We start from the raw sequence: 57,671 nt of genomic DNA, 5'->3' as shown, positions 1-57,671 counted from the left end.
TTTGCCAGGCGTCTCAGAAAAAGGTTCCCTGACCTTCCCGAAGGCGACATTATACTAAAGGAATCAAAACGTCTTGAAAGTATCCTTAAGCGTCTGGCCGAATACCTGAAGCCTGTTGAGATAAATTATGAAGAGTGCCAAATAAACAACCTCATCTCTTCCTGTGTTGAAAGGTACCTCTCGGAAACAGCCCCAAAAAAGGTGAATATCAATCTTGACCTCGACACCGAGCTTACACCTGTAAAGACCGACAGAGATATTGTCATAGGGACATTTGCTGAATTGCTCAGGACATCAGGAAAAGAGAATTATAATGGCAATGAAGTTACAATAAAAACATATGAAAGTGACAATAACTGTCATATAGAATTCAAAAACAGGGTATCTAGCACAAAGGCAGATAATCCTGATATGTTTTTTCTTCCATTTAACAGCAGCGAAAGGGATTTCAGCCTTCCCCTTTCATACAGGCTTTTAAAGGATATAGGGGGTCTCCTGTCATATGCCCAGGAGGAAAAGGACATGGTCTTTACCGTATCTCTGCCAAAAAAACCTGTAATATCAGGGTTATCCGGCATTGCTCCCCTTTTGTAACCATTTATTGCAATAATATAACCCCCTAAAGCAGCCCCCTCGGTTATTCAGTTTTAACAGTTTTTAACCCCCTGACACACCATCTAAATGGCATGATTTATGCTATCATATACATAATTATTATTGACAGTCTTGAAGCCATTTATTATTTACCTTATCCAGCTTGATATTAGGTAAATTATAATTAGCTTTTATCCTGTTTGTTTTTTGAAATTTCAGGGGTACCTGAAGGTAATTATTTTATTAACTGGTTCCGGTATTACATTACTTCTGTTTTCCATGTTTGTTTCCATCCGGAAAAGGCTGGTTCAGGTTAAAAAGACGGCTTTCAGATGTCAGAATTCAGGCACATTTTCCTTTATCAAAACTGATGAATTTAAATGAGACTGAACACCGGGGAAAAGGCTGATTATGATGCGGGCAGGGGAAGTTAAATCTGTGATAACAACTTATTATGAAGGTATTCTATGAAAACTACAGTTGAAGAAATCAGTTCTGTAAAAAAGAAAATCCTGGTTGAGATAGAGGCAAAGGATGTTGATCAAAAGATAGAAAGCGTGTTCAAGAAATACGCTAAAAAAGCTAAGATCAAGGGTTTTAGGCCCGGCAAGGTCCCCATGAAAATGGTTGAAAAATATTATGGAGACCAGGTGTTTGAGGATGCGGCGAATGATATTGTACGTGAGACCCTGGCAAAGGCCATCCACGAAACAGAGGTATATCCATTGAGTATGCCTGTTTTAGAAAATGATGAAATCATAAAAAAGGGTCAGGATTACAAATATGCGGCGATCATAGAGGTGAGGCCTGAGTTTGAATTAAAAGACTACCTTGGTGTAAAGGTAGAAAAGGATAAATTGATTGTAAACGATGATGACGTAGATACCCAGGTAAAGGCCATATTAAAGGCGCATGGAAAGCTTACTCCTTTAACCGAGGAGAGGGGCATACAAAAGGAAGACTATGCTGTAGTCAGCTACCAGGGTTTTGAAGGGGATAATGCCGTTGAGGGCATGAAGGCCGAAAATTACTCCCTCTATATAGGAGGGGGGAGCTTTTATCCGGGCTTTGAAGATGAGCTTATAGGGCTCAAGAAAGGGGATAAAAAGGAATTTTCCACCAGCTTCAAGGATGACTATATTAACCCTAAACTAAAGGGTAAGACAATCAGATTCACTGTTGAGATAACCGATATTAAGAGTATAGAGCTCCCTGCCCTTGATGATGCCTTTGTTAAGGGGCTCGGTCTTGAATTTGATACGGTTGATGCCCTCAAGGAAAGGATAAAGAGTGATCTAACCTCCCGAGAAGAAAAGAGGATAGAGACTGACCTACGGACTAAAATAATAAATGCAATATCGGACAGTGTTACCTTTGACCTGCCTGAAAGCCTTGTGGAAAATGAGATAGAGGCGTCTATCGATAATATGAAGAATAACTTCATGCGATCGGGTGCATCATTTGAAAAATTGGGGCTGAGCCATGACAGGATGAAGACAGAATTCAGGCCGATTGCAGAAAGAAACATAAAGGCGTCTCTAATTTTAGGCAAGATTGCAAAGCTTGAAAAACTTGAGGTTGAGGAAAAGGAGCTTTCTGACAGCTTTGAGGAGATGGCAAAGGAATCAGGTCATCCTGCAGAGGAGCTACGCAAATTTTATGAGGCAAATGACTATATGGAGGGGCTGAAGCAGACCCTCTTAAAGGAAAAGACCTTGAAATATCTTGTTGAAAATGCTAGCGTTACTGAGGTTGAGCCGGTTAAAAAAAGCGAAAAAGATTAAGAAGATTAGCATGTTACCAATGTTAAAACAGAGATGATTGAGCTTAAATATATAATGATTTTTATAAAGAAAGAGAACAGAATATGCTGATACCAATTGTAGTTGAGCAGACGAATCGCGGTGAAAGGTCATATGACATATACTCACGTCTCCTGAAGGAGCGTATTATTTTTATAGGCGAACAAGTTGAAGACCATATGGCCAATACTGTAATTGCCCAACTTCTTTTCTTAGAGTCTGAAGATACTGAAAAACCCATAACCATGTATATCAACTCCCCGGGCGGCTCCGTAACCGCGGGTCTCGCCATCTATGACACAATGCAGTATATAAAGCCCGATGTCTCCACCCTGTGTATGGGGCAGGCATCCAGCATGGGGGCTCTTTTACTGGCAGCAGGTGCAAAGGGTAAAAGGCTTGCCCTTCCCAACTCAAGGATTATGATCCATCAACCCTTAGGCGGCGCCCAGGGCCAGGCAACTGACATTGAGATCCAGGCCAGGGAGATTATGAAGGTAAAAAAGACCATCCATAACATCCTTGTTGAACATACAGGGCAGCCTTTAGAAAAGATCAGGGAAGATACTGAAAGGGACTATTTTATGGACGCCGAACAGGCGATGGAATATGGAGTAATTGACAGGGTAATAAAGTCAAGAGAGTTAAAAGAAGAAAAAAAAGAAAAGTAGAGGTTGTGTAATGCAAAAAAAAGATAATTCAGGCAGTGATCTGCACTGCTCCTTCTGCGGAAAGAGTGAAGATGAGGTAAAAAAGCTCATTACCGCATCATCATCAGTGTACATATGTGATGAGTGTGTACAGCTCTGTACCGAAATAATTGCAGAGGAGTATGGAAACGAAAAGGAAGCAGACCTGGACCTTCCAAAGCCCTACCAGATAAAGGCGGCCCTTGACGATTATGTCGTAGAGCAGGAAAAACCAAAAAAGGTACTTTCCGTTGCTGTTCACAACCATTACAAAAGAATTCATACAAATATTAAGATGGATGATGTGGAGATCCAGAAGAGCAACATTCTCCTTATCGGGCCAACCGGCTCAGGAAAGACACTGCTTGCCCAGACCCTTGCAAGGATTTTAAAGGTGCCATTTACAATAGCGGATGCAACCACCCTTACCGAGGCCGGTTATGTAGGGGAGGATGTTGAAAACATCATTCTTAACCTTGTACAGACAGCTGATTACGAGGTGGAAAGCGCCTGCAAGGGAATAGTATACATAGACGAGATCGATAAGATCGCCAGAAAGTCTGACAGCCCCTCAATAACAAGGGATGTGTCGGGTGAAGGTGTTCAGCAGGCGCTCCTTAAGATAATAGAGGGCACAATGGCCAGCATACCGCCAAAGGGCGGAAGAAAACATCCCCAGCAGGATTTCTTAAAGGTGGATACCTCAAATATCCTTTTTATATGCGGGGGTACTTTTACCGGCCTGGACAGGATCATCAGAAACAGGATCGGCAGTAAATCCATGGGCTTTGAGGCCAATGTCAACTCAAATGAAGATGCGAATGCTGAAGATATTACCTCCTTTGTACAGCCCGAAGATCTTATTAAATTCGGTCTTATACCGGAGTTTATTGGACGCATACCCATAATCGCCACACTTAATAACCTTAGCGAAGAGGCCCTTGTACGTATCCTCACTGAGCCTAAAAACGCCCTTGTTAAGCAGTACAAAAAACTCTTTGAGCTTGAGGGTGTTGAACTCAAGTTTGAAGAAAAGGCATATAAGGCCATTGCAAAGGATGCAATAAAACGAAAGTCAGGTGCAAGGGGCTTAAGGGCCATACTGGAATCAGTAATGCTGAATATTATGTATGACATCCCGAGCATGCCCGGCGTGAGAGAATGCATAATTGAAGAAAATGTAATAACCAAAGGAACCGAACCTCTGCTGGTATATGAAAACAAGGCAGGTTACGCATAAACTATGTTTAACTCAATAAAGAAAGATTCTATGCAGTATTTTACAGAAGATAATAACAGGCATCCTCTTTTGCCTCTAAAGGATATGGTGGTATTCCCCAACAGGGTGGTTCATCTGTTTGTTGCAAGGGAAAGGTCAATCAGGGCCATAGATTATGCCATGAGTAACGACAGGGAGATATTCCTTGCAGCACAGAAGGATGCCTCCATAGATAACCCGGTAGAAAATGATATCTATACATTCGGTACCCTTGGCACTGTGTTACAGAAACTCACACTCCCTGATGGCACTGTAAAGGTTCTAATTGAGGGTAAAAAGCGGGCAAGGATAGAGACTTTTCTGGATAATCCTGACTTCTACATGGTTGAGGTTGCCACTGTCAACGACAGGTTTGTGGACTCGGCCAAGGTACAGGCATTGATCAGGTCTATCATAGAGAGCTTTGATGAGTATGCAAAACTTAATAAAAAGATCGGTAAAGACCTGGCCAATACCATATCTACCATCAGTGACCCCTCAAGGCTTGCTGATACCATAACATCCCATCTGGGGCTCAATGTTGCAGATAAGCAGGAGCTGCTTTCTAGGGTAGATGTGGAAGAGAGGCTTGAGACCCTTTTTAAAAAACTTGTGAGTGAGATAAAGATCCTGTCCATTGAAACCAGGCTTAAGAGGCGGGTCAAGAAGCAGATGGAAAAGACCCAGAAGGATTATTACCTCAATGAGCAGATGCGCGCCATCCAGAAGGAGATGGGCACAAAAGATGATTTCAAGGCCGAATTGGAGCAGCTTGAAAAAAAGATCAAGAAGAAAAGGCTTTCAAAGGAGGCAAAGATCAAAGTCTGGCAGGAGTTCAACAAGCTCAAGATGATGTCTCCCATGTCAGCAGAGGCCACTGTTGTAAGAAACTATATTGACTGGATCATTGCGCTTCCCTGGGGAGAATACACCCGTGACAAGATGGATATGGATGAGGCAAAGGGTATCCTGGATGATGATCATTACGGGCTCCAGAAACCAAAGGAAAGGATCCTCGAATACCTGGCTGTACAGAACCTTACAAAAAAGATCAAGGGCCCAATACTCTGCCTTGCCGGGCCGCCCGGTGTGGGTAAAACATCGCTTGCCAAGTCTGTTGCAAGGGCAATGGGCAGGAATTTTGTAAGATTATCCCTTGGTGGTGTCAGGGATGAGGCTGAGATACGCGGTCACAGACGGACTTATATCGGTGCGCTCCCGGGTAAGATAATTCAGTACCTGAAAAAGGCCAAGTCGAGCAACCCTGTGTTCTGTCTTGATGAGGTTGACAAGATGAGCACTGACTTCAGGGGTGACCCATCCGCTGCCCTTTTAGAGGTGCTTGACCCTGAGCAGAACTATGCATTTAATGATCATTATCTTGACCTGGATTATGATCTGTCAAATGTCCTGTTTATTACAACGGCAAATACCCTTTACAATATCCCGCTCCCCTTACAGGACAGGATGGAGATAATCAGGCTTGCCGGTTATACTGAACTGGAAAAGCTGAATATTGCAAAGCAGTTCCTTGTAAAAAAACAGATAGAGCTGAATGGCCTTACTGAAAAAAATATCATTATTTCAGACCAGGCTATATTGAATATTATCAGGAACTATACAAGGGAGGCGGGTGTAAGGAACCTTGAGAGGGAGATATCCTCCATATGCCGCAAGGTGGCAAAAGAGGTGGTCAAAAAGGGTAAAAAGACAAAGATAAATATCTCTGCAACATCCCTGAACAAGTACCTCGGGGTTATTAAATACCGCTTTGGCAGCTCTGAAGAGCAGGATGCAGTAGGTGTTACAACAGGTCTTGCCTGGACCGAGGTGGGTGGCGAACTTTTACAGACTGAGGCAGCCATCATGCCGGGTAAAGGTGCGCTGAAGCTTACAGGTAAACTCGGTGATGTAATGCAGGAATCAGCCCAGGCCGCCATGAGTTATGTGAGGACACGCGCAAGGCAGCTTAAACTGCCTGACCTCTTTTATGAAAAGGTGGATATACATATACATGTGCCCGAGGGTGCAACTCCTAAAGACGGCCCATCCGCAGGTATAGCGCTTGCAACCACGATTATCTCTGCGCTTACCGGCAGACCGGTAAATCACAAGGTTGCAATGACTGGTGAAATAACCCTGAGAGGAAGGGTGCTGCCCATAGGCGGGCTCAAGGAAAAGATACTTGCTGCACATAGGGGCAATATAACCAAGGTGCTGATACCCATGGAAAACAGGAAAGACCTTGAGGAGATCCCTGAAAGGATCTTAAAAAAGATAGAGATTATACCTGTTGAGCATATGGATCAGGTGTTAAAAGAGGCGCTTGTACTAAAACAGGGTGAAGAGCTTTTTGCTCCTGAAGAAGAATGTACGCCGTTCAATATTGAGGCATGCATGGATATAAAAATGCCGCAAAATAATGAGGTAACCACACATTAATACTTGACAATAATGCAGCCATATGAGAGAAAAGCCACTTTCCGTGCCGGGTAAGGTAGCCTGGATATGGTAGCAGTTGATAGTTCTTTAAAAATAGAAGAAACCTTATTAAGGTAGAGAAAATAAAAGTGGGCGGATAGCTCAGCTGGGAGAGCGTCGGCCTTACAAGCCGAATGTCGCAGGTTCGATCCCTGTTCCGCCCACCACCTTTTAAAAAAAGCTTGAAAAAGCCTTATAAAAAAGGTATCAAATCATCTTAAAAATTAGAGTATTGCGGGGGCGTAGTTCAGTTGGTTAGAACGCCGGCCTGTCACGCCGGAGGTCGCGAGTTCGAGTCTCGTCGCTCCCGCCACCATATAGAAAAGCCTGTTTCAAATGAAACAGGCTTTTTTCTTTTAAACTTCAATTAATAGTATTTAAAAGATATGCCCTACTATGTTTACATACTCCAATCCGAACTTGATACAAGCTATTATGTCGGCTCTACCCGGAACCTTGAAGAAAGGTTAGAAAAACATAATCAGGGCCGGTCAAAATACACAAAAACAAAACGGCCCAGGAAGCTGATGTATTCTGAGGAATATGCGAACATGGCATTAGCCTGCAACAGGAAGAAATTTGTTAAAACCATTTATTGACACCAGTATGGTATTCTGGTCTAATATTGTCATCTGAGATTTAAATATTTCCAGTTAATATCAGGGTTGATTTTCATATTCGCGGCACACTTAACTGAACTCAGCCTCTCAATTACCTAATACATTCTCTTATAGCCAGGATAAACAACAGTTGTATGAACAGGTTTTTTCCGGTGCATGCAGCAAGTCAGCAGGCACTAAAAGTTTTTCACCAGACAGGTATATTCAAATAACCCGCGCTCTCAGTATTTATGCGGGCATTAAAATTTTAAACAATTTAAAAAGGAGAGCAAAATGGAAAAGCCAAAAATCAATTATGAAACACTTATCCGTATAACAAAGGCCATACCGAGACTCCGAGACCCGAAGGAGATTGTTATGAATACAGTTGAAGCAGTAACCAATGCCCTTGGTGTCAAAGGCTGCGCCCTGTTTTTATACAGCCCGATGAGCCATGAATTGAAACTGGCCGGCAGCTATGGACTAAGCCAGGAATACCTTGATAAGGGTCCTGTAAGCTCTCTTCTTTCCATTGCATCATCTCTTGAACAGGGAAAACCCGAGGCAGTATATGATGTTACTGATGATCCGCGTATTCAATACCCGGAGGCAGCAAAAAAGGAGGGCATAGCTTCCATCCTTTCTGTTCCGATCCTAATTGGTGAGAAGACAATAGGATGCATGAGGGTTTACACCTCAGAGCCTTGGGAGTTTATTATGGATGATATGAATTTTGTGCAGGCTGTGGCCCTGATAGCAGGCATGGCCCTAGAGATGTGCCGCGTTAATCAGGGATACAGGGACAGTATCGAGATACTTAAGACAATGCGCGACACGAGGATATTCAGGCCCAGGGTACGCACATTCTATCAGAATACCCCGCCGGGTGTCTTCTCTGGTCATAGTGCCCCGCCATCGGGTATGTAAGGGGATTAAAGTAAAGGGATTTCAGGGCATAAAAGTCCGGTTGTTTCTGAAATCCCTTTTGCATGATAACTATATGTTTGAATGGTTTATCAATCCTCTGCTGCAAAATCCTCACGAGAAGGTTCCCGTTTCTCATCAGACAATATCTGGAGCCAGCTGATGATCTTTCCGGCATATTCGCGGGGAATAACAATTGTCTTTTCCTTACCATCAAAATCTTCCTGTTTCAGACAGATATTACCTTCTTTGCCGATATATGCCTCTAATGTCGGTTTTGTCTCTATCCTCATTTTGGACATTTTAACCCCTCCTTGTTTTTTGTTTGAGATAAATTATCGTATAATTTAAGCAGTATAATACAGATGTCCACCAATAAAAATTTCTTTAATGGGTTTTGGATACAGGCGGTGCCCAGGGTATCATTACATTAAGATATCTGCTAACTGTGATCGGCTGATTACCTCTTTCAATGTTCAGTTTTCACCACCCCTGTTCAAAGATTGCACAGGATAAAAATTTTCTTTACCGGCAAGGGATTTCATGGTTTTTATAATTAAAAGCTACATAAAAATAAAAAACTGCCTGGTGATTTTTCGTCACCGCTTATTAAGCCAGTTAAGACATCTCTTTTGAATTTTCAAGTAATATCAATTTATTAAATAATATTTCAAAGAATATTATTGCTGGCATGTTCTTTGCCTTATGTTTGTTACAGATATGATACTCCCGGTTTTTCTTTATGCTGCCCGGGAGAGTTTTTTAATACTCATTATAAGGAGGTGAATCATGAACACCGAGGGTATTCTGGTCAAGGAAAGGATTGATGAAACAACAAAGATGTGTGAAAGGGAACAGCCTGTCTATGAACAGATAAGCAATTTTAGTATTGTACTTTATATCTTCGGGTATTTTACATCCCCGGATCTCCTCTCTGTTGATGATGTAGATAATGTAGAGGCAGGGACAATACTAAAGGAACATTTTGAAGAGATAAAAAAGGAAGATATCCCTTCAGATTATAATATAACCTCATCCCAGGATCGATATCTTCTTGTTTTTGGCGACCCCCTGTTTCCCACGCATTTCGCCGCAATAACAGATATGAGAAGCATCAGGCCTTTTTTTTCAAAGCTTCCCTTTTTTGGCAGCGGGTATGACAGCCTGAAGGAGCTGAAGATGGAGTTTGCAGGCGTGGATGGCCAAGCTTCTATCGATATCTACTGGTACAAATGGAAAAGACCGGCTGCCTTAAAACAGGTATCCGCAAAGATTTACACCATCAGGGATGATGGTGATTATGAAGTTATGGAGTATAAATACGCTAACTAAAAAAGGAGGAAAATTTCGTGTCAGTTATCAATGATACAATTGCCCGTGTTAAACAGATGGACCGGGATCAGGTAGAATTTCATCAGGCGGTTATAGAGGTTCTTGAGACACTTAAACCCACAGCAGAACGCCATCCGGAGCTTGTAAAGGCAGCTATATATGACAGGATCGTTGAGCCTGAGAGGGCCATGACCTTCAGGGTTCCCTGGATGGATGACAAAGGTAACGTTCACGTGAACAGGGGCTTCAGGGTACAATTCAACAATGCCATAGGGCCGTTCAAGGGAGGTATACGGTTTCATCCCTCGGTTAATATGAGCATTATCAAGTTTTTAGGCTTTGAGCAGATATTTAAAAACGCACTTACCACGCTTCCTATGGGAGGTGGCAAGGGCGGGGCTGATTTTGATCCCAAGGGCAAGTCTGATGCAGAGATCATGCGTTTCTGTCAGGCCTTTATGCGTGAACTTTTCAGGCATATAGGGCCTGAAACCGATGTGCCCGCTGGAGATATCGGTGTTGGCGGCAGGGAAATTGGGTATATGTACGGTTATTACAAAAAGATACAGAATACCCATACAGGGGTTCTTACAGGAAAGGGTCTTGAATACGGAGGAAGCCTTATAAGACCCGAGGCCACAGGTTATGGTGCAGTTTATTTTGCCGCTGAAATGCTTGCAACAAGAGGCCTGGATTTCAAGGACAAGGTTGTTGCAGTAAGCGGCTCAGGGAATGTGGCCCAGTATGCAATAGAAAAAGCTACGCAAATGGGTGCAAAGGTAGTATCCGCATGTGACTCCAATGCAACAATTATAGATGAAAAAGGCATAAGCCATGACAAATGCAGATATATCATGGATCTTAAAAACAACAGGCGCGGAAGAATCACCGAATATGCAGACGAATACAGCTGCACATGCTATGAGGGTGAAAATGTATGGGAGGTATTGAAAAAACAGGGAATAAAGGTGGATATAGCACTCCCCTGCGCCACCCAGAATGAACTCGGGAAAGAAGAGGCCGAATCCCTTGTTAAAAATGGTTGCATATGCGTAACAGAAGGAGCTAATATGCCATCGACACCCGATGCGGTAAAGATATTCCAGGAAAATAAATTGCTCTATGGGCCGGGCAAGGCGGCCAATGCCGGCGGCGTTGCCACATCGGGCCTTGAGATGAGCCAGAACAGCCTGAAGTTATCATGGACAAGGGAAGAGGTGGATCAGAGGTTGCTTATTATCATGAAGAGCATACACAAGTCATGCCTTGATGCGGCTGGGACCTACGGGAAAAAGGGTGATTATGTAACAGGGGCCAATATTGCCGGGTTCATGAAGGTGGCAAAGGCCATGTTGGCCTACGGGATCGTGTAAACCTGATCCTGTTCAAAACTTAAGATGGATGATCTTACGGGTCAAGCGCCTGTAAAATCATCCATTGTATTATTAGAGGCGGGGCTAAACAGGAAGAAATGTCACATCACTCGCACGTAAGTACAGGATGGGAAAGTCTTGACAATATCATAGATTACCTGCACAGGGGCGATAATGTGGTATGGCAGGTGGATGATATAGATGCATACCGCAAAATGGTCTCATATTTTGTGAATAATTCCATTTTAACAGGTGAAAAGGTCGTCTATATCCGCTTTGCAAGGCATCTGCCTCTTCTTGCACCGAGAAAAAATATAAAGGTCTATACGCTGGACATCTCCGGCGGATTTGAATCATTTACCTCATCGATACACAATATCGTTACATCTGAGGGGCGTGATACCTGTTATGTCTTTGATTCCCTTTCTGATCTGCTCTTTGAATGGGCCTCTGACATGATGATCGTCAACTTCTTTTTTGTTACATGCCCCTATCTGTTTGAACTTAATACCATTGCCTATTTTGCCATACTGAGAAATAATCATTCATTCAAGGCGGTTGCCGGTATCAGGGAGACAACCCAGATACTGATCGACCTCTACAGCTTTGACCGCAAGTTATGTATACACCCAATAAAGGTGCAGGGTCGTTATTCATCTACAATGTTTTTCCCTCACATAAAGGAGCGGTCTGAACTTGTTCCTGTTATAAACAGTGTTGAAGCTGCAAGACTCTTTTCTCACCTGATGATAGAAAATTCTGTAAATGCAAGGCGTTCACTGGACTATTTTGATCATCTCTTTGTTGAGGCTGGTGAGCTTATTCGCTCAGACGCTGATCCACTTGAAAAGGAGGACAGGGTAGAATATCTGAGCCGACTGATCCTGAGCAGAAACAAGAGGATGATCGCCCTTATTAGAAAATATTTTACACTTGAAGACCTGCTTTTTATCAAGGAAAGGCATATAGGCACAGGATTTATAGGTGGCAAGGCCCTCGGCATGCTGCTTTCCAGAAAGATACTGATGAAAGATGAAGATTTTGACTGGGGAAACATGCTTGAGCCCCATGACTCCTTTTATATTGGCTCGGATGTATTCTATTCCTTTATTGTGAGGAACGTGTGGTGGAAGCTCTTCATGGCACATAAAACGCCCGAAGGGTATTTTGAAAAGGCGGGGGAACTGAGGGAAAAGATACTCTCTGGAACATTCCCTGACCATATACGCGAGCGTTTTGAGCTTATGCTTGAATATTTCGGGCAATCACCGATAATAGTGCGTTCGAGCAGCCTTCTTGAGGATGCATTCGGCAGCGCCTTTGCCGGGAGATATGAAAGTTATTTCTGTGTAAACCATACCTCACCGGAAAAACGTTATGAAATATTTGAAGATGCAATCAAACGGATCTACGCATGTACAATGAGTGAAGAGGCCCTTTACTACAGGATGCAGCGAGGGCTAGATAAAACAGATGAACATATGGCCATAATAGTCCAAAGGGTTTCAGGGGCAGGGCATAATGACTGTTTTTTCCCGGAGCTAGCAGGTGTTGGCCTCTCACGAAACCCCTATGTATGGAAAAAAGATATGAACCCTGAGGCAGGGATGCTGCGACTTGTGATGGGCCTGGGCACCCGTGCGGTAAACAGGGTTGAGACCGACTATCCGCGGATCATCGCAATGGATGATCCCCTGACAAAACCTCTGGCAGGCATGCAGGATTTAATAAAATTTTCCCAGCATTATGTGGATTATCTGGATCTCAAAGAGAATACATTTAAAACCGTTTTATTACCCGAACTTATTAAAAAGGCCCCTGATATAGATATAAAATCAATAGCTGTAAACGACCCTGGTACAGATAACTATGGCAAGTCTTTTCCAGAAAGCCGATGGGTATTAACCTTTGACTCACTTCTTACAGAGACACCTTTAGTAGATACCATGAGCAGGATGATGAAGAGCATTGAACAGGCATATACTGTGCCTGTAGAGATAGAGTTCACAGTAAACCATGATTTCAGCCATGGCATGCAGGTCAACCTGCTTCAGTGCCGCCCATTTCAGACCATATACAACACAGTGAATATCCCCCTTACGGAAAAAGTTGACCCGGAAAAGGTTTTTATCCGGATGGAGGGAAATTTTATGGGAGGCAACGTGGTTTTGCCTGTAACCATGCTCATCTGGGTGGAACCTCAAAACTATGCAGCATCAACACCTGCCCAAAAGTACAGCGTGGCAAGACTGATCGGAAAACTTAACAGGGAGATAATCGATCCACGAAAAAATCCTGCCCTCCTTGTGGGGCCGGGGAGATGGGGCACCCAGACACCAGCAATGGGGGTGCCTGTGAAATTTTCAGAGATTAACCATATTACAGCCCTTATGGAAATCAGTTATCCGGCAGGCAGTATGATACCGGATCTCTCATTCGGGACGCACTTTTTCCATGATCTTACTGAAACCAGTATTTTTTACGGGGCCGTTTACCCTGAAAAAGATGATGTCATTTTCAGGCCGGAAATGGTTTCAGGGCTCACTAACCTGCTGTCACATTTCCGCCCCGGGGATGGGGCTCTTTCACATATTGTAAAAGTCTACGACTTAAAGGATAATAACCTTGTCATCAGGTCAAATGTTGTCAGTCAGGAGCTTGTTTTATACTGGCAATAGATATAAATAACTTGGTACATGGTTAACCAGAGGGACTTTAAAGTTGCATTTATATAAAAAAATCTTTAATCTGAAAAACAAGCTGATCTTTTTATTTCTTGTGCTTGCGCTTGTTCCCCCTGTTGTTTTCGGTATTTTCTCAATTAAAACCACCGAATCTGTCATAAATAATCTGGTATCGCGCCAGATTGAAAACATTGCCGCTGACAAGGCGGTGATCCTTGAGCGGTGGCTTCAGGAACGAAAGCAGGATATGCAGGTTGTTGCAGGCACATCAATTGTGAAATCCATGGAGCCCGGTCTGATTGCCCCTTATCTTGAACTGGTTCGGGAGCAGTACAGGGTATATAACAATATATCCATATTTTCAGACAAAAATGAACTTGTATTCAGTACAGGAGATTACCCTCAAGGCCAGGAGATACGTATTGTTGACGGTGTCCATCAGGAGTCTCCTGCCACTCCCCCGGTTAAATACCTGCCAAAAGAAAAGGAATCAACATTTCAGTTAACAGCGCCTGTTTATGAAAATGGGCAAAAGATCGGGAGCGTACTTGGCACGGTCGGCACCCATAATATCATAAGTATCATACTTCATGTTTCACTGGGTGAAACAGGGGAGTGCTATCTTGTTGACAGAAACGGGACATTTCTTGCCCATAAGGAGCCATCGCGTATTTTGTCCGAGAACATATCCCATTCAGGAAGCTTCACAAACGCCTTTGGGCCGGGTGAACGTAAAAACATATATCGTGATTACCGGAATATTGAGGTGCTTGGCACTTCCCATAAGGTAGAGGGCACAGACTGGTATATTGTTGTTGAGCAGGACAAGGCTGAGGCATTCAGGAGCGCTGACAGCATGAAACGTTTAATCGGTCTCATGATGCTGACGGCGATAGGCAGCGCATTTGTGCTTACCTGGGTAATTTCATATCATTTTATCCGCCCGATACAGGGGCTTAGCAGATCGGCAAAGATTCTTGCCCAGTCTGAATATTTACCTGAAGGGCTTGATACCATGCGGAGAGATGAAATAGGAGTGCTGTACCGCTCATTCAATGATATGGCCATGAAAATCAAACAACGGCAGGATACACTTGTTGAGAAAATCAACCTCAAGTCTGCTGAACTTGAAGAAACCGGTGAGACTCTTAAACATCTAAAATTAATCGCCGAGCGATCTGAAAAATTTGCTGCCCTTGGACGCCTTGGTGCTGCTGTTGCCCATGAAATACGCACACCCCTGACTTCATTAAAGCTGTTTCTTGAATCAATACAGGGGGAAATAGAGATATCACCCGAGTTTATAGAGGATTTTGGCATAGCAATGGGACAGATATCTCGGATCGAAACAGCGATTAACCGCCTGCTTGATTATACCAAACCAAAGGAGATGGAGTTTTCAAAGATTTCCCCAGGGTACCTGATCGGAGATGTCGTTTCACTTGTACGTCCTATGGCAAACAAGCTGGAATGCACTATAGAAACCATAATTACCCCGAACCTCCCGGAGATCAGGGGAGATATAAAGCTCCTTGAAGAGGCGCTGATCAATCTTTTTATTAATGCACTTGAGGTAATGCCTGAGAAGGGCCGTATAAATATCCGGGCCAGTGTTACCAGCTATGCGCCCACAGAGGATGAGAATAAGATGGTCCCTGCAGTGCGTATAGATGTGGAAGATACAGGCCCTGGCATTTCACCGGAAAACCTGAATTATATCTTTGATCCCTTTTTTACTACCAAAGCAGCAGGTACCGGCCTTGGGCTTCCCACTGTTTTTAATACAGTAAAACGACACAACGGAGAGATAACAGCGGCTAACAGACCGGAAGGCGGGGCCTGCTTTTCTATATTTCTTCCTGTAATATCTGAAGGGTAAAATGGAAACTGAAAAAATATTACTGATTGATGATGACGAAGGGTTAAACCACTTCCTTACCAGGTTCTTTAACAGAAAAGGTTATGAGGTAACCACATGCCTCTCCGGCCAGGAGGCCATCAATAAAATCATGGATCATAACTTTGATCTCATTTTACTGGACTACAAGATGCCCGGTCTTAATGGACTTGACACATTACAGGAGATCAAAAATGCGCAGATAAAAACACCTGTTATCATCATGACAGCCTATGGCAATACGGATACTGCCATTACAGCCATGAAGCGCGGGGCATATGATTATTTAAGCAAGCCATTTGAACGCAAGGAGTTGAGCCGCATTGTCAGTGAGGCGCTTGAGCTGAACAGGAGAATGAAAGAGAGGGTTATTCTGCCTGATATTACGGCCACCCCCGCTTCAGAACCATCGGAAAAGAGCCTTAAGATGATAGGGAGGAGCAAGTCCATGCAGGAGGTCTATAAGACAATCGGCCAGATAGCGGAAAAGAATGTGACTGTGCTTCTAACAGGTGAAAGCGGGACAGGAAAGGAACTTGCTGCCAAGGCCATATTTCATCACAGCAACCGGAGCGATAAACCCTTTATTGCCATTAACTGCGCCGCGATACCAGAACAGCTTTTTGAAAGCGAACTTTTCGGATATGAACCAGGTGCATTTACAGGCGCCCGCAACACAAAGATCGGTAAAATTGAAAGGGCAAACGGAGGAACCTGTTTTCTGGATGAGATTGGTGAGCTTTCCATACCCCTTCAGGCAAAACTTTTAAGGGTGCTCCAGGAGGGTGAGTTTGAAAGGCTGGGTGGTGTAAAGACAATCAAGGTGGATGTACGCATTATCACCGCAACTAACAGAGACCTTTCCCTGGCAGTACAGGAGGGGAGCTTCAGAGAAGATTTCTATTGGAGGTTAAAGGTCATTTCCATTGATCTGCCGCCCCTGAGGAGGAGGACTGAAGATATACCTGAGCTAGTTGAATATTTTATAAACCGTTTTGGGTCTGAGCATAAAAAGGCCATAAGGTATGTATCAGAAAGGGTTATGAACCGCCTTAAGTCCTATTCATGGCCCGGTAATATCAGGGAGCTGGAAAACTGTCTGAACAGAGCGGTAATTATGTGCGCAGGTGATATTATTACAGAGGAACATATAGAATTTCTGGACAGGCAGAAGGAGTATGATGCACACGCCACAAACCGTAATCAGATCATTAAGAGCCTGAGGGAAAAGATAGAAAATATAATGCCTGAAGTGATGCAGCTTTTCAGTGAAGGCATTCATGCCAACATTATTGAAACGGTTGAAGAGACTATTATTATGAAGGTGCTTGAGAATGCCGGAAATAATCAGGTAAAGGCTGCCGAGATGCTTGGAATCAGCAGAAACACCCTGCGCCACAGGGTTAAAAAATACAGTGAATAAGGAAAAGAGATGATCTTAAGAGACAGCATGTTTAAAAATTATGAAACACAAGGCTCACTGTTAACCTCCCTCAGGTTATTTGTCTTACTTCTTTTTCTAACAGCGGTCTCTTCATGTGGGCCAAAACATACTGAAAAGTTTGTACCTGTTTCAGAATGGATATCTACCTGGGCCACTGCACAGCAGCTTGTTGAGCCTCATAATCTGCCACCTGCACCGGGGCTGGATGGCAATACCCTGAGGCAGGTTGTGCAGGTTACCATTGGAGGGAAAAACCTCAGGGTAAGGTTTTCCAATGAATATGGCGCCAGCCCTGTTACTATAAAATCTGCCCGTATTGCTGTTTCTACCGGGAAGGGCATTATAGACAAATCAACAGAACATACACTGAGATTTGATAACAGAGTTGATACGATAATTGAACCCGGAACAACAGTAATCTCTGATCCTGTTAATTTTATATTAAACCCCCGCTCAAGGATAGCAATTACCATCCATTTTGGTGAAACATCTCCTGACGTGACAGGTCATCCCGGCTCCCGGACCACCTCCTTTCTGGGGCGCGGTAATCTGATTGAATCCGCTGATCTTACAGATACCATTCAGGCTGATCACTGGTACATAATAGATTCCATTGATGTTGAGCCAGATGAATCTTCAGGGGCGGTTATCGTGCTTGGTGATTCCATTACAGACGGTAGGGGATCAGGCATAAACATGCAGAACCGATGGCCCGATATGCTCTACAGGAGGTTAATGGAAAACAGCACGACAGCCGGTACGGCTGTTCTCAATATGGGGTTAGGCGGGAATTGTGTCCTTCGTGAGTGTCTGGGGCCTGCAGCTCTAAAACGTTTTTCCACTGATGTACTGGGTCATAGCAGGGCACGCTTTTTGATAATACTTGAAGGGATCAATGATATTGGTCAGATGAAAAACAGAGAAGAGGCAGATAGAGTAATAGAAGGGCTGATTGATGCCTATGAGCGTATGATCACCCTTGCACATGAAAAGGGGATCATTGTTTACGGGGCAACACTCATGCCCTTTGGGGGATCATTCTACGACTCTGAATGGAGTGAGCATGCAAGGCAGGCAGTAAATGCATGGATAAGAAACAGTGGCCGGTTTGATGCTGTTATTGATATGGCGAGGGCAGTGGCTGATCCGGCAAATCCGAGGCAGATGCTCCCTGAATATGATACTGGTGATCATCTGCACCCTAATGAAACAGGCCACAGGGCCATGGCAGAGGCGGTTGACCTTGATCTTTTTATGCCCTTGAAATAATATGCACTTGCGATTACATTCGTACCGGCCTGAAAAATATCTATAGCAAGCAGGCTATCTTTTAATTTATATTGCACCAAAAATATTTTTTATCTACCTAAAATAAAGGAGAATATCTATGACAGAGCTGTTACATGAGATAAATATCCGCAGGGCCTTTCGCGCATTCAGTGATAAAAAGATACCTGAAGATGCAATTAAAAGGATCATGACCGCTGCAACCTATGCCCCGTCATGCTTTAATAACCAGTCATGGCGGTTTCTGGTGGCAACGGATGATGAGGCGCTTAACAAGGTCTTCGGGGCATTGTCAGAGGGCAATTACTGGTTTAAACACGCAAAGGCCGCTGTTGTTGTGGCAACAAAACCTGCTCTTGACTGTATGCTCAATGATATAAGGGAATATGCATTATTTGACTGTGGATTAGCTGCCCAGAATCTCATGCTTCAGGGTTTTAAGGAAGGGCTCTATGCACATGCCATTGCAGGATATGAGCCTTTAAAGATCAAAGAGGCATTTAATATCCCGGACGATTACATAGTGATAACCCTCATAGCGCTTGGTTACCCTGGTGATGACAGTTATCTGAACGAAAAACATAAAGGCCTTGAGCACAGCCCGCGTGACCGCAAACCTGAATCAGAGGTGATCTGCTATAACAAGTGGAATTTAGGATAAAGAGGATGTTATAAAAACCATGCTTAAAGACAGAATCGCGGTTATAACAGGCGCAGGAAACGGCATCGGGCGGGCGCATGTGATTTCAATGGCCCGGCACGGGGCAAAGGTTGTGGTTAATGATATCGGTACTTCAACTGATGGAATCGTTACATCAACTGGGTCGGCGGACATGGTGGTCAGTGAGATAACTGCTGCCGGAGGTATTGCTGTTCCAAATTATGATTCGGTTACTACTGAAGAAGGTGCCAATAGAATCATTGATGCAGCCATAAGGGAATTCGGCAGGATCGATATACTTGTAAACAATGCCGGCGTGTTGCGTGAACCACGCTACATTGATGAGGTGCCCTTTGATGACTGGGACACTGTTCTTAAGACCCACCTCTACGGCATGTTTTTTACCCTGCGCAGGGCATGCTCATACATGAAGAAACAAAAATATGGCAGGGTTGTAAATACCGCCTCCCACACTGCATTCGGCTAGCGGGGCTTTGCAGATTACAGCGCTGTAAAGGAGGTTTTAAGGAATGAAAAGGGATGGACAACCGAGGAGCTTGCAGAGCTCATACCAAATACACTGGCCAAAGGTCTGACCGCCACTGTCTTTCCAGAGATTATTCATTGGGATTAAAACAGATCACCCCGGCCTGCTCTTTTTGGCCGGGGTGACCCTTAAATAACATGTTATAAGGGGATAACTTCAATTAAAACTAAGCCACGACGAGATGGCGGAACAAAACCCTGTTATAAATGAATTAAATAAGCGGCAAGCCAAAGGGTTATATTTCTGACACCGGTCTCGCCTGTGCTGCCTGAGGTTATATCAAGCTTTATGGCCATTGGTTGACATCCATTGTGGGGCGCCCTGTTCGAAACTGCGGCTGTTGCCGAAATCCGGAAACAATGCTCTTTATGTCGCCCAGACCTGTGATGAACCATTGGCGTACATATGCCGGTGCAGAAGTAGGCATTATCATCGAATATAACGGCCGGTTCTACCCTGTTGAAATAAAGGCAAAAAGCAAGCCAACCCGCGGAGACACATCGGGGATTTCTGCGTTTCGGAAACAATACCCGGATATCCCAATAGAAAAAGGACTGGTGCTGGAGCCTGTGGAGAGGCCGATCCCCATATCTGAGAATAATTATGCAATTTTCTGGGATATTAAGAGGAAGCCACCGCGCTTGATTTCCCAGGGGTGGCCACCCGTGCTTCTCCTGGGATGTTTGCCGTCGATCCAATCGCTAAACTCCTGCGCAGAGTTGGGATCGATTTCCAGTAGACCTTCATACCTGCCATCAGCATACTTTTTGTACATCTCCAGACCGGAGAGAGATTTATCAACCTTGTCCTCTTTTCTTGCTGCTGCTATGGGATAAATAATAGGTTTTTTGATATTTGTTGATGCACAGGTGGTGCCAGGTGTTCTTCGCGTCCGGAAACAAAATGTTCCAGACATGATCCAGTACAGATAATTCATAGTAGAAATTCTCCAATTCCTTTAGAAATGCATATATTTGAAGTGTTAGATTCATCTATTAAGGCCATAATTGAAAAGATTTATTTTACTACATTCCAAAAACCTGCAATGTGCCTTCCCTGCCGCGTACATACACCTCCCCCAGATCATACACGTCCAGACTGTCGCGGATAAGGGTGGCTGTAGTTTTACAGATAAGAATCTTCTTTTTCAGTTCTTTGTTTGCGATTCCTGATAAACGAAAAGCAAGATTGGTGCAGTCACCAACCAGGGCCAGATCAGAAGACCTCATCCCATAATTTGACATGGTCACAGCGCCTGTAGTTACACCCCACCCCATTTTCAGTTTTTCTGCAACGGGATTAACTGTCAGCAGTTCATCCCTTATATGATCAAGGGCCTCTGCCTGTGCCAGGGCATTTTGACAGGCCAGCATTGCCTGCTCTTTTAAGGGACTTGCACCATGTTCCCAAAAGGCATAGATTGCATCGCCCACATGATCTTTTATTGTTCCTTTATGGATGTTCACAATCTTACCGAACTGTTTAAATACCTCCTTCATAAGCGTATAAACCTGGTATGATTTTTCAGTTTCAGACATACTTGTAAATCCGCGGATATCAGCGACTACATTGGTTACTATCACCTCTTTAGGGGTGAGATCTGTACTTAATGCTGATATGCTATGATCTTCTCCAAACAACTGGCTGCCGGGATATCTTACTGCAAATAAGGTTTCGCCCACCCTTATTACATCTCCATCGTTCAAGTATTCTTCTGAGCCTCCGGCAATGCGGACCCCGTTAATCCATGTGCCATTCTTGCTTAAATCTTTGATCTTTAACCTGGAACCACTCCAGATGATTTCAGCATGATCACGTGAGACCATTGAGTTGTAAAGAATAATACGTTTCGCCTCATCAATTCCCTTGCACAGACGCCCTATGAATACCTTGTCAATTACTTCAAGGCGGCAGTTTTTTTGACTTTCATCCAGCCATTCAAGCAAAGGATTTGACATTGATCTCTCCATATAAATGAAGATTTCACCGGCACAACCGGGTGATTTTTATAATACAGTTCTGGATTGAGTGTATAAGCGTGCTCTTTATATGTACAAAAGTATATGGAGCATCGTGTTTTATGTCAACCCTGTTATTAATTTTTATATATGTAAGAGACTGGTTTCACGTGTAAAGTAAAATGACCTCAATCCTTATCATAATTCTTTCCAGGGTAACAACAGGGTCAACAGTAAATTATCCACTCATAATGCAGGCGTTAATCGGAAAGTAAACAGGATTTTTATTCATCAGTCTGTCCAGTAGTAAGGGCTTCAAAATGCTGCCCTGCATAGACTGCAAAAACGCCCCATATAACAATAACGATAACTGCCAGTATAGAAAGAAAACGGATTGGGATTGCGGTTAACCCAAAGGTCATAAGGATCGCAGCGCTCTTTCCGGTACGCTGAACAAACATGTTCGCAAATGCCCGTGCCTTGTATTTGATATCCGCAGACATGGGCACATACAGGGTCTCCCTGGCGGTCTGGTTAATGGAGTATGAGAATGCATTATCCGAGATGTACAAAAGAGAGTATGTCCAGAGTATCGGGACGACAAAATAAACACCGCTTGCTATAGCCACAGAAACCGATAGCACTAGAAGCGCAGTGGTAAGGCCGAAGGTGCGGATTATGAAAGAGACCAGAAAAAACTGGGTGATCACGCTGATAATCCCAACAATGACGCCTATCTGGCCGAAAAAGGCCTGAGTTGCGCCGGTCCCAACCAGGGTTTCGGCTGCGGTCTTGTACTGGTAATCCATAATCTGTGAGACCAGTTCGTAGAGGAACACAATCATGATGATAGATATCAAATATCTCGATGAAAAAACCAGTCTGGCCCCCTCAACCGCAGCATTCATCTTTTTCATTTCGCCTGATAACTCTTCCTGCCCTCTGTTCTGCCGTCCGATAGAGGCATCCTGTTTAGAGGCAATTGTTTCAATGCGCCATATAATAAATTTTTCTCTTTACATGAACGAAATGACTAACAAATCGCATCATAGATATGACCTCCCTTTTGGTCGAGACATTTTTTATGAGTGCAGGCAAGTTTGAGATATTGAGCTTATAGGTAGCAGTAAAAGAATTTCCAAATGAGATTATCAATATAAGACGACTAAAAATAATCAAAGTCAAGGAACATTTTTACACTGAAGGTTTTTACCCTTGACAAGATACCTGTATTGGATGATCCTTTATTTGATAAAGGAGCCGCCATGATAAAAACAGTAAAGACTTTAGCTATAATTTTATTCTCTATACTGGCACTGACAGGTAGCCATACCTGCAATGCAGATGACAGTAACCAGTTCACACCCCAGAAAATCGATTACGGACCGGATCATGTCTGGACCGGCCCTGATGGCAGGCCCCTGCCATTTAACACACTGGATGATACCATGGCGTTTCTGGCAGTCGCTGAACCTATTCATACTGAGATCATTCGCTCCGGTGTCAGACGACCGGTGAAATATCTCCTTAAAAAGGACGGAGTAGAGGTCAATGCAATCTTCCGGCATGAAAGCAGGGTTGATAATTCTTCTTCCCCTGCTGTGGGTACTGCAAAAGGATCCCGGTATTTTCGTGACTGCTATAAAAGTGAGATAGCAGCCTTTGAAGTGAATCGATTACTTGGGCTTAACAATATGCCGCCAACCATATTCAGGAGCATAAACAGAAAGAAGGGCACACTCCAGTTGTGGGCAGAGGGGACCATGACAGACAAGAAGCGTGCAAAGGAAAAGATCCTTCCACCCAATGAGCCCTCATGGAACAAACAAATGTGGGACACACAGGTATTTGATAACCTGATAAACAACATTGACAGAAATCAGGGTAACATATTAATTGACTCAAACTGGCGGCTGATCCTGATTGATCATACGCAATCCTTTTCCAGAGACGTTACTCTGCCGAACCCTGAAAAGGTGACACATTGCTCCAGAGGGCTATGGCATAATCTGCGCCACCTGGATGAGGCAGTGGTTCAAAACCTTCTTGAGCCCTATTTAAACAGGATGGAAATGAACTCCTTTTTTAAACGACGTGAAAAACTTATTGAGCTGATTCAGGGGCTCATAGATAAAAAGGGTGAAGAGAATGTGCTTTTTTAATCAATGAATTTTCACCACGAACCACACGAAATACACGGAATAATGATATTTTAGTGTGTTTCGTATATTTCGTGGTTGATATTATTTTCTCCTGGTACCCATGTCCCCCCAGTAGGAAAGAGGCGACAATTGATATTAAATATTGGATAGAATTTGATACTTAAATTACATAGCCTCAGCATATTTTCCAGTAAGCCTTCGGGAACGCTCATTCAACTTTCTCATAATGTTCCTTCGCACCTCTTTAAGATTCATCATGATATCATTAGTTGTCAGCGTATGAGATATGCCCTGCAGGTTAAAATACCATGTCTGCTTTAATCGATAACAGATTTAATTAAAAGGCAGGGCCTGTGGAACACCACTTGCCCTGCCTTTTATTTAGAGCTCATAACTGATCTTGGTGAACAATGTGCGGTTTATCTTATATATATTGTCCCTCTGATCATCCTGATAACCATTATCAGAATACCCTATGAAAAAACGGGTTTGAGGAGTAATTTTGTAACTGTACAGAAACTGGGTTGTCATATCCTTATACCTGCTATTTATGTCAAAGGTATATAATGCGCTGTTGTATCTGGTATCATTATACTGGAGAGTTACCCTGAGGAAACTCCTAATGGTAAACTGATATGTAAAACGCAGGTCACTCAGGTTTGTTGAGTAGAGCTTCTGGCCGTAGACTTCCATTTTCTGATAGGTGTGTTTCAAGCTTGCCAGGAAATGTTTTCCCATTTTAAGATCAACCCATGGGCTAAATGAAAATTGTTTTCCCTGTCTGATATTATTGTAATCAATATCATCTCCATATGATATGTCCATGGATATATCCACGCCGGCATTGGGCCTGATCCGTCCGAACAGGCTTACTGAATTTTTATCAAAAAACAGTCCATTATAGAGTTCTTCTCCCTGTTTGTATGTCAGAAACATGAATGACTGCATCGGCCCTTCGACATTCAGGGTTATGTCAAAGTTATCACCAAGCTTTTCTCCTTTCTCGTCCCGTGTCTTCTCAAATCCGCCACCCAGAGAGATACGGTTAATGCGGCTTCCTGGCCCGAAAAGCCATTTATACCCCCCGTTTACAGTCATCCTGTTGTAATCCACGCGATTGATAAAACCCATATCCGCCCTAAAATCATCGCCATACTCATCATAGCCGGTTCGCCAGTACCAGCTCATGTCATCATGTGAATAGTTGATGCGATAGGCATAATCATGGAGACTTTCCTTCTGGTTATAAAAGTTTGTCGGGTATTCTGAGGTCGAGTACATCATCTGCATTGTTATGGTGTCGCTGCTTCCGAGGCGGATACTTCCATCAATCCCTGCCACCGTATTTTGATAATCACCTGCCTGATAAATCGGTAAACCGTCTAAGCCTGTTACTAAATTATTATAGTTATCCGCCTGACGATTAGTTAATATTACGCCAACGTTAATGTCTCTGTTAAGGTCTGTGCGGTAACGAAAAGCAGTATTCAGGCTCTTTTTATTGTTAAGCGTGACAAGATAACTACCCTGGTTACCGGGTATTATCAGGTTCGTAGTCTCATCGTTTGTAAAGAAGAGGCCATATGAATGGACATCATGTTTCCCAGTGAGTTTAATACCGAAATCGGGGGATGATATGTTTCTTGAGTTTACAAGATTAGTTGGTGTATTGAAATAATCTGCCCCCTCCAGGAAGAACTCACGTCTTTCAGGGAAATAGAGCAGGTATGTATTGTTGACATTGAGCTGTGCCACATCGGCCTCAACCTGTGAAAAATCGGGATTAATTGTTGCATTCAGGAAGGAGTTCTGGTTAATGCCCCAGCGGATATCAATCCCCCCGTCAAGCTCTTTATCATCCCGCCATTTTCCATCCCCGGCTGCTGGACGGTCTTTTGTATAGGTGCCTGTTACTGCTGGGACAATCCTGAGGTTCAGCCCCTGTTCCAGGTTTTTAAAACCCTCTGCCTTTTTCAACTGGCACAGGTAACATGACCTATTATAGTCTTTTACATTATTTGAGAACTTGTGACGTTTGTCCCTCGGATAATACCTAACCAGATCAATACCCCAGATCTGCTTTTCAAGGCCCGCATGAAAGCGTATCTGGTCAAGAGGTATCTTCATCTCAACAGTGAACCCGTTTTCGGTTATTTTTCCGGCAGAATCCCATATGGCATTCCATGAAAAATCCCCAAAACCGGGTAGCCCTCCACCCATGCTCCCCATATCATTGGTTACTCCATCCATTTGAACGCCAAAAGGGTTTGAAAAAAACTGAAAGGCGCGTCGTTCATCATTAAAGGTGTCAAGAATAACCCCTACCCTGTCATCATCAAAGCCTGTGTCCCTGTCACTGTAAAATGCTCGAATTTTTTGAGGATCAGGATCATACGCCAAAAATGCCAGGTAAAAATTACAGCCATCCTCCATAATATACACCTCTGTATTTGCAAGTGCGGGCACATTCTGTGATGGCTCTGTTTCATTGGTAAGATGTACGATGCTGGCTCCTGCCCATTCTTCTTCGGAAAATTTACCATCTATGGAGGGCATTTCTTCTGTGTAAGGGATGTTGTAGCAGATCTCATCTTCATATGCAAAGAGGGAAGGCGATATATGTATAGCAAGACAGTTAAAAATCAAATATAAAAAACATGCCCTTAAAAATTGTTTACCTTTTTCCTGTTTAAACATACTGATTCCTTTAAATATCAACTTTTATCAAGAATAAACGGATTGCTTTCAAATGCGGTCTAAAAGAAAAAGCTGAAGATTTGCGAACTTTATAATTATAAAAATGCTTTTATTAAACCTTTTCAATCAAAAAACGTTTATTTGGGGCGGACAATATCAGCTTTTATTTATATAATCAACAGCATTAATTAATTGGCAGGTTTAGGCAGATCAGGGGGATAAAGATAATTCGGATCCATCTCATATGTCCAGGGGAGACCCCAGAACTGCCATCCGTAACGTCGGCGTTGTTTGTATCCATTTATCTTGTTCTGCCTTGCGAGGTTTTTATACCACTTATCCAGGTTGGGGTCTTCAAAATATGGAAATTCTCTGCCCTCAAAGCCATCTTCCACATCAAAGACGTTTTTAAAACCGGCGCCTACCAGCTCCTTTGCAGCCAGGGCGCTTCTTTTACCATCCCTGCATATAATAAGAAGGTTATCACTCTTTTTAAATACCTTGTTTATCTCACTAATAAAATCGGTGTTTTTCAGATTAAACTGGTATTCATACCCGTCATCAGTTTTTGCAAGTTTACTGGTCATCATCATATAGGGGAAGAGATAAGCATTTTCCGAATGACCTGTAAACTGATACTCCTCCCTTGTTCTTACATCAATAAGGAAGGTATCAGGCCATGTCTTGAGGCGGTCATAGGCATCTATGCTCATTATCTTCTTCACCGCGGAAGCCTCCTGGGCGAAGATCATGCCAGAGGGAGATAAGATCCTTAAGCCTGCAATCATAAGAAGAACAGTATATGCCAGAATTTTCATATTCATACTTTTTCCCTTCCTGATATTTTAATGCCCCGTTTAATTATAATGATGAAAGAGTAATAATCCAGAGCTGTTTTGCTTGTCAATTGAAAACAGGCCCCCATTAATCAGGTGGATCACGCTTGCTTGGATGTAATGTCAATACATTGACTGCCTGCAACAATAATTATGCTCCGTTTTGACGAAAGAGATTTTTTATAAGGGAAAAGGATTTTGATATCTTCATAAATCACGGTTAATAATTAAATAAGATTCATATTTTTTCTGTATAAAAAACAGGTAAATAGCTAACTGAAAACCCATATTTTTTTATTTTATGCTTAAAACAAAAAACAGGTATATTTATTGCAAATAGAAAAAATCATGGTAATTTATGGACATAAGATATTAACTATCTTTAATAAAGTGGTAATAGAATGGCAGAAACTTCAGTAAAAATAATGCAATGTTTGCTTGCAGACAAAGGAATCCTTAAAATAGATCGAATAGGTGTTGGTATCGGGATTCTTTTATACAATCAGGCAAAAAAGATAGGCATAGGCATACATACTCTCGCACCGCAGGCAGATACTATAAATCCGGCCAATCCGGCCAAGTATGCTGATACAGCGGTTACATATGCCATAAAACTGTTTGAAAAGGAGGGGGCAGCGCCTCCCTATACGGTTGCAGTGGCAGGTGGAGCTACAATGACAGGGTCGCCTGCAAGCACCAATGTCGGTTTAAAGGTTGCAGAGGCAGCAAAGGCCGCCCTGGCAAAGGCTAAGCTGAATATAAGAACCGATCAGACCGGCGGATCAAATATCCGCTCAATGATTCTGAATATTGACACAGGGGAGATTCAGATAAAATAGTCTGAACTCAAGTGCGCTTAGACAGGCACATCGCCCCGGGGAAAGGTTATTATGAAGATAAAATGTACAGGCTGTAGCAAGGTATATGATATACCGGAAGAAAGGCTTCCATTCGGTGAGATTATCTCTTTTCCATGTCCCGCATGTAAGGGCATCATAAAGATAGATCTAAGGGAAAAAACAAATGGCGAGGCAGTAGCACCCCAGGCTAACAGCGCCCCCGACAGAGCAGAAGAGGAAAGAGAGATGCCAAAGGGTGAAACCCTCCAGAAAATCATCATGCGCAGGCTTCAGGAACTCCCGCCCATGCCACAGGTAATGTTCAAGGCAAGAGAGGTCATGAATGACCCTAAATCCAATTTCAAGGCCCTTTCCGATATCCTTGAAACTGATCAGGCTATGGCAACAAGGGTCTTAAGGCTTTCCAACTCCGCCTTTTACGGCCTTGCAGGCAAGGTATCATCGGTGCAGCATGCCTCTGTGCTGCTTGGTTACAAGACAGTAGGTGAAATAGTCTCTATGGCCGGCTCGTCTACCCTGCTGGGCGAATCCCTTGATGGGTACAAACTTGATTCGGGGGATCTCTGGCATCATTCGATGGCTGTTGCCCTGGCATCCAAAATAATAGCAAAAAAAATAAAGCCGGAGATGGAAAACGATGCATTCGCCGCCGGACTTATTCATGATGCAGGGAAGATTGTACTGGACAGATACCTGCGGGAACGAAATACGCTCTTTGAAGAGTTTATGAAGGATGGCGAAAAGACCTTTCTGGATGCGGAAAAACATATCCTGGGTTTTGACCACTCGGAGATTGCGGCATTGATGTGCCAGAGCTGGAAGATACCAAATACGCTTACAACAGCGATATGCTACCATCATTACCCATCAAGGTCCAGGGAGAGCATACTTGCATATATAGTGCACGTTGCAGACTCACTCTCACTGATGAGCGGCATAGGCACCGGTATTGACGGCATGCTTTACAAGATGGACAACAGGGCGCTCGGGTACCTCGGGCTTTCTGAAGATAAAATAAGCCCCATAATAGAAGAAACAGTTGATTCAGTTCAAAAAATAACCAGCCAGATGAAATAGATTCACTGGCCCTATTTTGCTGCTGTATCAACCCTTTCCCTTATGCATGCCACAAGTCTTTCTATCTCATTTTCCTTGAGTTTTTCAAGAAAGCCCAAGTCTATATCTGTATTTAATATCCCTTTAAGGATTTCTATAAGTTTCTCTTTAGTCATGGGGGGGCTTTTTATAGGATTTTGATCCATTGGTCAACATCTCTTATCAAATTTTTTAATTGAATTAGGATGCATCATTCTGATACTCATAAGGCAAGACAAATTAAAAAATAAACCGGTTCAAATGAAGGCACATCTATTATCCTTTAACTATTCTGATCTTTCGATCTTTAAAGAAATATTCCGGTGTTTCTCACCTGTCAGGGTGTATATCCCGTGGGGAGCCAATTTCCCTGATTGTAAAAATGATGAAATAATAGTTTCATATCCTCCTGAAGGGTTGATGCCTGGGATAAACATAAAAAACCTGCTGAATGAATACTACAGCCTTGCGCAGGAGCTGGGCGAAAAAAGCCATAATAAGGTTATCAGCAGAGGTAATTCAGCCTCTGCATCCGATGAATCCATTAGAAGCATCATGGCCTCTCTCAGAGGACGATCCTCCACGGAGAGGAATGAAAGAGATCGGATAATCAGGTGTCACATGCTCCTGCATCTGGCAGACAGGTTTGAAAAAGAGAGAAATGAGGCAGAGAAGATGATTGTTGCCCTCAGAAAAAGGAAGTCACCCCTTTTAAATATTGCAGAGCTTAATGATAACGCCATCTACCCGTTCGAGACCCTTGCAGGAATGGATGCAGAAACCTTTATAAATGATGTTAATTTGAGACAGCTCTTAACCGCATGGCATACTCTTTTTGGAGAGTATATATGTGAGGGAGATCTGTTACTTTTTATGAAACGGTCTGTTTTTACCCTCCTTTGCGATGGATATAAGTACCTGTGCATGGATAAGGGGTTACAGTTGCCATCAATTATTTCATGTAAAATCCCACTTATACAGGTGCAAAATGATAAATCTGATGTTCTGGAAGAAATAGTGGCCATCTTTTCAGCCTTGAAATCAGGGGGTAATTCCTCGGGGCTTACTGATCTTCTGTCCGGTTATGATGCCGGGCATTGCACTGTTAAGGGGATGCCTTATATCCATATTTCTATGTTGTACATGAATATAGACCTGGTAAAAAAAGATACCTTGTTAAGTATGTTTTCCGGCAGAATCCTTGTCTTTGCAGTAATAATTAATCCTCCTGAATAGATAACGGCCAAGGGCTATTTTTTGCTTTTTTGCACATGCATTTTTCACCTTTATACGGCTTTAAATACTACACTTTTAGTTTAATAATCAAACAGTTAACTTTATTTAAAAAAATCTGCTCTTTCATCTTAAGATTTTTACAGAGTATACCGATATAAGTTTTGAGTATTGTACTTGTATGAGTATTTTATATCTCCCTTGCTCAAGATAATGATACTAATTATTTGATATTATATTTTTATTTTTATTATGCCTTACACAGGGCAGTAATAAAGGAAAGGTTTTAACCAGACAAGGCAAAATGGCAATTCCTCAAGTAAATAAACCATCGCATTTAAAACCGGTACAGCCTCAGAATAAATTGAGCCTCAAGGCTACAATAAAGGACCAGTCAGGGGCTGGAAAGGCAAGGATCGGAGAGATCCTCTGCAAAGAGGGCCATATCACAAGCAGCCAGCTCCAGGAGGCCCTGAATGTTCAGAAAAAAAGCAAAAGCCGACTAGGTAGCATCCTGCTCAGGCTTGGTTATATAGAAGAAGAGACAATAGTCAATGTATTGAGCCGTATCCACAATTACCCATCTGCAACAAGCAATGATTTTAATCCTAACCCGGATGTCTTAAGGCTATTAAGCTATGAGACCGCTAGGCAGAACATGGCATTCCCCATGGCAAAAAAGGATCGCACCCTTGATGTTGCCATGACCGAACCGACCGACAGCGCTGCGGTAGAGGCGATCCAGACCGAGGTCAGGATGGGGGTAAAGGTTTATGTGGCTACTGAAAAGGCGATAATAGAGGCCTATAAAAAATTCTATAATATCAGCGATGATGAGTATAAAAGTTTTTTCGCAAAGGTAGAAGAAAAGGATGATAGTGACCTCCCAATTACCAAGGTAGATGACTTTGGTTCACTGGTATCAGAGGCTGTGGGCGACATGGAGCTTGAAGGCCCCATGGATGACCAGATACAGGATGAGTTCTCAGCAGGTGATGCCCCCATTATAAAGCTGGTAAATGGTATACTTGTAAAGGCGGTTACAGATGGTGTGAGTGATATCCATATTGAGCCATTTGAAAAGGCGCTCCAGGTCAGGTACAGGCTGGATGGGTCACTCTATAAATCCATGAACCTCCCTTTAACCATTAAAAACGGCCTTATTTCCAGAATAAAGATACTGGCCGGGCTTGACATCTCAGAAAGAAGGGTGCCGCAGGATGGCAGGATAAAGATGCGTATGGGCAAACATTCCGCGGTGGACTTTCGTGTTTCAACACTTCCCTGCCTTTTCGGTGAAAGCGTTGTAATGCGTATCCTTGATAAGGGCGCCCTTAATGTTGACCTTACAAAACTGGGTTTTGAGCGTGATACATTTGAGGCCCTTAAACGTTGTATTGACAGACCCTACGGTCTTCTCCTTGTAACAGGGCCAACAGGATCAGGTAAGACCACCACACTCTATTCTGTTCTTAATGCGCTAAATACAGAAGACACTAAAATTCTTACCGCAGAAGACCCGGTAGAGTTCAACTTCAAAGGTATTAACCAGGTTAATGTCAAGAATGAGGTGGGCATGACCTTTGCCGCTGCATTAAAGGCATTCCTGCGTCAGGACCCTGAAATAATCATGGTCGGTGAAATAAGGGATATGGAGACAGCAGAGATAGCCATAAAGGCCGCCATGACAGGCCACCTTGTTTTCAGCACACTTCATACAAACGACTGCCCATCTACAATCGGTCGTTTAAGGGATATTGGTATCCCGCCCTATATGCTCGCATCTGCTGTTACAATGGTTCTCTCCCAGCGGCTTGTCAGGAAGCTGTGCCCGAAGTGTAAGACCTTGGAGACACATCACGACCCGGAAGAACTTGAAAAAATGGGATTTTCAAAGGAAGAGATACCTTCCCTCCAGATATACGGCCCCAGTGGGTGCCCGGAATGTAATGGCGGGTATAAGGGAAGGGTTGGTCTTTATGAACTCATGGAGGTTACTGATGAGGTCTCAAAGGCCATAAACGCCAACATCCCGGAAGACCAGCTGAGAAAGATAGCCTGCCAGGAGGGTATGAAAACACTCAGGGAGGCAGGTCTTCAGAAGATAAGGGAAGGGATGACCTCTGTAATAGAGGTTCTTAAGAATACTGTAATCACCAAGGAGGCCCTGCCTGCCTATCTTATCAACCCTGATATTGAAAGTTATGAGGATGGTGATATTATTATCCATGAAGGGAACAAGGACAAAGATTTCTTTAAGCTTGTGCAGGGCTCATTAATAGTATCAAAACAGGGGAAAAAGATTGCTGAAATAACAGAACCTGGGGAATATTTTGGGGAAATGGCTGCGATATCTGGGGAGCTCAGGTCTGCCTCTATTATTTCAAAAGGGAGATCAGTGGTAAAACGTTTCCCCGGTGATAAACTCCTTGAGATTATTGAGAAATATCCTGAGGTCTCAAAACACCTGTTCAGTGTGCTTGCAACAAGACTAGGTTACGCAAATAAAATTACCATAAAACTGGCAAATGATATTGCAGCAAAAGTCAGTATTCCAGGCGCAAGGCCCGGTCTATAACCTGCCGGGTTTTATTTAAAAATGATAATTTACAGCTTATTGTATCTGCCATTTTTTTATGATACAAAATGCAGCCAGTAAGGTTTATTCCAACAGACATCTATAGATTATAATGTTTTATGGTTCCATTACCTTGAAACAGGTGGATACGATATTAGATCTATCAGCAGAGAGAAGAGAATGACTCCTAAAAAAGAAAAGACCTTTGTACTGGACACAAATGTAATCCTCCATGACAGCTCATGCATTTATCATTTTCAGGAAAATGATATTGTAATCCCCATAACAGTGCTTGAAGAGCTTGATCAGTTTAAAAAGGGGAACTCATCCCTGAATTACCACGCAAGGGAATTCCTGCGCAACCTTGATTCCATAAGCGGTGACCTGATGTTTGAATCGGGCATTGAGATAGGAGCGGGGCACGGGAAGATCATGATAAAGCTTGAACGTGAGTTCCACCCTGACCTGAAGCTCAATTTTTCAACACAGAAGGCTGACCATCATGTGCTTAATATCTGCTATCACCTGTGTAAGGACAACCCGGAAAAACAGGTGATACTTGTATCAAAGGATGTCAACCTTCGCATGAAGGCCAAGGCAGTAAACCTGACAGCACAGGACTATACCTCGGATCATGTAAAGGATGCATCTGCCCTGTATGAAGGGCTGAGGGTGGAGGAAAATATATCGGCTGAGGCCATAGATATACTGTATCAGCAACCATATGAACTTGATCTCTCTGCCATCAATCTTTCTACAGCCCTTTTACCCAACCAGTTTCTTATATTAAAGAATGGCAGAAAATCTGCCCTTGGCGTGTATGATTCTTCCACCAATAAGATAAGGCGGGTTGACAAACGCACTGTATACGGCATTACACCCAGGAACGCAGAACAGATATTTGCCTTTGATGCTTTGTTAAACCGGGATATCAAGCTTGTTACCATTTCAGGGAAGGCAGGCACAGGGAAGACACTGCTTGCGCTTGCAGCGGGATTAGAAACCCACCGCTATTACAGACAGATGTTTCTGGCACGGCCTGTTGTGCCATTAAGCAACAAGGATATAGGCTACCTGCCAGGGGATATAAAATCAAAGCTTGACCCCTATATGCAGCCGCTCTATGACAACCTTGGTGTAATACAGAACCAGTTTGATCAGACCGATGCAGACCACAAGAGGATCAAGGAGTATCTTGAGTCCGAGAAGCTGGTGATCTCGCCGCTCTCTTATATCAGAGGCAGGAGCCTTGTTAAGATATTCTTTATTGTGGATGAGGCACAGAACCTTACACCCCATGAGGTAAAGACCATCATCACACGGGCAGGCGAAGGCACAAAGATAGTCTTTACAGGGGACATCTTTCAGATAGACCACCCATACCTTGATATGCACTCAAACGGCCTCTCCTACCTTATAGGAAAGATGCAGGGGCAGAAGATATATTCGCATATCACGCTCCAGAAGGGTGAAAGGTCTGAACTGGCAGAGCTTGCCAGTGACCTGCTTTAGGTGTTTGGGTACCTCGGGTGATGCCGGTCAGGGTGGCGGGCAGGCCCGCACACCTCTCTGACCGGATCGGATAACCCTGTTCAATGCTGGGGGTCACTGGGTAACGTTTTGTCCTTTCAGGATGGCCGGCATGAACATGGGCCAGTAAAAATCCTCAGTGACATTGATGGTAACCTGCGCAGTTGCCTCCGTGTAGTTGGTGGTGTCGTTAGGGGTGAAGTCGACGCTCAACATCTGGTTGGTGCCGATTTCGAGCAGGGTGCCGGCCTCCGGGGTGTACATAAAGGTGCCGGGTACGTTGGCCGTGGCGTTGAGCTGTGCCTCGCCCAGGGGGGTGCCGGGGATGATGTCCGCCGGGTTGGGCCAGTTGATCACCGGCGTAGCTTTGGCGATTACCAGGGTGCCGCTGGCCGTGCCCTCCTGGTAGTTGGTGTCTTCGATGACGGCTACGACTGAGTAGCTGCCGACAGATGTCGGAGCAGCAGCCGAGCCGTTGTAGGTTAAAGCCACGCCGAGTCCAGCCGGCTCGGTGGTGGCGATGGCGGCCTTGGCAGTGCCGTCGTAGGTGTGACTGAGGCCGGAGAGTGTCACTGTGGCTTCGGCCCGGGTAATGACACCGTTGTTGACGTTTATGAAGGTGACATCGTAGTTATTGCCGCTATTACCATCGATGACCGCTCCTGACGGGGTGATGGTCTTCCCTGTTCCAGCGTCAGGCGTGTCGAAGGCTTGCTGGAACTCGGAGGTGTCTCCGCTGATCGGGGCAGGTTCGACCTGGGGCGTCAGGTTCGACGCAGTTGTGCCGTCATAGACCTTGGTTTCGGTCACGGCCGAGACGGTCATTGGCAGGGGGGAGATCGTTCCGGTTGTCACCGGTGCGAAGGTGACTGCGTAGTTGTCACCGCTGTTGCCGTCGTTCACTGTGCCTGTCGGGGTGAGAGTCTTGCTGGTGCCTGCATGCCTGGTATCGAATGACTGGGTCCATGTGCCAGTATCGCCGTTGACCAGAATGCCTGAGGTGATGGTTGGGATTCCTGTCGCGGTGTTGGTGCCATCATAGGTTTTGGTCGCGGCGGCTGCAGTGACCGTGATGGAGCGGGGGATGATGGCTGCATGGGTAGCAGCACTCGTTGAGACCAGCGTATAATTGCCGATGTCGGTCCCTTCCAGGGCAAGACCTGTGGCTGTCACCGATTTTCCCAAACCTGCATTTGGGTTGAGAAAGACGGCGGTACCGCTAACCAGGCTGACATCCTCATCGCCGATGACTCCCGCAAGACCCCGGTCTACGATCACAGCACCAGTTGTACCGTCATAGATTTTATCGTCTACACTGACCGACGGGGTCAGCTCTGCCGATGTGATATCGGCTGTGGTTGTTACCTCACCTACGGGTAGTTGATACTTTTCTGCATCCGATCCGCTCAAAGAAAGCCCTGTGATGGTCACCGTTTTACCGGTGCCGGTATCCTTGTCGCTGAACGTGGCCACGCCGTTGACCAGGCTGACATCGTCTTCGTTGATGATCCCGGTGAGTTCCCGCGATTCGATGGTGGCCGAGGTGGTGCCGTCATAGGTTTTGTCGGCGACCGTCAAGGACGGGGTCAGGGTTTTAGGTGCAACAGTGAGGGTGGCGCTGTTCGAGGTAGCGGTGCCTTCGTCATTGGTAAACACTGCGCGCAGTTTTAGGCCGTTGTCGTCCATCGTCACCGCTGGCAAAGTGAGGGTGGCCGCGGTGGCGTCGTCCAGGTCGGAAAAGGTGGCTCCATCGTCAATGCTGCCCTGCCATTGCACCGTGGGCTCTGGCAGACCATCCGCCGCCGTGGTGAACACGGCGTCCTCGCCGTAGGTTACGGTCAGGCTTGCCGGTTGCACGGTCACCGTGGGCGGTGCCACAAAACTGAAATCGGTTTGCAGGTAGACCTCGCTGTTCACACCGTCCGAGGCTAGATAATAGACAAAAGGGCTGTCCGGGGAAAGGCCCAGGGCCGGGGCTGATCCGTCGGCGATTGCTTGGGCTGAGCCAAACCCGGAGCCGTCGTCAAAATTGAGATACACCTTACCGCTGTCCACATACACCAGGCCAACGTCATTGTCGTTTGCAGACAACGCTGGGGTGGTGACGCCTGCAAGGGCGGTTTCCGACCATGCGGGATTAGGACTGGCGTAATAGGCTACGCTGTTCTGGGTATAGGCCACCCTGGGGCTGCCGCCCGGAGCCAGGGCCAGGGCATTGATGGTCAAAGCTGCGGCAGCGGATCTGGAGGTGTTATTGGAAGAAAAACCGCTGCCGGTATTTGTTTTATACACGACATAGTAATTGCGCTCAATATAGGTCTCGTATCTATAGTAGTACTGATGAGTAGCTATGATGTGGTAGTTTCCCTCACTATCTACTTTGATTCTGGGAAAGTCATAGTAATACCCTTGATAACTGGATCCGCCCAGATTTTCGTATATACCCCGATACACCACAATCGGCCCGGAAAAGGGTTCGGATTCCGTGCCGTCGATATTGTTAATGTAGCCGATGTCCACCCCGGCACTGGTTTCGCTCGGATACGAAGTGTCGATCTGGGCTACATAGGCGATATGAGCGTGGTTGCTGCTGTCCACATCGATGTCGATCTCGCGGTTGTAGGTCGAGATTTGGATCGGCGTTTGCCAGGCACCTTCGGCCCTGGTCACATAGAACTGACCGCTTCCCGCCATATAGACCACCTGGGGCACGCCGTCAGGGCCGACCGCGATGGCCGGATTTGTTCCCACCCCCACCAGTTCCTCAGCACCAATCCCCTTTTTGTAGTAGACGCTGCCGCCTCGGTCATACACAGCATGGGGGATGTCGTCTGCATCAACTGCAACATCAATATTAGCGTTGTTGGTGGTTGAATCGGTAATAGGGTGTATATCGTAGGCCAGACCGATCGAGGGTGCGGCTAGGAAAACCAGACAGGCCAGCAAAGCTAACTTGTTAGCCTTTAGCGCATTCCAGAGTATCTGCATGATTGCGTTCATATTCTCTCCTCTATTTTTAGATTGTGGCTTTCCAACAGGCAACGCTGGTGCGATGAAATACCTAGTGAAAAACGATTGAATATATAAAAACTTACTTCTTAACGACAAAAGTATAGGGGGGAGGTATTTGTGTGTCAAGCCTAATTTTGTATGGCGTTTTATCCTAAAACCAGGGATTGGCGAAACGATTAAAGGTTATTATCTTTGATCGCTTTACTTTTTTGCCGGGTGTAGGAAAGAAAAATCAGATATCTAATTCAAAATGGGCTCTCCTACCTTATAGGCTAGATGCAGGGGCAGAAAATATATTCACATATAACACTTCAGAAGGATGAGAGGTCTGAACTGGCAGAGCTTGCATCTGACCTGCTTTAGGTGTTTGGGTCACCACATAGAATTGTAGGGGCGAATAATTATTCGCCCCTATTATTAGAGACAATCCTTAAATTATAAAATCAGTTGATATATGAAAATGGCGTGAGTAAGATAACCCCTTGTCAAGAACAGCCGGATTAAATCCATCATATAAGTAAAGGGAGAATTGAAAATGTCTGCAATTAAAAAATATAGAGGTTATGGTAAAGAGATTGAAGATATTTTAAGGCTGGATTCTTTCACTGTAGCAGTTAAAATGATTCAAAAGGAGGAAGAGATCCCGGCAGAGGCTGTAAGGCCGAAAAGGGATCGTAATCAGCATATTGCCCAATGCCAGGCATTCTCCCTGACTCGACGCGAGGGCAAGACAGTGGCAATGCTTAAAGAAGATCACTGGTGCTATGCACCGGTCATCGGTTATGGTCTGGTCGAACAGCCCGAATTTTTCAGAAAAGGGGGCCTGTATAATCCTCAATTCGATGATGATCCGGAGATAAAGGAGGCCCTGGGCGGAACGGGTTCAAAATTCCTGGGCCATTTCCTTGAAAAGCCCGAACTGGCAAAGAATATGACCTTCCCATGCTTAAAAGCCGGAAAATATATCGGATGTGTCACAGCGCCCCTGAGAAATACAACCTTTGAACCTGATGTGGTTTTTATCTATTCCAACAACGCTCAACTGAGAAATATACTGATGGCGATAAAATACAAGGAGGGGGTACATGTGACCTCTGAATTTGATCCTATAGACTCCTGTATCTATTCCCTGGTTCCTCTGATCGAGGGTAAACAAAGCTATATGATTACAATACCTGATCCGGGCGAACAGGAGCGGGCATTGACTGATGAAAATAAAATTATCTTCTCTCTGACAAAAAATAAAGTAAGGATCCTGGTGGAGGGGCTGAGACACTATGATGAGATCAAGCTCGGGTATGTCCATTTAACCAAACTGATGCAGGCGGATTTTGAACAACCAAAATTCTACAGCCTCCTGTTTAAGAGATGGGGGATTATAAAATAAGGTACATCCTGGATTGTCTATCAACTGAGCCGTTAATGGATTAATTTGTGACTAGTAACTGGGGGTAATAGACATGATCAAATATTTTGTTCTTTTTATTCTACTTTTTTCTTTTTGTACTTCTGCTGTAGAACCAAATATTAAAATTGAACTTGAGAATAAAAATAATAGGTTAAGGTTGTATTTGATTAATTATGATGAAGGTGATGTTTTAATAAATAAAAGATTTTCATTTGTTCATTATCCTTCCGCACCTGCCCCTGAGATAGAGTTTGAAATTGTTAATAGCAAAGGAGAAAAATTCCCATTTGGCAGAGTACATATTGATGATGCAGACTATTTGGAAGAAAGTATAATCTTATTGAAATATATGGATATTATTGGGACTGAGTTTTCAAATTTTGATGTGTTGTTTCTCTATTCCTCCAGATATCGGCGGCAATCCGCCCGCATCCAAAATCAAATGGGATCAAATTCACTTGGCTGAATACAATTTCAAGATCATCCCGGTGTCTTTGCGTTCTTGCCCCAAGATATAATTCAAATTCTGAAATAGCTGATACATATATTGTGTGATTAAGAAGTAGTCGTATTAGTTCTGTAGAGTCTTTTTCCTTAGTTCTGAGGTAATCAATAACAATGTCTGTATCGATCAGGATATTTTCCATTGGTTTATTATTTCCCTGCCGCGAAGAATCTCTTTAATATCACTGTCTGTCCACACGTGGTCATTATTAATAAGGGCCTCAAGTTTCTCTTTCTTCCCTTTAGCTGAGATCACTATTCTTATCTCATCCCCTTCATCAAAAGGCAGACCCTTTAATTCCAGAATCCCTCTTTTCCTTATTGTTGTTTCGTATACATGCGTTTCCATTTCAAAATTCCTTATTCGTATCCATTTAGGTTGTGCACTCATTGTATAATCCAATTAGAAAATGATTCAACCTAAATAATAGAAAGCCTCCGAGGCATACCTTCGCTCTTTTTCAATTATTTCTTTAGCTCTACCCTGTACAAAGGTGCAGGGACCTGCTCTGTTGTAACAAACATGGTTGAGGCATCCTTCCCAAAACATATGGATTCTGACTGTTGCATCACAGGCAGGGTAATATACACCGGGGTACCGGAAAATGCCTTGCCCCATTCTTCATCTTTTTCTTTCGGGAAGAGGTAAGCCCCTGCATAGGTCAAAACAACAGCATTAAGACCATCAACGGAGATGTCCATTGCGGTTGTCATATTGGACATGCTTAAAAAATCACTTATCCCCTGGGTCCTTTGTGGCAGGGGTTTAATTACTGTGATCTTTTTTGCAACGGCATTCTTTTCAGTTTTCGTTGTCAGAGGGAGTTCATATAACACAGGAGGTGTATCCCTTTTGCTTAAAAGCAATATTTTACCGGTCACTGCATCCACTGCAACTGATTCACAGTCACGCGGGCCATCCTCGTAGGTAAAGGTGATGCTCCATGATGGCTTAACGGTGATAGGGTCACCCATTTTGATCTTTTTTGTATCAGGTTCCTCTATAAAAAAGAGAAAGCACTTGCTGCGCCTGGCAAAATTATCCCCCACATCGGCAACAACTATATAGGGTTTTCCCTCATACTCAAAAGAGGCAATATCCTCCCAGTCATTATTTGTAACCCCTTCAATGTTTACAATGCCCACGGGTTTCCCATCCTCTCGTATGGCATATACTGATGCGCTGTTGCCGCTGTCATTCAATACCCAGAACACATCCTCTCTGTAACGGGACATGGCTATACCGCTTACCTCTCCAAGGTAACTTTCGGTGATCGATCCTACCCTTTTAACATCAGCAACCTTTTCCTTTGTCTCCACGTGAGCGCATGATGCTGTAAAAGATATGAAAAGGAGAGTTATAAACAATTTTTTTTCTATGTCTAATAGTCCTTTCATGTGAACTCCTGTGTGATAAAAAGTCTGTTTATTACAGAGGATCATTTTCCAGACATGACCTTCTGGTCGCAACAATGGTTGATGAGCCTGCCCCGCAGCTTATTATTGATCTCATGGCATCTTCAACAGAGACCTTGATCGGAAAAACCTTACTTTTAGGCACATGATATATAAGTCCTGAGGTGGGGTTAGGACCTGTGGGTACAAATACCGTGCAGATGGCGTTATTTTCATGTTCATCAGTAATAAAGGCTGTTACAAGGGTCTCACTGTCAAAGAGTTGAACCAGCGCAACAGACGAAAAGGGGGACCTTTTTTTGCCCAGGAACTGGAATATGGTCTCCTTGATAAGCCTGTATCCCGGGGCCTTTGCCAGTATCTTTGACTCTAGAGAGGTGTGCAGCCATTTGCCGACCTTTGTCCTTACTATAACACCTACTGTAAAACATAATATAATAAGTACCGCAATTACAAGCACATCTGCGATCATCCCCTGGGCAGGGGATTTTTCCATAACAATAATAGTTATAGGGCTTATGGCCCTGCGTATAAGCCCGAAAATCCAGGAAATTACAAGCAGAAGCAACCCTGCCGGGAGCATAACAAGAAGCCCGCCTATGATAGTATTTTTTAGAAATGTCTTAAATCGATTCATTTATATTTCCTTTATGATCTTTTTTTAAAGATTGTAACAAGCCCTGATCTCGCATTAATTATATATAGACCTGCACCCCATATGCTTCAAATCTTTTATCCGCAGTGACGACAGGAAGCTGTTTAGTCAACGCGGTAGCAATTATAAACCTGTCACATGGGTCTCTGTGGATATCCGGCAGTTCAGTTGCTTTAACACAGATTTCCCAATTGAGATCAATAACCTCTATATGGTGGTGTTTAATAATTTTATCAAACCAGCTTTTTGGCAGGACAGGAAGATAGAGTTTCCCGGCCTTATGTTTCAACCCTATTTCAAAAGCACTTACTGCTGAGACATATATAACCGGCGATTTTTTTATAAGCTCAATGACCGCCTGGTTTATTTTATTCTGGTCATGGGTAAGCCATAAGAGGGCACAAGTGTCCAGAAGCATCACTCTATTTCTCCCCATTCATCATTTGAAAGCTCTTCTGTCGGATCATATTTGATTTTAATCTTGCTTAAAACAGGGTGATATGTAAGACGGTCTGATTTAGCGTGAGGCACAAGCTCTGCAACCGGTTTGCCATTTCTGCAAATGAGAAAGGTCTTCCCCTTTTGTTCAACCTCCATTAACATGGCGGAGAGCTTTGTCTTTGCCTCATGAATATTTATGTTTTCCATTGTTAAGCCCCATTAAATTAGTTTACTTAGTTTATTCAAATGATACATGGATGTCAAACAGGTTTTAGGCAACAGGTCAGCTCGTAAAATTCTGAATTGATCATCTATATCAACCTTCTTACCTCGAAGTCGTTTATCTCCAGTGGGCATTACTGGTCGGGCGATGTTATATCACCTGGTCACTGTGGATACTCTTGTTGACAGTCCTTCCCTTCATATATATGACCATTCCAAGTGCAAATATTAACTTGATTTGTGTCCTTTCGAGTAATTTTAATTTTCTTTTCTACAGCTAATGACTGATAATCGATTGAATAATTAATTTCTTTATCTTCAGGCATACGGGTATTATCCACTAAATCATGACTAAAAATTAAATATATTTTATTTTCCTTATCAGTTTGGTAAATGTTTAGAACACGACGTGTTGTATTAGTGCCATAATGGTGGTCTTCCCATGTTATTATTTGATTTCGATCAGTATTTAATAAATTTACCATATTTATTTTTACGACCTTTTGGCAACCAATAGACGATATTTTCTGCATTTTTTCATTGAACAATAATATTGTTCCGAATGTAGGCCCTTCACCAGCAGTACCCACAATATAACCATTTTTTGAATCAGATAAAAAATTTCCATAGCATGATAATATATTATAACTTTGACCATTTAGTATTGTTTCAAAATCAGGTATTTCAATTTTTTGTGGATTGTTGACGTCGAATAATAATTCAAAACCATATTCTTCTCCTGTCGGCTTCCCGTTTATTTTCCAAAGGGGATATGTGGATGTAATGCCTTTCGCCAATTTATCAATATCGGGTTCAGCATGACAAAAACCAGGAAGAATACATAATAAGCATAATATTATGAAAAATTGTTTCATTCGGATTCTCCTGCAAACAGGTATTAAGTTATAAAAACACATCGGCATATATGGGGATTTTGTATTGACCTAATATACATCATCTCCAAATAAATAAGATAAGTTCGTACCATAAAAAACATTTAAGTCCACCGGGCCATCTATACCTTTTACTCTCCCGCGGCTTGTATATTGCCAGAATGTCCAGTTTTTGCCTTCGGGTATTCAAATTTATCCTGGTGATGAGAAACATCAATACCCTGACTGGATATTTGTTTCTATTCGGATAATTAAAATGCCGTTAGCCATTAATATATAAAAGAGCGGCTGCTGTGAGAACTAAAAGAAAAAGCATTGTTGATATTAATATTTTATTAATCATCTTACCCAAGAATAAAAGGAAACAGTGTTAAGGGAAACAATACGTACTATTGTACATTCCTATTCGATAATCTGATATTTCTTTCGGGCTGCATTCTTTTCTATGCCATCAAAATGCCACCATTCATAACTCAAAGGGATAAACCCGGCCTTTATCATGACACCTTTTAACAGTGCCCTATTTTTCTTTTGGATTTTGCTAAGTCCAAAGGCTTTCAGCCTGGCGTAACTTAAGTAGATATGCATATCGCTTTTATAAAAAGGGGTGAAGCCCATATCTATCTCATTTGCATAACAGAAGGAATGGAAACCTGATAAGAGTGTGATGATTATGATAATTAAGGACATTATAAATATGTTCATGATGATATTTCCCCTTAATACCACATAATATTTCGCTCCGCTGGAGCTAATAATTTTTTACCCTTCATTCTAATAATATTCCGTACCTCTGGCGCTGATTTTAAAACCAGAAATGAATCAGGCATAATACACGCATATTTTTTTAGGGGAATCCTGTAGGGGCGAAAAATTTTTCGCCCCTACCTTTTCGGTTATGATGAACCCCTATTTTAAAATAATAGCCCCCTGATATCTGAAAAGGTCATGTATTGTTTCTATATGCGCATCATCTATGTCCGGCAGGCAGTTTAAAAAATAAAAACCCATATCAGATATCTCGTCAGTAGATATTAACATCTCCCCTGAGTAATCCTCTGTAATAAAGGCCATTATATACTGCTGAACCTTTTCTCCGGTATCACATTCAAGCTGATACACAGGGTCAGAATAATATGCAAAGGGTTTTAACTGGCCGACACTCAGGCCTGTTATATCAAACACCTCACGCCTGGCAGCATCCAGTACGCTTTCATCCGGCTCAACAGAGCCGGCAGGTATTTCCCATTTATTTGTAGCGGTGTGTTTGATTAGAAGGACTCTCCCGGCGGGATCTCTTATTATAATCCTTACACCGGGGGCAATAAGCATATCAGAACCATATTGAACGCGAATTTGACCGATATATGAATCATTCACAGCGTTTATTGTTTTCATGTCTTTTCTCCCTGTTTGATTGTTTGAATTGATTGTAACCAGGGTTTATGAAATGAATATGAATATAAAATGAAAAAAGTGAGAAAAGTGATTTATTTGAGAAAAAGGCATCATTGCTACACCATGTAGAGACAAGGCATGCCTTGTCTCTACGGCAATGGTGATATATAGAACGATACTGAACCTACTTGACCAAAAACCCTACTGCCTGTGTTTCTTCTTTAACCATATTGTCATTTGTATATACCCTTGCAATAACAGTATGGCTGCCTCTCATCATTGGCCACATATAATCACCTGAGTTAGTCACCGCCTCCAGTTGATTATCCACAATCCATTCAACCTTTGAGTTTTCTTTTACCCCTGAGATGCTGAACAGGAATGCCTCATGATCATCGGGTATACGCGGGTCCATAGCCAAGAGGAGCCCTGGGGAAGGCTGAGTCATTACTACACCCTCTTCTTTTGGAGCATCTGCCTTTGATGGTTTGTCAGGGGTTGAGCCCGGTATAAACCATTCACTCACTGTAAGGCAACTGTCATCATCCATTAGCCCTGTATCCCTGCATACATCCGCCTGCACAAGCTTCGGGCTCAGGTAAAGCGGCCTTGTTTCGTTGTTCCGGTTAAGCTCTGCGAACACAGACCTGAGCACAATTGCCGGACCTTTTGCCCCTGTGATTTTATTCATGGCAGCTCGATCAAGGTTACCCATCCATACCCCAACTGTATAATTATTATTATACCCTACTGCCCATGCATCACGATAATCATTGGATGTGCCGGTTTTTACAGCTGTCTGCACAGGAAAATTAAGTACGCCCCCTGAACCGAACTCAAACCTCCTCGCGTTTGAATCTGAAAGAATATTCCCAATAAGAGATGCTGCTTCAGGCGAGAATACCCTTACCCGCTCTCCTGTGTCAGGTATCTCATTCGAAATCATCTTGAGGGGCATAAAGAGACCCTGAGATGCAAGTGTTGCATATGCCTGTACAAGCTCAAAAAGGGTGACCTCCCCGTTACCAAGCACAAGCCCATCACCATAAAAATCTGGCTGCTTTTCAAGGCTCTTAATACCAATATTTTTAAGGCAAGCAAGAAAATTCTGTACGCCAATAAATCTCAGGGCCTTTAATGCAGGGATATTAAGTGAATTGCCCAGACACTGCCTCAAGGGCAGTTTGCCATAGTGGATCCTGCTGTAGTTGTTGTATACATGAAGCCCGTTTCCCACCGTCTCTGAAAGTGGTGCATCATCAATAATAGTGGCCGGTGACCAGCCCTTTTCAAGGGCAAGGGCATATACAAATGGTTTCAGGGTTGATCCTGGCTGGCGAGGCGCTGTTACTGCATCTATCCAACTGGCCTGTACATCTGCTGATCTTGTGCCATTAACAACCCATGCATTTATCTCTCTGGTGCTGTTATCCACCACAAGCACAGCCCCATTTTTTACCCCCTTACCAACCAGGGTTATCATATGGTTATCAAGTATGCTCTTAGCCGCCGTCTGGATGGATGAATCAAGTGTTGTGATGAGCTCTCCCCTTTTCACATAATTGAGGTTATCTGGTTTACCCATGATAAAATCCACAAATTGGCCCGCCTCAACAGGGAAGGCTGTCTCTTTTAGCCTTATATGCTCTTTAAGTGTCTCTACAGCCTCCCTTTCATCAAAAAGGCCATTTTTTACAGCGAGCATTGCAAGCCGTTTAATTGGCCCGTTAATGGGTGTTGAATCTTTCCGCATATCAAACCTTGAGGGCGCACGCACCAGAGCAGCAAGCGCAAGCATCTCCTTCCTGCTCAGGGTATCTATGTCACGGTCAAAATAGTATCGTGCCGCCTGTACAATGCCACGACGGTTAGAGGCGTAGGGTACCTCATTGAGATAAAACTCCAGGATCTCTGCCTTTGAAAACCCCCTTTCAAGGGCCTGCGCCTCAACGCCCTCAAGCCATCTTGACCAAATTGTCCTTGGCCGGGGATGAATCATCTTTATAACCTGTTCGGTTATTGTGCTTGCACCCCTCACACCGCCCATAGAGCGCATGTTCTGCCACGCAGCATTTAATCGTGCAAGCCGGTCTATTCCCGAATGGTGAAAAAACCTTTTATCCTCTGCAATAATAAACGCCTGTTGAATAAAATCAGGTATTTCATAGAGGGGCACATAGTCATGCGTATTCCATTCGTTTTGATATGTTACAGCAAGGGGCACATGGTTCCTGTCCAGCACACGCACCCTGCTTATGTCAGATGCATCAGGGATAAGGGTTTGGGGTATGGGTTTGATGTCGATGATGGTTTTAAAGATAACAATGATTGCAGCAAGGGCGATTGTGATGGCAGAGACCTTAATATATCTGTTATGAAAATGCCCTGTGATATATCTGATAAATTGATCCATCTTATTCTCTCTTAAAACAATATTTTTCTCTTTGCTACGTTGCTTCTGGATTCCCCGGTCAAGCCGGGGAATGACGACCTTTTGTCACTATACAATTGGCCTTAAACTTAAATATTAAAACCTGGAGAAATTGTAAGTATCTCCTGCTACATCATTACATAATTTAACCGCCCATTCGCTTTGCTCTCTCAAGACGCTAAGCCCGCAAAGTTAAAATTATTGTTAAAAGATGAAAACATACTTGTTTTTGTTTTCATTGCGTTCTTGGCGTCTTTGCGGTTAATCTTTACTTCTCCACATTCAAAACAGCAGGCGCACTCTTACCGAACACATCCGGGTCATACATCTCCTCTGAATGGGTCGGCATGACAGTAAATTCACCCGGCGCAACCGCCTGCGCTGTGTATGACAAATGGTAATTGCCAGGAGAGAGGTACTCAGAATAGAACCTTGCTGCATCATGCCTCAGCTCCTTATGGTAAAAACTCCATCTTGACATGCCGTAATATGACCAGTCGCTATAATGGAAAAACCATGAGTCAGCCGCATAATCGTTTTTTGCCTTGTCCGCGTCCACTGTTGATGCTGTGGCCAGATCCCTGTTTACAGGTTCAAGACCGCCCGGTACATGATCATCCACCACAAGAAAGTTCCTTGCAGCAGGGATGGAGAGATAAAGGTCTACCCTCACAAGTTCTCCCCTTTTTATCCTCATGGGTGTTTGAAGAAGAACCCATTTACCATCCCGCTCCACACTGTATTCCCTTCTTATATCAATACCGGCATCTATATTATCCTTTCTCATCTCCATTGGGGCATAGGACATCCCCACACTGTAATAGAACCTGCCTGTGCCATCCCTGGTAATTTTTGCCTGTGTGCTTTTTCCAGGGTCTCCCCCTCCCAGGGGCCTTTTCAGTATAACCGGGGCATCTGTCATATCCCTGAAAACTGCGTTACCCAGTGCAGCATCCCCTATTGATGCAGTAAGGTTTATATCCGGGTTCACTGCCTCATAAGCCATGCTGTATTCCACAAGGGCATTCATGCAGAAGACATTCTCCTGTGTGTTCTCCCACCTGCCGCCCTGTTTTCTGGTCTGGGTAATGTATCTTACCATCTTAAACGGGAGATCCTTTGTGAGGCGCTTACCCTCTTCTCCCTTCTCATAGGCAAGAATGGCGCTCAGCACCGCCGCGTTTGTTCTTAAGGGTGATGTAAGTATCCTCTCAAAGCCATCATCAAACATCTCATTAATGATAAACTTGCCGCCTGTCTGATCAGACTGTGAGATGATCATATTAAAAACATCTTTACTCATCTCCTCAGCGCCATTTATGAGCGATGCAGCAATAAGAAAGTGGGCCTTACCGAATATATCCATCTCTTTAACATGGGGATAATACCGGTTCAGGTCATCCAGGGATAGTCTCCCCTTTTGTGCAAGTGCTGCAAGGGTCACTGCCCTCACGGTTGAGGTCATGCCCCTTGAGTAAAAATCAGGGGCAACATCCTTTCTGAGCATGGTTTCAAGGTACTCATATAACCGGTTTTCCACTGACTCCGGCACCCTGTATCCCCGTTCCTTTAGCCAGTTGAATGCAACTGCTGTATATGCGCTTAAGTATGGGGAGACAAACTGCTCCTGCGGCACATAAAATGACATGCCGCCAGACGGGGCCTGGTAATTGGCTGCGAGCACAAGCATGATATCAGGGATTTCTCCTGCCTCCTTCCACTCAAAGTCAGGGGCCATGTACCTTTTAAGATTGATATAATGGGAAGCCATTACTGCCTTTGTAATCTTCTGTTCCCAGCAGCTATAGGGATAATCACGCAGATACTTAAATGCCCCCTCAAGGTTCCCAATAACAGTGGGCGAGAGGTTTACAAACAGATTTCCAGTATCTGTTCTTATATTGTCAGGGAACTTCAATGACTCAATGACTGTTTCAGAATCAGCAGTGCCATATGTGGCTGAAGTCTCAAGGCTGGCCATTTTGCGTACATCAAGTTCAAATATTGCCCCGTCATGATCGATTGAATCGCCTGCCCTTGCAATAAACCTAATTTTACCCTCACCCCTGCTCTTTACTGGCATAAATACATTTACACGTTTATATGGCTTCACCTTTACCTTTAGGGTGGATCTTAACTGTCGCCCATTTTCACTAGTATTAATTGCGCCCCTGGCAGTAATGTTTACATCAAGCTCACGCTCCTTTTCTGTCCGGTTCATTATGCTGAAGCCTGCATCAAAGCTGTCCCCTTCTGTAACCTGATTCGGCATTACCGGCCTGATCTCTGTTGGCCTGTTCACATTGAATCTGCCCTGACCAAGCCCCATCCTTTCACCCGGTGTAACCGCCATTACAAGAACCCGCCAGCCTGTAAGGTTATCCGGCACCTCAAATTCTATATCAGCCTTTCCGCTGTTATCCGCCCTGATAGACGGATTCCAGTAGCTTACAAACTTGAACAGGTTCCTTAAACCAAGGTCAGCCCCGCCGTCACCCGCCGGGTCTGCCCCCTTTTTTTCAAACTTCTGGCGGCCAACAAGCTGCATGATCAGGCTGTAGTTAAGCATATCAAGGGTTTCCAGTTCATAAAAACCCTTGTATGGATCAAAGTAGTCTATGCCTCTTATGAGTAGGTCCAGAACCGCCTCATCCAGCACAGCCACTGCAAACTCCACCGGCTCATCAATCATATGTTTTTGGTATGATGCCTGTAGGTTTACCTTTACCCGGTCGCCAGGTTTATATGTATCCCGCTCAGGGGCTGCGCTTACAGATAGCTGCTTATAGGGATCCGCTACATTGCCCTGTACATAACCCATCCTGAATGCAGGCTTTCCAAGATCTACATCGTTTTCACCAAGGGGCATCTCAACCCTGGGTGACACCACAACAACAGAGAGATAATACCCGGGTACAAAATCTTTTTCGATCTCAAACTCTATAATGGGCGTTGCTGTTTCAAGGGTCTGCACCCAGTGCTTTATGGTTCCATATCTTTCTATGGTGATAAGTGCCTTTGCCCCGGGGAAGGGGTTCTTAACCATGTACCTGGCCTTTTCACCCACCCTGTATTCATTCTTTTCAGGGACTATATCAAGGCCGTTTTTGTTGTCATCCTCCCACAAGACCACACCCCTGCCTGCTACCCATTTTTCGAGCCTGGTGCTGTGTTCCCTCTCTTTTGAATCCTTTACAGAAGCGGTTATCCGAAACCCTCCTGCGTTTCCGGGTGTGAAACTGAACTCCACACCTTTATTACTGGATGTGACAACCCGCTTTTCATCTTCCACCCACCTGGTGTTCATCTGGGTGAGGTATGCGTTTCCTGCACCCTTTACCCTTGATGCCTTTGTCTCCCTGTGTTCGACACTGACAGTAACCGGCACACCCTTAACAGGCTTTCCAGATTCATCAACAACTATTAATTCTACAGAGGAGGGCTCATTCTGTTTTAAAATCCAGGTGTTTGACCTCAGACCCGCAAACCTCTCCCTTGATGCATAATCTGCGTTGCCCCTTGCTGAGATATATTTCCCCCTGTCATCCCTTACAGCGCTCTCAATGGTGAGTTTACCAGAATATATGGCGGTTTCAGGGAGCTTGATATCTGTTAAAAGAGAACCTTTGTCATCAATGGTGCCTTCCTTCTGGCCGAGGGTAATCTCCTCAGGTGTTTCAGGGGCAGAGCTGTCAAAATAAAAGCCCCTGGCTAAAGGATCACTGGAGGTGAACTCAGTTTTATTCAGGGTTATGGTAACCCTTGCTGATGCGTCCGTGTATGGTCCGCCTCCATGGAGTTTTGCGAGGGTGGTAATTGCGATCATGTCACCCGGCCTGAACAGCTTACCGTTCAGGTCAGTTGTCACCTTGAATGGCGATGGTGTAAAATCGCTAACCAGCACCATCATGGGTTCCCAGGTTGTCTTTGTGTATGATGCGGAGAGTTCAAAGCGATACCAGCCGACCGCACCTGTTTCAGGCACCGTGAACTCGCCATCAAATGCGCCAAATTCCGAAAGGGTAATATCCTTGATTTCATGGACTGTCTTGTCCATAGGGTCTATTACCTTGAGGGAATATGAATTGTCCGGTGCAGCAATTAATCTTTCATTATCCTGATTTCTTACATATATCTTGTACTGGATAGTGTCTCCGGCCCTGTACACACCCTGGGCCGTTGTGCCCCATGCACGTATGTACCCGTATTTTCCCCTTGATGAGGAGTATACTGTGTAATGAGATGCGTTGTATGTGTTCATGAGGAAGTTGTAATCCATTGGGAGAAGCGCCATCTCTTTCCCCTTTTCCACCTTTGTAAAGAAGATCTCATTGGACCGGTCATACCCGTATATATATTTTGTATCAGGGTCCAGATTTTCCAAACCTTCAAGGGTTGCTGTACCATCTGTCCCGGTTGTGCCACGGGCAAGGATTTCTGGAGAGTCTGTCAGGGTCATGGCCTTTGCCCTGTATATTGTGACCTCTGCATCCTCAACCGGGTTACCTGTTGCAAGGTCTGTTACCCACGCAATGGCGTTGAAATGACCCATCTTCACATGCACCTGGAATGGGGTTACCTCGATAAAAAATTTATTATAATCCTCCCACTTTTTGATATATGGTCTGGTAACCACAGAACCCGCAACCACGCCCGACTCGTTTCCAAGCATATCCCTTACCTTCATCGGGAGCTTGACTGACAGGTCCTTTATTCCAGGCAAAGTCAATTCTTTAGAGAGTCCGTAGTCGGCACCCTTTGAAGTTATTTTGTCATAAAACAGATGTAGCTTATCAATATTAGTTACATATACCGGGACTTCTGTAGCAATATCCTTTTCAAGTATGGAGATCTGGTTTGTAAGCTGGTAGTCAGGTGGCCTGTGATCAGTGGCAAAATTTATAGTGATCTCCTTTTTCAGGGTGCGTCCGAATTCATCACGCAAATCGGGGAGGATACTCACCTGATAATCCTGGGCTGCCTTAAGGAGACTTGGCATATATGAATAATAGAGCTGATCCCTGGAGTAGGGCCTGTTCAATTGGGAGTATTCATCCTCCTCATCATCCCCTGACTCCGGTTCATGCAATTGAGGTTTGAACCTTACATTCTTTTTTATCTCAGAATTTAAGACCGGCGAGGAAAATTTCAGTATGACAGGCTGCATAGGGTTGCATAATCTACTTTTATTAGGCGCATCACCAGGATTAATGGATATCCGGTTATGATTCATATCAAAGCATTCAAAGCCGTTGAATTGGAACTCAGGGAATGTGCTAAATGAAACCAGTTCTCTATCTTCAATACCTTTCTCTGTTCCTGAATCAGGTTCAAGCCCCGGCTCCACCCTGATATATACAGTCGTGTTCTCCTTCAGCTCTTTTTCAGGCATAATCACCCATGCACGCTCTGGCCCAGTACTCTCTTCCTGGGTTTTAACCACCTTCTCTTGCTGAGATTTATCTGAAAAAAGAGCAGTAAAAAATGCAGCGACACGATTGTATAAAGTATCAAACAGGGATACCTCTTCTAATGGCTCTTCTTTAGACGCCCCTTCCGGAATAACAAGGGCCATGCCCTCTTCACCGGGAAGGGGCAGGATATCTGGCAGCTCCTTTTCTGTCTGATCCGGCTCTGCCTTTACCTTTACCCTCCCCTCCTTAAGCCATCCCTGATGCATATAAAGATGTTTTTCTACCGAATCCTTTGTAACAGGCATATTAAAGATCACCCTTACAACCGGATGGGTTGGCGACCTCCATGTTTTAAACCATGTGTGTACAACCTTTGGCCGCTCTGTAATAAAGGTGCGCCTTACAGCCGCAATCATGGTTGCGCCATTCTCTGCCTTTATGCCTGGTCTTACCTCTATCTCGTACCGGGTTGCAGGTTTAAGAGGGGAATCATCATCGATAATATAAGCCAGTGCAGAGGTATTGAGCCAGCGCCATCGGCCTTTGATCTCAGGGTTTATTGTTATTGGTACCTCGGATGCCTTTCTGTCCATTGCTCCAACAGGTACAACCGCCCTGTTAAACTGGAACACTATCTTATTTGTAGTTGGTACATCCTCACCGCTTGGGGTGATGTTTAAAATCTGAAGAGGCTGACCGGGATTCGCCTGCTGGGCCGTGATAGGGTGACCCGGAAGAATAAAAACCATATAGAAAAAAAACTGGGGTAGAAGAATTCTGAATCTTGTCGCCATAAGCCCTCCTGATATTAGGTGTCACCACTATTTACTGACAATAATAGCTGTCTGTTAAAACCTTTTACAATTTGACAGTATCCTAAAACCTGACTGTGAAATGAGTATGAACCTGTAATGAAATATGTGTGAAAAATTAAATCTGTTCAAGTTTTTTTGAGTTTTTTCTATTCGATTTGATATCCATGATAATATCTTCGGCTGACCTTGTGTCATCCCAGGAACCTGAGAGATCAATTAATACCTTTACCGCCTTTTTAATCTCTCTGTTGATATCTTCGATTATGATCTTTACCTGAGGCGTTACCATATTGTCTCCCTCTATCTTTTTCATGAAATAATACGCCATTGTCATGGATATGTAAACAGCTTGTAATGTTTCTAATGTTTTGACAAACTTTATTATAAGACTTACTCTTTGTCTGAATCTGAGTCTGAGTCTGGCCCTGATTCGAAAAGTTATTATTATCTCTCAATATTTAAAGGGGTTTTCCATAAATGAAATATATAGGCGCCCATGTAAGTACCAGCGGAGGGGTAGAAATGGCCCCTCAAAATGCAGCAGATATAGGGGCAAAGGCATTTGCCCTCTTTACCAGAAACCAGAGGCAGTGGGTCTCAAAGCCCTTCACGTCTGAAAACATTGTTAAGTTTAAAGATGCCTGCCAGACCCTGGGTTTTGATCCCAGGTATATACTTCCACATGACAGCTACCTGATCAATCTTGGGAGCCCTGATGAAGATGGACTAATTAAATCAAGGTCAGCATTCCTTGACGAGATGCAGCGCTGCGAACAGCTTGGCCTCAAATACCTTAATTTTCATCCGGGGAGCCATCTGGGCAAGATCGACCCAGAAGAGTGCCTTGAGAGGATAGCTGAATCCATCAACCTTGCCCTTGATCAGACAAAAGGGGTTATGGCAGTAGTAGAAAACACCGCAGGCCAGGGCACCAATGTGGGTAATCGATTTGAACACCTTATCCATATAATCGGTAATGTAAAGGACAAGAGCCGCATAGGGGTCTGTCTGGATACCTGCCATACCTATTCTGCCGGGTATGATATCAAGACTGATAAGGCTTTTGAGCACACCCTTGAGGAGTTCGACAAAATAGTGGGCATGAGATACCTGAAGGCCCTTCACCTTAACGATACCAAAAAGGCCCATGCAAGCCGGGTGGACAGGCACGAGAGCATAGGAAAAGGGCAGCTGGGCATAGAGCCATTCAGGTTTATCATGAATAACCCTTTATTTGACAATATCCCGATGGTACTTGAGACCCCTGATGAGTCTTTGTGGAAAGAGGAGATAAAGCTTCTGTACAGCCTTGCCTGAGTGGATTTATTGGATTGTGCCTTGACAACCCGGGGAATTTAAAATAAATTTGACCTTAAAAATAATAGTAGCAGGTTTAATTCTCACTTCGAGGTTTTAAAATTCATCATGTTCCAGCCGTGTATCTCTCTGCCTGTGTTTTACAGCATCTTATAAAGACTGGATTAAAATGTTTTAAACTCAGACCTGTTTTACCATAAGGTGATTGTTAAGGAGTTAATAGATTGATTAATGAAAAGGATTATTTCAATACAATGGGAAAAAGGCGTTTTATAAGGTACGCCTTATTAATCGTTATAATACTTGTGGTGGCCTGGTTTTTTTTACACGGTAAGAAGGAAGGCTCTATTGCTCCGGATATGGGGCAACGCCCACAGATGAGGGGGGCAACCCCTTTAGTGATTGCGCAGGAGATTATTGCAAAAGAGATCAGCGTTTCACAGGAATATATAGGGCGTATAGAGGCAGTTGATTCAGTTGATCTGGTTGCAAGGGTGTCAGGGTATCTGGAAACCATAGATTTTACTGAAGGAAGGAATGTTAAGGCTGGAGACCTGATGTTCACCATAGAAAAGGCCCGTTTCAAGGCTGAAATTGAGGCCCGCAGGGGTTCGGTCTTACAGATAGAGGCCAATCTCACAGAGGCGGAAAAATACCTTAAGAGGCTTCAGACGGCAAAGGCTGAGAGCGTCCCGGAAAAGGATGTTGAAGCGGCCCAGAAAAATGTCAGCTTTTACAGCGCCCAGCTTGTTTCTGCAAAGGCTAACCTGGAACTTTCAGAGATAGACCTTGCGTATGCTACTGTCAGGACGCCCATTGCAGGCCGTGTAACACAGAAACGATATTCTGTTGGCGATTATGTTGGACCCAGTTCCGGTACAATCGCCACTGTTGTCAAGATTGATCCGATCAGGGTAGTGTGCTCCATAAGTGAGGTAGAATACCTCAACCTCCTGGAACGTTCAGGCTCTTCTCCTGAAAAGATATTCAAACCATCACTGCGTCTTCCCAATGGAACCCTGTACAAAGGTGACGGCGAATGGGATTTTATCGATACCTCAATCGATTCCTCAACCGGAACCATATCAATGAGATCCAGATTCGCCAATCCTGATGGGATACTTATTCCCGGAGGGTATGTAACGGTTATCCTCACCCCGGTGAGGGCGGAGCTGGTTCCCCTGGTTCCCCAGCCTGCGGTAATGGAAAGCCGTGAAGGGAGTTATGTTTTTGTGGTGGATAAGGAAAACATCGCCAGCATGAGGATGATTAAAAAAAGATCGGCCCTGGGAACTGACTGGATTATTGATGATGGTATTAAGGCCGGTGAAGTTGTCATTATTGAAGGCATCCAAAAGGTTCAGCCCGGACAGGCTGTAAATATTTCAGGCGGCACAGCAAAGGCTGCCCCCGCGACCGGTAATAAATAAATGTTTTCTGCTCATTTTATAGAACGCCCACGTCTGGCAATGGTTGTTTCGGTTATAATACTGATCGCAGGGATCATTGCATTGATCAATCTCCCCATACTTCAGTACCCTGATGTAGTGCCTCCCACCGTGAGTATCAGCGCCGCATATCCTGGTGCAAGCGCACAGGTGGTCTCCGATGCAGTGGCCGCCCCCATAGAAGAGGTGGTCAACGGTGTAGAAGGCATGATCTACATGTCATCCTCTTCCGGCGACGGGTCTTACAGCCTCTCTGTCACCTTTGAGGTAGGGGTTGATATTGATATTGCCATGGTCAAGGTACAGAACCTTCTACAGAGGGCTTACAATAAACTGCCTGCCGAGGTGAGGCAGCAGTCTGTACGTGTTTTCTCAAGGTCGGGTGATGTGCTTGGATTTTACACTTTTTATTCTCCAAAAGGCACCCACAGCCAGCTTACCATAGGCACATACCTTGATGACAAGGTAAAGGATGCTATTGCCCGTGTTGAGGGTGTGAGCGAGGTCGGGATCATGGGCCCGAGTAAATACAGCATGAGGATCTGGATTGATCCTGCAAAGCTGGCAGCTTACGGGATTAGCGCGGATACAGTTTCTGCGGCAATCGCCAGCCAGAATATCCAGGCCGCTGCCGGGGCAATCGGGACCGAACCCGCCTACAGTTCTCAGCAGCTTCAGTATAGCATCAGGGCAACAGGACGAATGGAGAGGGTTGAGGAGTTTGAAAATATTATCCTCCGCACCAATAAGGATGGAGGCAGACTTACCCTGAAGGATGTCGCCAGAATTGAGCTGGGGGCAGAGAGTTATGCCGCCGGCGCCACCTACAATGGACATCCAGCTATTGCAATGCGGTTGAACCAGCTTCCTGATGCAAATGCCCTTGATACCATAGACAGGGTGAACGCAGAACTAACAAGGCTTTCACGTTATTTCCCTGAAGACCTGGAATTTTCAATCGCCAATGACCCGACCACCTTTATCCGCACAGCTCTATCCGAGATCGTCATGACGCTGCTTATGACCTTTATGCTGGTTGTGCTGGTTGTCTTTATCTTTTTACAGGACTGGAGGGCAACCCTTATACCTGCCTGTACGATACCCGTTTCGCTTATAGGGACATTTTCAGTGCTTCTGACCCTTGGGTACAGCATCAATACGCTGACACTTTTCGCCCTTGTTCTTGCAATAGGTATTGTAGTGGATGATGCCATTGTGGTGGTAGAAAATGTTCAGAGGCTCATAGAGACAGAGCATCTTGCTCCCAGAGAGGCCACATTCAAGGCAATGAAGCAGGTTTCCAGTGCAGTTATTGCAACAACACTGGTGCTGCTTGCAATCTTTATACCAATAGGTTTTATATCCGGTATTACCGGCAGGATATATCAGCAGTTTGCAGTGACCATATCAACAGCAGTATCTATATCTACTATCAGCGCCCTTACACTAAGCCCGGCCCTCTGTTCCATACTTCTTAAACCGCATAAAAAAAAGACATTTGTTTTTTTTAAATGGTTTAACCTATGGCTGGACAGGGTCAGAAACATTTATGTCCACTGCGCCATGTGGCTTGTCCGTCGTAAAATGGTCTCCTTCGGGATACTTCTAGTTGTTACCCTGGTTGCCGGGTACCTGTTTTCAATACATCCCACAAGTTTTCTGCCTACAGAAGACCAGGGTGCAGTCATGGTTGATGTGCAGCTCCCTGAAAATGCAACACAGCCGCGAACCGTTGAGGTAATGCGGGAATTCTATGAAAAGGCCCGTACCATACCG

General features: G+C 44.1%; 46 protein-coding genes and 2 tRNA genes (2 of these 48 cut by a window edge). 28 read left to right on the top strand and 20 right to left on the bottom strand.

Translation table 11 applies throughout. The features are described 5' to 3' along the window. The 9 genes from GX654_20525 to GX654_20485 all read left to right on the top strand — a co-directional run. On the top strand, positions 1-594 hold the 3' end of the coding sequence (locus GX654_20525; GenBank protein NLD39248.1) for a response regulator. 882 nt of this gene lie to the left of the window's left edge; 594 of the gene's 1,476 nt are visible here — the last part of the coding sequence; the start codon falls outside the window, past its left edge; its stop codon occupies positions 592-594. 467 nt (positions 595-1,061) lie between these two features. Continuing rightward, positions 1,062-2,378, top strand: a complete 1,317-nt coding sequence (gene tig, locus GX654_20520; protein NLD39247.1) for a trigger factor — start codon at positions 1,062-1,064, stop codon at positions 2,376-2,378. Between the two features lie 83 nt (positions 2,379-2,461). Then, positions 2,462-3,067 carry an ATP-dependent Clp endopeptidase proteolytic subunit ClpP gene (gene clpP / locus GX654_20515; protein ID NLD39246.1) on the top strand — a complete coding sequence of 202 codons (606 nt, stop codon included), beginning with the start codon at positions 2,462-2,464 and terminating at the stop codon, positions 3,065-3,067. 10 nt (positions 3,068-3,077) lie between these two features. After that, positions 3,078-4,325: an ATP-dependent Clp protease ATP-binding subunit ClpX gene (gene clpX / locus GX654_20510; GenBank protein ID NLD39245.1), complete on the top strand. Its 1,248-nt coding sequence runs from the start codon at positions 3,078-3,080 to the stop codon at positions 4,323-4,325. Between the two features lie 3 nt (positions 4,326-4,328). After that, on the top strand, positions 4,329-6,785 hold the full coding sequence (gene lon / locus GX654_20505) for an endopeptidase La (protein ID NLD39244.1): 2,457 nt from the start codon (positions 4,329-4,331) through the stop codon (positions 6,783-6,785). A gap of 130 nt (positions 6,786-6,915) precedes the next feature. After that, positions 6,916-6,991, top strand: a tRNA-Val gene (locus tag GX654_20500). Positions 6,992-7,060: 69 nt separating this feature from the next. After that, positions 7,061-7,137, top strand: a tRNA-Asp gene (locus GX654_20495). 73 nt (positions 7,138-7,210) lie between these two features. Beyond that, a complete protein-coding gene (locus GX654_20490) occupies positions 7,211-7,423 on the top strand; it encodes a GIY-YIG nuclease family protein (GenBank protein ID NLD39243.1) in 213 nt (70 codons plus the stop codon). A gap of 294 nt (positions 7,424-7,717) precedes the next feature. Beyond that, complete coding sequence (locus GX654_20485; protein ID NLD39242.1) at positions 7,718-8,350, top strand: GAF domain-containing protein; 633 nt, start codon at positions 7,718-7,720, stop codon at positions 8,348-8,350. Positions 8,351-8,439: 89 nt separating this feature from the next. Here GX654_20485 and GX654_20480 read toward each other — a convergent pair whose 3' ends face one another. Further along, entirely contained in the window at positions 8,440-8,649 is a 210-nt protein-coding gene (locus GX654_20480) for a hypothetical protein (protein NLD39241.1), read from the bottom strand. A gap of 487 nt (positions 8,650-9,136) precedes the next feature. Between GX654_20480 and GX654_20475 the strand changes: the two genes are divergently transcribed. The 8 genes from GX654_20475 to GX654_20440 all read left to right on the top strand — a co-directional run bounded on the left by GX654_20475 (position 9,137) and on the right by GX654_20440 (position 19,512). Next, a complete protein-coding gene (locus GX654_20475; GenBank protein NLD39240.1) occupies positions 9,137-9,679 on the top strand; it encodes a hypothetical protein in 543 nt (180 codons plus the stop codon). Positions 9,680-9,696: 17 nt separating this feature from the next. After that, positions 9,697-11,052 carry an NADP-specific glutamate dehydrogenase gene (gene gdhA / locus GX654_20470; GenBank protein NLD39239.1) on the top strand — a complete coding sequence of 452 codons (1,356 nt, stop codon included), beginning with the start codon at positions 9,697-9,699 and terminating at the stop codon, positions 11,050-11,052. 98 nt (positions 11,053-11,150) lie between these two features. Continuing rightward, positions 11,151-13,730 carry a phosphoenolpyruvate synthase gene (locus GX654_20465; protein ID NLD39238.1) on the top strand — a complete coding sequence of 860 codons (2,580 nt, stop codon included), beginning with the start codon at positions 11,151-11,153 and terminating at the stop codon, positions 13,728-13,730. Positions 13,731-13,773: 43 nt separating this feature from the next. Continuing rightward, entirely contained in the window at positions 13,774-15,615 is a 1,842-nt protein-coding gene (locus GX654_20460) for a HAMP domain-containing protein (GenBank protein ID NLD39237.1), read from the top strand. Between the two features lies 1 nt (position 15,616). After that, the gene (locus GX654_20455) at positions 15,617-17,056 is read left to right on the top strand and encodes a sigma-54-dependent Fis family transcriptional regulator (protein NLD39236.1); all 1,440 of its coding nucleotides are present in this window, start codon (positions 15,617-15,619) and stop codon (positions 17,054-17,056) included. A 159-nt stretch (positions 17,057-17,215) separates the two neighbouring features. Then, the gene (locus GX654_20450) at positions 17,216-18,346 is read left to right on the top strand and encodes an SGNH/GDSL hydrolase family protein (protein ID NLD39235.1); all 1,131 of its coding nucleotides are present in this window, start codon (positions 17,216-17,218) and stop codon (positions 18,344-18,346) included. Between the two features lie 118 nt (positions 18,347-18,464). Continuing rightward, positions 18,465-19,025: a nitroreductase gene (locus GX654_20445; protein NLD39234.1), complete on the top strand. Its 561-nt coding sequence runs from the start codon at positions 18,465-18,467 to the stop codon at positions 19,023-19,025. Between the two features lie 19 nt (positions 19,026-19,044). Further along, a complete protein-coding gene (locus GX654_20440; protein ID NLD39233.1) occupies positions 19,045-19,512 on the top strand; it encodes an SDR family NAD(P)-dependent oxidoreductase in 468 nt (155 codons plus the stop codon). Between the two features lie 661 nt (positions 19,513-20,173). On the opposite strand, the gene GX654_20435 is transcribed toward GX654_20440, so the two are convergent. From GX654_20435 to GX654_20425, 3 genes are all read right to left on the bottom strand, one after another. Continuing rightward, the gene (locus tag GX654_20435) at positions 20,174-20,509 is read right to left on the bottom strand and encodes a hypothetical protein (protein ID NLD39232.1); all 336 of its coding nucleotides are present in this window, start codon (positions 20,507-20,509) and stop codon (positions 20,174-20,176) included. Positions 20,510-20,597: 88 nt separating this feature from the next. Next, positions 20,598-21,530: an adenylate/guanylate cyclase domain-containing protein gene (locus tag GX654_20430; GenBank protein NLD39231.1), complete on the bottom strand. Its 933-nt coding sequence runs from the start codon at positions 21,528-21,530 to the stop codon at positions 20,598-20,600. Positions 21,531-21,814: 284 nt separating this feature from the next. Further along, positions 21,815-22,447 (bottom strand): hypothetical protein, encoded by a 633-nt coding sequence (locus GX654_20425; GenBank protein ID NLD39230.1) that lies wholly within the window; start codon positions 22,445-22,447, stop codon positions 21,815-21,817. A 348-nt stretch (positions 22,448-22,795) separates the two neighbouring features. Between GX654_20425 and GX654_20420 the strand changes: the two genes are divergently transcribed. Further along, positions 22,796-23,692, top strand: coding sequence for a hypothetical protein (locus tag GX654_20420; GenBank protein ID NLD39229.1), 897 nt, complete (start codon positions 22,796-22,798; stop codon positions 23,690-23,692). A gap of 381 nt (positions 23,693-24,073) precedes the next feature. Here the strand turns inward: GX654_20420 and GX654_20415 are convergent, their stop codons facing one another. Beyond that, positions 24,074-26,389, bottom strand: coding sequence for a carbohydrate binding family 9 domain-containing protein (locus GX654_20415; GenBank protein NLD39228.1), 2,316 nt, complete (start codon positions 26,387-26,389; stop codon positions 24,074-24,076). Between the two features lie 188 nt (positions 26,390-26,577). After that, the gene (locus GX654_20410; protein NLD39227.1) at positions 26,578-27,213 is read right to left on the bottom strand and encodes a hypothetical protein; all 636 of its coding nucleotides are present in this window, start codon (positions 27,211-27,213) and stop codon (positions 26,578-26,580) included. A 413-nt stretch (positions 27,214-27,626) separates the two neighbouring features. On the opposite strand from GX654_20410, the gene GX654_20405 reads away from it, so the two are divergent. Continuing rightward, complete coding sequence (locus GX654_20405; protein ID NLD39226.1) at positions 27,627-28,064, top strand: hypothetical protein; 438 nt, start codon at positions 27,627-27,629, stop codon at positions 28,062-28,064. A 51-nt stretch (positions 28,065-28,115) separates the two neighbouring features. Then, positions 28,116-29,162: an HDOD domain-containing protein gene (locus GX654_20400; GenBank protein NLD39225.1), complete on the top strand. Its 1,047-nt coding sequence runs from the start codon at positions 28,116-28,118 to the stop codon at positions 29,160-29,162. 11 nt (positions 29,163-29,173) lie between these two features. Here the strand turns inward: GX654_20400 and GX654_20395 are convergent, their stop codons facing one another. Further along, complete coding sequence (locus tag GX654_20395) at positions 29,174-29,347, bottom strand: hypothetical protein (GenBank protein ID NLD39224.1); 174 nt, start codon at positions 29,345-29,347, stop codon at positions 29,174-29,176. 94 nt (positions 29,348-29,441) lie between these two features. Here GX654_20395 and GX654_20390 point away from each other — a divergent pair, with 94 nt between their 5' ends. The 3 genes from GX654_20390 (at position 29,442) to GX654_20380 (ending at position 34,503) form a co-directional block, all read left to right on the top strand. Then, on the top strand, positions 29,442-30,416 hold the full coding sequence (locus GX654_20390; protein NLD39223.1) for a hypothetical protein: 975 nt from the start codon (positions 29,442-29,444) through the stop codon (positions 30,414-30,416). 301 nt (positions 30,417-30,717) lie between these two features. Then, complete coding sequence (pilB, locus tag GX654_20385) at positions 30,718-32,991, top strand: type IV-A pilus assembly ATPase PilB (GenBank protein ID NLD39222.1); 2,274 nt, start codon at positions 30,718-30,720, stop codon at positions 32,989-32,991. A gap of 180 nt (positions 32,992-33,171) precedes the next feature. Then, positions 33,172-34,503: a PhoH family protein gene (locus tag GX654_20380; GenBank protein NLD39221.1), complete on the top strand. Its 1,332-nt coding sequence runs from the start codon at positions 33,172-33,174 to the stop codon at positions 34,501-34,503. 93 nt (positions 34,504-34,596) lie between these two features. Here GX654_20380 and GX654_20375 read toward each other — a convergent pair whose 3' ends face one another. After that, entirely contained in the window at positions 34,597-37,521 is a 2,925-nt protein-coding gene (locus tag GX654_20375; GenBank protein ID NLD39220.1) for a hypothetical protein, read from the bottom strand. Positions 37,522-38,068: 547 nt separating this feature from the next. Between GX654_20375 and GX654_20370 the strand changes: the two genes are divergently transcribed. Both GX654_20370 and GX654_20365 read left to right on the top strand, forming a co-directional pair. Continuing rightward, entirely contained in the window at positions 38,069-38,920 is an 852-nt protein-coding gene (locus tag GX654_20370; GenBank protein ID NLD39219.1) for a DUF169 domain-containing protein, read from the top strand. 73 nt (positions 38,921-38,993) lie between these two features. Next, positions 38,994-39,407: a hypothetical protein gene (locus tag GX654_20365; protein NLD39218.1), complete on the top strand. Its 414-nt coding sequence runs from the start codon at positions 38,994-38,996 to the stop codon at positions 39,405-39,407. Here the strand turns inward: GX654_20365 and GX654_20360 are convergent. From GX654_20360 to GX654_20305, 12 genes are all read right to left on the bottom strand, one after another. Next, positions 39,298-39,588, bottom strand: a complete 291-nt coding sequence (locus tag GX654_20360; protein NLD39217.1) for a type II toxin-antitoxin system VapC family toxin — start codon at positions 39,586-39,588, stop codon at positions 39,298-39,300. The genes GX654_20365 and GX654_20360 overlap by 110 nt on opposite strands. Further along, positions 39,573-39,794, bottom strand: a complete 222-nt coding sequence (locus GX654_20355; protein NLD39216.1) for a hypothetical protein — start codon at positions 39,792-39,794, stop codon at positions 39,573-39,575. Before GX654_20355 ends, GX654_20360 begins: the two co-directional genes overlap by 16 nt. A gap of 116 nt (positions 39,795-39,910) precedes the next feature. After that, positions 39,911-40,843: a hypothetical protein gene (locus GX654_20350; GenBank protein NLD39215.1), complete on the bottom strand. Its 933-nt coding sequence runs from the start codon at positions 40,841-40,843 to the stop codon at positions 39,911-39,913. Positions 40,844-40,874: 31 nt separating this feature from the next. Next, positions 40,875-41,498: a DUF502 domain-containing protein gene (locus tag GX654_20345; GenBank protein ID NLD39214.1), complete on the bottom strand. Its 624-nt coding sequence runs from the start codon at positions 41,496-41,498 to the stop codon at positions 40,875-40,877. Positions 41,499-41,556: 58 nt separating this feature from the next. Continuing rightward, positions 41,557-41,952 carry a type II toxin-antitoxin system VapC family toxin gene (locus GX654_20340; protein NLD39213.1) on the bottom strand — a complete coding sequence of 132 codons (396 nt, stop codon included), beginning with the start codon at positions 41,950-41,952 and terminating at the stop codon, positions 41,557-41,559. After that, positions 41,934-42,164: a type II toxin-antitoxin system prevent-host-death family antitoxin gene (locus tag GX654_20335; GenBank protein NLD39212.1), complete on the bottom strand. Its 231-nt coding sequence runs from the start codon at positions 42,162-42,164 to the stop codon at positions 41,934-41,936. Before GX654_20335 ends, GX654_20340 begins: the two co-directional genes overlap by 19 nt. 179 nt (positions 42,165-42,343) lie before the next feature. Further along, entirely contained in the window at positions 42,344-43,054 is a 711-nt protein-coding gene (locus GX654_20330) for a hypothetical protein (protein ID NLD39211.1), read from the bottom strand. Between the two features lie 420 nt (positions 43,055-43,474). Then, positions 43,475-43,777 carry a M15 family metallopeptidase gene (locus GX654_20325; protein NLD39210.1) on the bottom strand — a complete coding sequence of 101 codons (303 nt, stop codon included), beginning with the start codon at positions 43,775-43,777 and terminating at the stop codon, positions 43,475-43,477. Positions 43,778-43,981: 204 nt separating this feature from the next. Further along, positions 43,982-44,470 (bottom strand): NUDIX domain-containing protein, encoded by a 489-nt coding sequence (locus tag GX654_20320; GenBank protein ID NLD39209.1) that lies wholly within the window; start codon positions 44,468-44,470, stop codon positions 43,982-43,984. A gap of 184 nt (positions 44,471-44,654) precedes the next feature. Beyond that, on the bottom strand, positions 44,655-46,883 hold the full coding sequence (locus GX654_20315; protein ID NLD39208.1) for a penicillin-binding protein 1C: 2,229 nt from the start codon (positions 46,881-46,883) through the stop codon (positions 44,655-44,657). 286 nt (positions 46,884-47,169) lie between these two features. Continuing rightward, positions 47,170-53,109, bottom strand: coding sequence for a large extracellular alpha-helical protein (locus GX654_20310; protein NLD39207.1), 5,940 nt, complete (start codon positions 53,107-53,109; stop codon positions 47,170-47,172). 136 nt (positions 53,110-53,245) lie between these two features. Continuing rightward, positions 53,246-53,443: a hypothetical protein gene (locus GX654_20305; GenBank protein ID NLD39206.1), complete on the bottom strand. Its 198-nt coding sequence runs from the start codon at positions 53,441-53,443 to the stop codon at positions 53,246-53,248. Between the two features lie 164 nt (positions 53,444-53,607). On the opposite strand from GX654_20305, the gene nfo reads away from it, so the two are divergent. The 3 genes from nfo to GX654_20290 form a co-directional block, all read left to right on the top strand. Further along, positions 53,608-54,447 (top strand): deoxyribonuclease IV, encoded by an 840-nt coding sequence (gene nfo / locus GX654_20300; protein ID NLD39205.1) that lies wholly within the window; start codon positions 53,608-53,610, stop codon positions 54,445-54,447. 224 nt (positions 54,448-54,671) lie between these two features. Beyond that, positions 54,672-55,877: an efflux RND transporter periplasmic adaptor subunit gene (locus tag GX654_20295; protein ID NLD39204.1), complete on the top strand. Its 1,206-nt coding sequence runs from the start codon at positions 54,672-54,674 to the stop codon at positions 55,875-55,877. Beyond that, positions 55,878-57,671 carry the 5' portion of an efflux RND transporter permease subunit gene (locus tag GX654_20290; protein ID NLD39203.1) on the top strand. The gene runs 1,374 nt beyond the window's last position, so 1,794 of the gene's 3,168 nt are visible here — the first part of the coding sequence; its start codon is at positions 55,878-55,880; its stop codon lies off the right edge, out of view.

The organism is Desulfatiglans sp. (assembly GCA_012513605.1).
Lineage (GTDB): Bacteria > Desulfobacterota > DSM-4660 > Desulfatiglandales > HGW-15 > JAAZBV01.
The sequence above is the reverse complement of the archived record's forward strand: the minus strand, read 5'-3'. Positions and strand labels throughout refer to the sequence as shown.

Bases quoted from the DNA above. Each gene is read 5' to 3' on its own strand.
- GX654_20310 (NLD39207.1), bottom strand. From the start codon at position 53,109: ATGGCGACAAGATTCAGAATTCTTCTACCCCAGTTTTTTTTCTATATG.
- GX654_20485 (NLD39242.1), top strand. From the start codon at position 7,718: ATGGAAAAGCCAAAAATCAATTATGAAACACTTATCCGTATAACAAAG.
- GX654_20425 (NLD39230.1), bottom strand. From the start codon at position 22,447: ATGAAAAAGATGAATGCTGCGGTTGAGGGGGCCAGACTGGTTTTTTCA.
- GX654_20405 (NLD39226.1), top strand. From the start codon at position 27,627: ATGGCAGAAACTTCAGTAAAAATAATGCAATGTTTGCTTGCAGACAAA.
- GX654_20410 (NLD39227.1), bottom strand. From the start codon at position 27,213: ATGAATATGAAAATTCTGGCATATACTGTTCTTCTTATGATTGCAGGC.
- GX654_20415 (NLD39228.1), bottom strand. From the start codon at position 26,389: ATGTTTAAACAGGAAAAAGGTAAACAATTTTTAAGGGCATGTTTTTTA.
- GX654_20360 (NLD39217.1), bottom strand. From the start codon at position 39,588: ATGGAAAATATCCTGATCGATACAGACATTGTTATTGATTACCTCAGA.
- GX654_20305 (NLD39206.1), bottom strand. From the start codon at position 53,443: ATGAAAAAGATAGAGGGAGACAATATGGTAACGCCTCAGGTAAAGATC.
- GX654_20355 (NLD39216.1), bottom strand. From the start codon at position 39,794: ATGGAAACGCATGTATACGAAACAACAATAAGGAAAAGAGGGATTCTG.
- GX654_20375 (NLD39220.1), bottom strand. From the start codon at position 37,521: ATGAACGCAATCATGCAGATACTCTGGAATGCGCTAAAGGCTAACAAG.
- GX654_20420 (NLD39229.1), top strand. From the start codon at position 22,796: ATGATAAAAACAGTAAAGACTTTAGCTATAATTTTATTCTCTATACTG.
- GX654_20350 (NLD39215.1), bottom strand. From the start codon at position 40,843: ATGAAAGGACTATTAGACATAGAAAAAAAATTGTTTATAACTCTCCTT.
- GX654_20480 (NLD39241.1), bottom strand. From the start codon at position 8,649: ATGTCCAAAATGAGGATAGAGACAAAACCGACATTAGAGGCATATATC.
- GX654_20455 (NLD39236.1), top strand. From the start codon at position 15,617: ATGGAAACTGAAAAAATATTACTGATTGATGATGACGAAGGGTTAAAC.
- GX654_20445 (NLD39234.1), top strand. From the start codon at position 18,465: ATGACAGAGCTGTTACATGAGATAAATATCCGCAGGGCCTTTCGCGCA.
- GX654_20370 (NLD39219.1), top strand. From the start codon at position 38,069: ATGTCTGCAATTAAAAAATATAGAGGTTATGGTAAAGAGATTGAAGAT.
- clpP (NLD39246.1), top strand. From the start codon at position 2,462: ATGCTGATACCAATTGTAGTTGAGCAGACGAATCGCGGTGAAAGGTCA.
- GX654_20320 (NLD39209.1), bottom strand. From the start codon at position 44,470: ATGAAAACAATAAACGCTGTGAATGATTCATATATCGGTCAAATTCGC.
- GX654_20325 (NLD39210.1), bottom strand. From the start codon at position 43,777: ATGAACATATTTATAATGTCCTTAATTATCATAATCATCACACTCTTA.
- GX654_20400 (NLD39225.1), top strand. From the start codon at position 28,116: ATGAAGATAAAATGTACAGGCTGTAGCAAGGTATATGATATACCGGAA.
- GX654_20490 (NLD39243.1), top strand. From the start codon at position 7,211: ATGCCCTACTATGTTTACATACTCCAATCCGAACTTGATACAAGCTAT.
- GX654_20465 (NLD39238.1), top strand. From the start codon at position 11,151: ATGTCACATCACTCGCACGTAAGTACAGGATGGGAAAGTCTTGACAAT.
- GX654_20335 (NLD39212.1), bottom strand. From the start codon at position 42,164: ATGGAAAACATAAATATTCATGAGGCAAAGACAAAGCTCTCCGCCATG.
- GX654_20365 (NLD39218.1), top strand. From the start codon at position 38,994: ATGATCAAATATTTTGTTCTTTTTATTCTACTTTTTTCTTTTTGTACT.
- GX654_20315 (NLD39208.1), bottom strand. From the start codon at position 46,883: ATGGATCAATTTATCAGATATATCACAGGGCATTTTCATAACAGATAT.
- GX654_20430 (NLD39231.1), bottom strand. From the start codon at position 21,530: ATGTCAAATCCTTTGCTTGAATGGCTGGATGAAAGTCAAAAAAACTGC.
- GX654_20330 (NLD39211.1), bottom strand. From the start codon at position 43,054: ATGAAACAATTTTTCATAATATTATGCTTATTATGTATTCTTCCTGGT.
- GX654_20435 (NLD39232.1), bottom strand. From the start codon at position 20,509: ATGAATTATCTGTACTGGATCATGTCTGGAACATTTTGTTTCCGGACG.
- pilB (NLD39222.1), top strand. From the start codon at position 30,718: ATGGCAATTCCTCAAGTAAATAAACCATCGCATTTAAAACCGGTACAG.
- clpX (NLD39245.1), top strand. From the start codon at position 3,078: ATGCAAAAAAAAGATAATTCAGGCAGTGATCTGCACTGCTCCTTCTGC.
- nfo (NLD39205.1), top strand. From the start codon at position 53,608: ATGAAATATATAGGCGCCCATGTAAGTACCAGCGGAGGGGTAGAAATG.
- tig (NLD39247.1), top strand. From the start codon at position 1,062: ATGAAAACTACAGTTGAAGAAATCAGTTCTGTAAAAAAGAAAATCCTG.
- GX654_20475 (NLD39240.1), top strand. From the start codon at position 9,137: ATGAACACCGAGGGTATTCTGGTCAAGGAAAGGATTGATGAAACAACA.
- GX654_20340 (NLD39213.1), bottom strand. From the start codon at position 41,952: ATGGGGAGAAATAGAGTGATGCTTCTGGACACTTGTGCCCTCTTATGG.
- lon (NLD39244.1), top strand. From the start codon at position 4,329: ATGTTTAACTCAATAAAGAAAGATTCTATGCAGTATTTTACAGAAGAT.
- GX654_20395 (NLD39224.1), bottom strand. From the start codon at position 29,347: ATGGATCAAAATCCTATAAAAAGCCCCCCCATGACTAAAGAGAAACTT.
- GX654_20390 (NLD39223.1), top strand. From the start codon at position 29,442: ATGAAGGCACATCTATTATCCTTTAACTATTCTGATCTTTCGATCTTT.
- GX654_20440 (NLD39233.1), top strand. From the start codon at position 19,045: ATGCTTAAAGACAGAATCGCGGTTATAACAGGCGCAGGAAACGGCATC.
- GX654_20345 (NLD39214.1), bottom strand. From the start codon at position 41,498: ATGAATCGATTTAAGACATTTCTAAAAAATACTATCATAGGCGGGCTT.
- GX654_20380 (NLD39221.1), top strand. From the start codon at position 33,172: ATGACTCCTAAAAAAGAAAAGACCTTTGTACTGGACACAAATGTAATC.